This window comes from Shinella yambaruensis (assembly GCF_022899355.1).
GTDB classification, from domain to species: Bacteria; Pseudomonadota; Alphaproteobacteria; order Rhizobiales; family Rhizobiaceae; genus Shinella; species Shinella yambaruensis.
Map to the genome: position 1 here is coordinate 114327 of NZ_JALJCK010000008.1, position 57282 is coordinate 171608.

At 67.6% G+C, this 57282-nt stretch carries 47 protein-coding genes (2 of these 47 running past the window's edge); 20 read left to right on the forward strand and 27 right to left on the reverse strand.

Annotation, left to right across the window (positions count from 1 at the left end):
• The 5 genes in view from MUU56_RS19470 to MUU56_RS19490 are tightly spaced (at most 13 nt apart) and all read left to right on the forward strand, a layout consistent with a single transcriptional unit that may run on beyond the window.
• Window positions 1-248, forward strand: partial view of a carbohydrate ABC transporter permease gene (locus tag MUU56_RS19470; protein ID WP_244768947.1) — the final stretch only. It extends 694 nt beyond the left edge of the window; only the last 248 of its 942 coding nucleotides appear in the window; its start codon lies off the left edge, out of view; its stop codon occupies window positions 246-248.
• Window positions 245-433: a hypothetical protein gene (locus MUU56_RS19475; RefSeq protein ID WP_244768948.1), complete on the forward strand. Its 189-nt coding sequence runs from the start codon at window positions 245-247 to the stop codon at window positions 431-433. Before MUU56_RS19470 ends, MUU56_RS19475 begins: the two co-directional genes overlap by 4 nt.
• Window positions 434-437: 4 nt before the next feature.
• Complete coding sequence (locus tag MUU56_RS19480) at window positions 438-1535, forward strand: ABC transporter ATP-binding protein (protein WP_244768949.1); 1098 nt, start codon at window positions 438-440, stop codon at window positions 1533-1535.
• Window positions 1528-2523, forward strand: coding sequence for an ABC transporter ATP-binding protein (locus tag MUU56_RS19485; RefSeq protein ID WP_244768950.1), 996 nt, complete (start codon window positions 1528-1530; stop codon window positions 2521-2523). Before MUU56_RS19480 ends, MUU56_RS19485 begins: the two co-directional genes overlap by 8 nt.
• Before the next feature lie 13 nt (window positions 2524-2536).
• Complete coding sequence (locus MUU56_RS19490; protein ID WP_244768951.1) at window positions 2537-4156, forward strand: dihydroxyacetone kinase subunit DhaK; 1620 nt, start codon at window positions 2537-2539, stop codon at window positions 4154-4156.
• A gap of 322 nt (window positions 4157-4478) precedes the next feature.
• On the opposite strand, the gene MUU56_RS19495 is transcribed toward MUU56_RS19490, so the two are convergent.
• The 3 genes from MUU56_RS19495 to MUU56_RS19505 all read right to left on the reverse strand — a co-directional run bounded on the left by MUU56_RS19495 (window position 4479) and on the right by MUU56_RS19505 (window position 10039).
• Window positions 4479-7661 (reverse strand): efflux RND transporter permease subunit, encoded by a 3183-nt coding sequence (locus MUU56_RS19495; protein ID WP_244768952.1) that lies wholly within the window; start codon window positions 7659-7661, stop codon window positions 4479-4481.
• A gap of 319 nt (window positions 7662-7980) precedes the next feature.
• On the reverse strand, window positions 7981-9171 hold the full coding sequence (locus tag MUU56_RS19500; RefSeq protein ID WP_244768953.1) for an efflux RND transporter periplasmic adaptor subunit: 1191 nt from the start codon (window positions 9169-9171) through the stop codon (window positions 7981-7983).
• A gap of 46 nt (window positions 9172-9217) precedes the next feature.
• Window positions 9218-10039, reverse strand: a complete 822-nt coding sequence (locus tag MUU56_RS19505; protein WP_244768954.1) for an alpha/beta hydrolase fold domain-containing protein — start codon at window positions 10037-10039, stop codon at window positions 9218-9220.
• Between the two features lie 141 nt (window positions 10040-10180).
• On the opposite strand from MUU56_RS19505, the gene MUU56_RS19510 reads away from it, so the two are divergent.
• Entirely contained in the window at window positions 10181-11119 is a 939-nt protein-coding gene (locus tag MUU56_RS19510; protein WP_244768955.1) for a LysR family transcriptional regulator, read from the forward strand.
• A 376-nt stretch (window positions 11120-11495) separates the two neighbouring features.
• Here the strand turns inward: MUU56_RS19510 and MUU56_RS19515 are convergent, their stop codons facing one another.
• On the reverse strand, window positions 11496-12821 hold the full coding sequence (locus tag MUU56_RS19515) for an MFS transporter (protein ID WP_244768956.1): 1326 nt from the start codon (window positions 12819-12821) through the stop codon (window positions 11496-11498).
• A 296-nt stretch (window positions 12822-13117) separates the two neighbouring features.
• Here MUU56_RS19515 and cyoA point away from each other — a divergent pair, with 296 nt between their 5' ends.
• The 5 genes from cyoA to MUU56_RS19540 all read left to right on the forward strand — a co-directional run bounded on the left by cyoA (window position 13118) and on the right by MUU56_RS19540 (window position 18280).
• Entirely contained in the window at window positions 13118-14212 is a 1095-nt protein-coding gene (gene cyoA, locus MUU56_RS19520) for a ubiquinol oxidase subunit II (protein ID WP_244768957.1), read from the forward strand.
• Window positions 14213-14296: 84 nt separating this feature from the next.
• Window positions 14297-16300: a cytochrome o ubiquinol oxidase subunit I gene (gene cyoB, locus MUU56_RS19525; RefSeq protein WP_244768958.1), complete on the forward strand. Its 2004-nt coding sequence runs from the start codon at window positions 14297-14299 to the stop codon at window positions 16298-16300.
• 4 nt (window positions 16301-16304) lie between these two features.
• Window positions 16305-16928 (forward strand): cytochrome o ubiquinol oxidase subunit III, encoded by a 624-nt coding sequence (gene cyoC / locus MUU56_RS19530; protein WP_244768959.1) that lies wholly within the window; start codon window positions 16305-16307, stop codon window positions 16926-16928.
• Window positions 16925-17323: a cytochrome o ubiquinol oxidase subunit IV gene (gene cyoD / locus MUU56_RS19535; protein WP_244768960.1), complete on the forward strand. Its 399-nt coding sequence runs from the start codon at window positions 16925-16927 to the stop codon at window positions 17321-17323. The genes cyoC and cyoD overlap by 4 nt, the downstream gene beginning before the upstream one ends.
• 237 nt (window positions 17324-17560) lie before the next feature.
• Window positions 17561-18280 (forward strand): SURF1 family protein, encoded by a 720-nt coding sequence (locus tag MUU56_RS19540; RefSeq protein ID WP_244768961.1) that lies wholly within the window; start codon window positions 17561-17563, stop codon window positions 18278-18280.
• 3 nt (window positions 18281-18283) lie between these two features.
• Here the strand turns inward: MUU56_RS19540 and MUU56_RS19545 are convergent, their stop codons facing one another.
• Window positions 18284-18880 carry a TetR/AcrR family transcriptional regulator gene (locus MUU56_RS19545; RefSeq protein WP_244768962.1) on the reverse strand — a complete coding sequence of 199 codons (597 nt, stop codon included), beginning with the start codon at window positions 18878-18880 and terminating at the stop codon, window positions 18284-18286.
• Window positions 18881-18985: 105 nt separating this feature from the next.
• On the opposite strand from MUU56_RS19545, the gene MUU56_RS19550 reads away from it, so the two are divergent.
• From MUU56_RS19550 to MUU56_RS19560, 3 genes are all read left to right on the forward strand, one after another.
• Entirely contained in the window at window positions 18986-19663 is a 678-nt protein-coding gene (locus tag MUU56_RS19550; RefSeq protein WP_244768963.1) for a PspA/IM30 family protein, read from the forward strand.
• 21 nt (window positions 19664-19684) lie between these two features.
• Window positions 19685-19963 (forward strand): YiaA/YiaB family inner membrane protein, encoded by a 279-nt coding sequence (locus tag MUU56_RS19555; protein ID WP_244768964.1) that lies wholly within the window; start codon window positions 19685-19687, stop codon window positions 19961-19963.
• Window positions 19964-20138: 175 nt separating this feature from the next.
• The gene (locus tag MUU56_RS19560) at window positions 20139-23537 is read left to right on the forward strand and encodes an acyl-[ACP]--phospholipid O-acyltransferase (RefSeq protein ID WP_244768965.1); all 3399 of its coding nucleotides are present in this window, start codon (window positions 20139-20141) and stop codon (window positions 23535-23537) included.
• Window positions 23538-23726: 189 nt separating this feature from the next.
• Here MUU56_RS19560 and MUU56_RS19565 read toward each other — a convergent pair whose 3' ends face one another.
• The 8 genes from MUU56_RS19565 to MUU56_RS19600 form a co-directional block, all read right to left on the reverse strand.
• Window positions 23727-24734: a hypothetical protein gene (locus tag MUU56_RS19565; RefSeq protein WP_244768966.1), complete on the reverse strand. Its 1008-nt coding sequence runs from the start codon at window positions 24732-24734 to the stop codon at window positions 23727-23729.
• Window positions 24731-25834 carry a GNAT family N-acetyltransferase gene (locus MUU56_RS19570; protein ID WP_244768967.1) on the reverse strand — a complete coding sequence of 368 codons (1104 nt, stop codon included), beginning with the start codon at window positions 25832-25834 and terminating at the stop codon, window positions 24731-24733. Before MUU56_RS19570 ends, MUU56_RS19565 begins: the two co-directional genes overlap by 4 nt.
• Entirely contained in the window at window positions 25818-27020 is a 1203-nt protein-coding gene (locus MUU56_RS19575) for a hypothetical protein (protein ID WP_244768968.1), read from the reverse strand. Before MUU56_RS19575 ends, MUU56_RS19570 begins: the two co-directional genes overlap by 17 nt.
• Window positions 27017-27889 carry a ThiF family adenylyltransferase gene (locus tag MUU56_RS19580; RefSeq protein WP_244768969.1) on the reverse strand — a complete coding sequence of 291 codons (873 nt, stop codon included), beginning with the start codon at window positions 27887-27889 and terminating at the stop codon, window positions 27017-27019. The genes MUU56_RS19575 and MUU56_RS19580 overlap by 4 nt, the downstream gene beginning before the upstream one ends.
• A complete protein-coding gene (locus tag MUU56_RS19585) occupies window positions 27886-28830 on the reverse strand; it encodes a hypothetical protein (protein ID WP_244768970.1) in 945 nt (314 codons plus the stop codon). Before MUU56_RS19585 ends, MUU56_RS19580 begins: the two co-directional genes overlap by 4 nt.
• A 327-nt stretch (window positions 28831-29157) precedes the next feature.
• Window positions 29158-30783 (reverse strand): metallophosphoesterase family protein, encoded by a 1626-nt coding sequence (locus MUU56_RS19590; RefSeq protein WP_244768971.1) that lies wholly within the window; start codon window positions 30781-30783, stop codon window positions 29158-29160.
• Between the two features lie 5 nt (window positions 30784-30788).
• Window positions 30789-31274 carry a class I SAM-dependent methyltransferase gene (locus MUU56_RS19595; RefSeq protein ID WP_244768972.1) on the reverse strand — a complete coding sequence of 162 codons (486 nt, stop codon included), beginning with the start codon at window positions 31272-31274 and terminating at the stop codon, window positions 30789-30791.
• A gap of 8 nt (window positions 31275-31282) precedes the next feature.
• Window positions 31283-32626, reverse strand: coding sequence for a nucleotide sugar dehydrogenase (locus MUU56_RS19600; protein WP_244768973.1), 1344 nt, complete (start codon window positions 32624-32626; stop codon window positions 31283-31285).
• Between the two features lie 166 nt (window positions 32627-32792).
• On the opposite strand from MUU56_RS19600, the gene MUU56_RS19605 reads away from it, so the two are divergent.
• Together MUU56_RS19605 and MUU56_RS19610 are read left to right on the forward strand one after the other, a co-directional pair.
• On the forward strand, window positions 32793-33890 hold the full coding sequence (locus MUU56_RS19605) for a glycosyltransferase family 4 protein (protein WP_244768974.1): 1098 nt from the start codon (window positions 32793-32795) through the stop codon (window positions 33888-33890).
• Window positions 33887-34621 (forward strand): polysaccharide deacetylase family protein, encoded by a 735-nt coding sequence (locus MUU56_RS19610; RefSeq protein WP_244768975.1) that lies wholly within the window; start codon window positions 33887-33889, stop codon window positions 34619-34621. Before MUU56_RS19605 ends, MUU56_RS19610 begins: the two co-directional genes overlap by 4 nt.
• A gap of 638 nt (window positions 34622-35259) precedes the next feature.
• Here the strand turns inward: MUU56_RS19610 and MUU56_RS19620 are convergent.
• From MUU56_RS19620 to MUU56_RS19660, 9 genes are all read right to left on the reverse strand, one after another.
• A complete protein-coding gene (locus MUU56_RS19620) occupies window positions 35260-35679 on the reverse strand; it encodes a cyclic nucleotide-binding domain-containing protein (RefSeq protein ID WP_023512973.1) in 420 nt (139 codons plus the stop codon).
• 47 nt (window positions 35680-35726) lie between these two features.
• Window positions 35727-38438, reverse strand: a complete 2712-nt coding sequence (locus tag MUU56_RS19625) for an ABC transporter transmembrane domain-containing protein (RefSeq protein WP_244768976.1) — start codon at window positions 38436-38438, stop codon at window positions 35727-35729.
• 70 nt (window positions 38439-38508) lie between these two features.
• Window positions 38509-39660 carry a glycosyltransferase family protein gene (locus MUU56_RS19630; RefSeq protein WP_244768977.1) on the reverse strand — a complete coding sequence of 384 codons (1152 nt, stop codon included), beginning with the start codon at window positions 39658-39660 and terminating at the stop codon, window positions 38509-38511.
• Complete coding sequence (locus tag MUU56_RS19635; RefSeq protein WP_398432603.1) at window positions 39657-41117, reverse strand: glycosyltransferase; 1461 nt, start codon at window positions 41115-41117, stop codon at window positions 39657-39659. The genes MUU56_RS19630 and MUU56_RS19635 overlap by 4 nt, the downstream gene beginning before the upstream one ends.
• Window positions 41118-41133: 16 nt before the next feature.
• Window positions 41134-42336 carry a glycosyltransferase family protein gene (locus MUU56_RS19640; protein ID WP_244768978.1) on the reverse strand — a complete coding sequence of 401 codons (1203 nt, stop codon included), beginning with the start codon at window positions 42334-42336 and terminating at the stop codon, window positions 41134-41136.
• Between the two features lie 73 nt (window positions 42337-42409).
• Complete coding sequence (locus MUU56_RS19645) at window positions 42410-43585, reverse strand: ABC transporter permease (protein WP_244768979.1); 1176 nt, start codon at window positions 43583-43585, stop codon at window positions 42410-42412.
• The gene (locus MUU56_RS19650) at window positions 43582-44580 is read right to left on the reverse strand and encodes an ABC transporter permease (protein ID WP_244768980.1); all 999 of its coding nucleotides are present in this window, start codon (window positions 44578-44580) and stop codon (window positions 43582-43584) included. Before MUU56_RS19650 ends, MUU56_RS19645 begins: the two co-directional genes overlap by 4 nt.
• A gap of 226 nt (window positions 44581-44806) precedes the next feature.
• On the reverse strand, window positions 44807-46711 hold the full coding sequence (locus MUU56_RS19655; RefSeq protein ID WP_244768981.1) for an ABC transporter substrate-binding protein: 1905 nt from the start codon (window positions 46709-46711) through the stop codon (window positions 44807-44809).
• The gene (locus MUU56_RS19660) at window positions 46708-48618 is read right to left on the reverse strand and encodes an ABC transporter ATP-binding protein (RefSeq protein WP_244768982.1); all 1911 of its coding nucleotides are present in this window, start codon (window positions 48616-48618) and stop codon (window positions 46708-46710) included. The genes MUU56_RS19655 and MUU56_RS19660 overlap by 4 nt, the downstream gene beginning before the upstream one ends.
• A gap of 247 nt (window positions 48619-48865) precedes the next feature.
• Between MUU56_RS19660 and MUU56_RS19665 the strand changes: the two genes are divergently transcribed.
• The 4 genes from MUU56_RS19665 to MUU56_RS19680 all read left to right on the forward strand — a co-directional run bounded on the left by MUU56_RS19665 (window position 48866) and on the right by MUU56_RS19680 (window position 53513).
• The gene (locus tag MUU56_RS19665; RefSeq protein WP_244768983.1) at window positions 48866-49828 is read left to right on the forward strand and encodes a glycosyltransferase family 32 protein; all 963 of its coding nucleotides are present in this window, start codon (window positions 48866-48868) and stop codon (window positions 49826-49828) included.
• Window positions 49829-50253: 425 nt separating this feature from the next.
• The gene (locus tag MUU56_RS19670; protein WP_244768984.1) at window positions 50254-51597 is read left to right on the forward strand and encodes a UDP-glucose dehydrogenase family protein; all 1344 of its coding nucleotides are present in this window, start codon (window positions 50254-50256) and stop codon (window positions 51595-51597) included.
• Complete coding sequence (locus MUU56_RS19675) at window positions 51594-52607, forward strand: NAD-dependent epimerase (protein ID WP_244768985.1); 1014 nt, start codon at window positions 51594-51596, stop codon at window positions 52605-52607. The genes MUU56_RS19670 and MUU56_RS19675 overlap by 4 nt, the downstream gene beginning before the upstream one ends.
• A 270-nt stretch (window positions 52608-52877) precedes the next feature.
• A complete protein-coding gene (locus MUU56_RS19680; RefSeq protein WP_244768986.1) occupies window positions 52878-53513 on the forward strand; it encodes an RBBP9/YdeN family alpha/beta hydrolase in 636 nt (211 codons plus the stop codon).
• A 52-nt stretch (window positions 53514-53565) separates the two neighbouring features.
• Here the strand turns inward: MUU56_RS19680 and MUU56_RS19685 are convergent, their stop codons facing one another.
• From MUU56_RS19685 to MUU56_RS19705, 5 genes are all read right to left on the reverse strand, one after another.
• Complete coding sequence (locus MUU56_RS19685) at window positions 53566-54846, reverse strand: type II toxin-antitoxin system HipA family toxin (protein ID WP_244768987.1); 1281 nt, start codon at window positions 54844-54846, stop codon at window positions 53566-53568.
• Window positions 54846-55187: a helix-turn-helix domain-containing protein gene (locus MUU56_RS19690; protein ID WP_244768988.1), complete on the reverse strand. Its 342-nt coding sequence runs from the start codon at window positions 55185-55187 to the stop codon at window positions 54846-54848. The genes MUU56_RS19685 and MUU56_RS19690 overlap by 1 nt, the downstream gene beginning before the upstream one ends.
• Before the next feature lie 125 nt (window positions 55188-55312).
• On the reverse strand, window positions 55313-56275 hold the full coding sequence (locus MUU56_RS19695; protein WP_398432609.1) for a choline ABC transporter substrate-binding protein: 963 nt from the start codon (window positions 56273-56275) through the stop codon (window positions 55313-55315).
• 45 nt (window positions 56276-56320) lie between these two features.
• Complete coding sequence (locus tag MUU56_RS19700; protein ID WP_244768989.1) at window positions 56321-57151, reverse strand: SDR family NAD(P)-dependent oxidoreductase; 831 nt, start codon at window positions 57149-57151, stop codon at window positions 56321-56323.
• Window positions 57148-57282, reverse strand: the 3' portion of a protein-coding gene (locus tag MUU56_RS19705) for an acetone carboxylase subunit gamma (protein WP_244768990.1). Its footprint extends 375 nt past the window's final position; the window shows 135 of its 510 coding nt (coding positions 376-510); the start codon falls outside the window, past its right edge — the gene reads right to left on this strand; the stop codon is at window positions 57148-57150. The genes MUU56_RS19700 and MUU56_RS19705 overlap by 4 nt, the downstream gene beginning before the upstream one ends.

A 57282-nucleotide genomic window follows, 5' to 3' on the forward strand; every position in this document is an offset into this window, starting at 1 on the left:
GCATCGCCTCCACCGCGATCTTCTGCCTGATCTTCGCCTGGAACGAATATGCCTTCGCCGTCCTGTTGACATCCGGCAACGCCCAGACGGCCCCGCCCTTCATTCCCACCATCATCGGCGTCAGCGGCCAGGACTGGCCCGCCGTCGCCGCCGGCGCGACGCTCTTCCTCGTGCCGGTCATGGTGTTCACCATCCTTCTGCGCAAGCATCTCCTGCGCGGCATCACCTTCGGAGCAGTCCGCAAATGACACGATTTTTCAACGGCCTCCTGCATTTCCGGCGCAGCGCGTGGGAAATGCTGGCCTCGGTGCTGATCGCGGCGGGCGTCGTCATGCTCATGCAGCCCTTCGCGCTCACGCTCTATTCCTGGTCCTTCGTCGTCACTCTCCTCGGCACGGTGATGTTCATCATCGTCAGCCACTTCCCGGAATAGGCCGATGGCGCAAATCAGAATCCAGAACGTCCGCAAGGAGTTCGGCGCCTTCACCGCGGTGCGCTCCTCCTCCTTCACCATCGAGGACGGCGAGTTCTTCATGCTGCTCGGCCCCTCCGGCTGCGGCAAGACGACGACGCTGCGCATGATGGCCGGCCTCGAACTGCCGACCTCGGGCGAGATCTTCATCGACGGCGAGGAGGTCGGCATGAAGCCGGCCAGCCAGCGCGACATCGCCTTCGTCTTCCAGATGTTCGCGCTCTACCCGCACATGAACGTGCGCAAGAACATCTCCTATCCGCTGGTCAGCCAGGGCATGAAGCGCGAGGAGGTGAAGACGCGCGTCGCGGAGGTCGCCCGCATCCTCAGGATCGAGCATATCCTCGACAAGCCGGTCGGCGGGCTTTCCGGCGGCGACCGCCAGCGCGTGGCGCTCGGCAGGGCCATCGTGCGCCGGCCGAAGGCCTTCTTCATGGACGAGCCGCTCGGTGCGCTCGACGCGGAATTCCGCGAGCACATGGCGGAAGAACTGCGCGCGCTGCACGACCGCATGGGCGCGACCACCGTCTATGTCACGCACGACCAGCTCGAAGCCATGCAGATGGGCGACAAGATCGTCGTCATGAACCACGGCGTCGTCGAGCAGTTCGGCCGGCCGCAGCAGATCTACGACTGGCCGGCGACGAAATTCGTCGCCCAGTTCATCGGCTCGCCCTCGATGAATTTCCTGGAGTTCGAAGGCATGATCGGCATCGGCGGCAGCAGCGTCGATCTCGGCGGCGTCACGGTCAACGTGCCCGCCGCGCGCGAAGGCCGCGACGGCCGCCTGACGCTCGGCGTCCGGCCGGAACATGTGAAGTTCCGCGACGATGCCGCCTATCGCGGCCGTGTCAGCGCCGTCGAATATCTCGGCACGACGCAGATCGTCACCCTTTCGACGGAACACGGCGAGGTGAAAGCCCGCATCTCCTCGGCGCAGCTGGTGCGGGAGGAGGAGCTTGTCGGCCTCGATTTCGACGCGCGGACCCTCTCGCTCTTCGATGCGGAAAGCGGCAAGGCCCTCCTCTCGGAGGGCAATGAAGGAGTGCTCGGACATGGCTGAGGTCGTGCTTGAAAACGTCACGAAACGCTTCGGCGGCACCGTCGCGCTCGACAACGTCTCGCTGACGGTGCCGGACGGCTCCTTCGTCGTGCTGCTCGGCCCGACAGGCGCGGGCAAGACGACGGTGCTGCGCATGGTCTCCGGCCTCGACGCGCCCGACGGCGGCGAGGTCTTCATCGGCGGCCGGCCGATGAAGGGCCTGTCGCCGGCCGAGCGCAATGTCGCCATGGTCTTCCAGCAATATTCGCTCTATCCGCACCTCACCGTCCGCCAGAATCTGGAGTTCCCCCTGAAATCCCCGCTCCTGAAGACGCCGAAGGCGGCGATCGACCGGAAGGTCCAGGAGGTCGCGGAGGTGCTGCAGATCGCCCACAAGCTGGAGAACAAGGCGACGGCGCTTTCGGGCGGCGAGATGCAACGCGTCTCCATCGGCCGCGCGCTGGTGCGCAATCCCGAGATCTTCCTGATGGACGAGCCGCTGAGCTCGCTCGACGCGAAGCTCCGGGCGGACCTGCGCATCGAATTGAAGCGCATCCAGGCGAAATCCGGCGCGACGCTGCTCTACGTCACCCACGACCAGATCGAGGCGATGACCATGGCGACCCATGTCGGCGTGCTCAATGAGGGCAAACTGGTGCAGTTCGGCTCGCCGCGCGAAGTCTACGAAGAGCCCGTCAGCGTCTATGCCGCGACCCGCCTCGGCCAGCCGCGCATCAACGTGCTGCCGGCCGACCTCTTCGCCGGCGCGCCGGCGGGGGCGAAAAGCATCGGCCTTCGCCCGGAGCACATCGCGCAAGGGGAGGGGGAGGAGGCGCTGGTCAAGCGCGTCGAGCATCTCGGCGACCAGACGCGCCTGCACCTTTCCTTCAAGCGGCACGACCTCATCACCGTCACCGACGCCCACACGCCGCTGAAAGGCGGCGAGACCATCCGCATCCAACCGTCGCGGCCGCTCTATTTCGACGCGGCCGGCATGCGTTTAGCCTGAGGAGAGAACAACCATGGCGCAATTCATCAACAAGCGCGAAGACGTCGTCACCGAGGCGATCGACGGAGTGCTCGCCCTTTCGGGCGGCGCGCTGACCCGGCTCGACGGCTATCCGCATATCCGCGTCGTCAAGCGCAGCGACTGGGACAAGTCGAAGGTGGCGCTCGTCTCCGGCGGCGGCTCCGGCCATGAGCCCGCCCATGTCGGCTTCGTCGGCAAGGGCATGCTGACCGCCGCCGTCTGCGGCGACGTTTTCGCCTCGCCGAGCGTCGATGCCGTGCTCGCCGGCATCCTCGCGGTGACCGGTCCTGCCGGATGTCTCCTCATCGTCAAGAACTATACCGGCGACCGCCTCAATTTCGGCCTCGCCGCCGAGCGGGCGCGTGCCTTCGGCCTCAATGTCTCGATGGTCATCGTCGGTGACGACATCGCCCTGCCCGACCTGCCGCAGGCCCGCGGCGTCGCCGGCACGCTCTTCGTACACAAGATCGCCGGCGCGCTCGCCGAACGGGGAGCCGACCTCGACACGGTCACGGCGGCCGCCAGGAACGTCATCGCCGGCACGCGCTCCATCGGCATGTCGCTCGACACCTGCCGCGTGCCCGGCTCGCCGAAGGAGGACCGCATTCCCGAGGGCAAGGCCGAGCTCGGCCTCGGCATCCATGGCGAGGCGGGTGTCGAGCAGATCGACTTCGCCGGCGCGCGCGCCTCGGTCGCCACCATGGTCGAGCGGCTCGCCGCCGTCATGGGCGAGGGACCGCATGTCGCGCTGATCAACAATCTCGGCGGCGCGTCCGTCTTGGAAATGTCGGTGCTCGCCCATGACCTGCTCGGTTCCTCGGTTGGCGCGCGGATCACCCATGCCATCGGCCCCGCGCCGCTGATGACCTCGCTCGACATGCAGGGCCTTTCCATCTCCGTCTTCCCCGCCGACGCGGCCGAGCTGGAGCTCCTGAAAACCCCCGTGCCGATCGCCGCCTGGCCCGGCGTCTCGGAAGTCCGGCCGATCGCGGTCGCGGCCCTGCCGGACGGCCTGACGCCGATCACGCCGATGCCCTCGAACCACGAGGCGACCCGTGCCTTCGTCATCAACTGCTGCAACGTGCTGATCGCCGCCGAACAGGACCTCAACGCGCTCGATGCCAAATCCGGCGACGGCGACACCGGCTCGACGCTGGCGGGCGCCGCCCGCGCGCTGATCAACGCCATCGACCGCCTGCCGCTCTCCGACCACACGCAGCTCCTGCGCGCCATCGGCCAGGAGCTGAGCCAGACGATGGGCGGCTCCTCCGGCGTGCTGCTCGCCATCTTCTTCGCCGCCGCCGGCGACGGCGCCTCCAGCGGCCTGCCGATGCGCGAGGCCCTGCGTGCCGGTCTCGCCCGCATGCAGGAGATCGGCGGCGCCAGCATCGGCGACCGCACCATGGTGGACGCCCTCTCCCCCGCCCTCGAAGCGCTCGGTGAGAGCGTGGCGGCAGCCGCCGGCGCGGCCCGCGAGGGCGCGAACTTCACCGCGACGCTGACGCGCGCGAAGGCGGGGCGGGCGGCCTATATCAACGCGAAGCAGCTTGAGGGACATGTCGATCCCGGCGCGGAGGCGGTCGCCCGGCTGTTCGAGCATCTGGCGGCTTGAGGGGCGTCGAAAAAATCAAGGCTGGGGCGGCGATGGTGCCGCTCCGGCCTTTTCGTTTGCGGTGAAGACCCCCTCTGCCTGCCGGCATCTCCGCTTGAGGGCAGGCGAGTTGCATATGGAATGAGGCGACGCGTCTTGCCCCTTCTCCCCCGCGGGGAGAAGGTCGCGGCAGCGGGATGAGGGGGTGGCGCAGATGTCGGACGGTGTGCAAGCCCCCTCATCCGGCCCTTCGGGCCACCTTCTCCCCGCGGGGGAGAAGGGGAAAGCAGCAGCGTGCTGCCATATGCAATTCGCCTGCCCTTGTGGGCAGGGGCCTTCCGCTTTACACCGCCTGCGTCTCTCCCTCCATCGTCGACTTGCCATGCTGCACCAGCGGGCGGTTGCCCGCCAAACGCCGCAGCAGCACATAGAAGACCGGCGTCATGAAGATGCCGAAGAAGGTGACGCCGATCATGCCGGAGAAGACGGCAAGGCCCATGGCGGCGCGCATTTCCGCGCCCGCGCCCGTGGACAGGACCAGCGGCACGACGCCCATGATGAAGGCCATCGAGGTCATCAGGATCGGGCGCAGGCGCAGGCGGCTCGCCTCTATCGCGGCCTTGATCGGCGTCCTGCCCTCGAACTCCAGCTCGCGCGCGAATTCGACGATCAGGATGGCGTTCTTCGCCGACAGGCCCACCAGCACCACGAGGCCGATCTGGGTGAAGACGTTGTTGTCGCCGCCCGTGTACCAGACCCCGGCGAGCGCGGCGAGCACGCCCATCGGCACGATCAGGATGATGGCGATCGGCAGCGTCAGGCTTTCATATTGCGCGGCGAGCACCAGGTAGACCAGCAGCAGCGCCAGCGGGAAGACGACGATGCTCGAATTGCCGGCGAGGATCTGCTGGTAGGTGAGGTCCGTCCACTCGAAGTCGATGCCGGGAGGCAGCGTCTCGGCCGCGATCTTCTCGACGGCTTCCTGCGCCTGGCCGGAGGAGAAGCCGGGGGCCGGGCCGCCGTTGATGTCGGCGGCGAGGAAGCCGTTGTAGCGCGTGGTGCGCTCCGGCCCGGTCGTCGCGTCCACCTTGAGGAGGGCGGCGAGCGGGATCATCTCGCCCGTCTGCGAGCGCACTTTCAACTGGCCGATATCCTCCGGCTTGGCGCGGAAGGCGGAGTCCGCCTGGACGCGCACGGAGTAGGTGCGGCCGAACGCGTTGAAGTCGTTGACGTAGAGCGAGCCGAGATAGATCTGCAGCGTCTCGAACACGTCGGTCACGCGCACGCCGAGCTGCTGGGCCTTGGAGCGGTCGAGGTCGGCGTAGAGCTGCGGCACGTTGATCTGGAAGCTGGAGAACAGGCCCGCCAGCTCCGGCGTCTGGTAGGCTTTCGCCAGGAACGCCTGCGTCGCCTCGTTGAGCGGCCCGTAGCCGAGGCCGGCGCGGTCCTCGATCTGCAGCTTGAAGCCGCCCGTCGTGCCGAGGCCGTTGACCGGCGGCGGCGGGAACATGGCGATGAAGGCATCCTGGATGGCGCCGAACTTCTGGTTCAGCTGCATGGCGATCGCCCCGCCGGAAAGCTCCGGCGTCGTGCGCTCCTCGAAGGGGGCGAGCGAGGCGAAGACGATGCCGGAATTCGAGCCGATGGTGAAGCCGTTGATCGACAGGCCCGGGAAGGCGATGGCATGCTCGACGCCCGGCTGCTCCAGCGCGATCTCGCTCATCTTCTTGATGACCTCTTCCGTGCGGTCGAGCGTCGCGCCGTCCGGAAGCTGGGCGAAGCCGATGAGGTACTGCTTGTCCTGCGCCGGCACGAAGCCGCCCGGCACGGCGTTGAACACCGCATAGGTCGCGCCGACGAGGGCGAGATAGACCGCCATCACCAGGGACTTGCGCGTGACGAGCCCGCCGACGCTGCGGCCGTAGCCGTTGCCGGCGGCGCTGAAGGCGCGGTTGAAGCCGCGGAAGAACCAGCCGAACAGGCCGTCCATCACGCGCGTCAGCCAATCCTTCGGCGCATGGTGGTCCTTCAGGAGAAGGGCGGCGAGCGCCGGGGAGAGCGTCAGCGAGTTGATGGCGGAGATGACCGTCGAGATCGCTATGGTGAGCGCGAACTGGCGGTAGAACTGGCCGGAGAGGCCGCTGATGAAGGCGAGCGGCACGAAGACGGCGACGAGCACCAGCGCGATGGCGATAATCGGGCCTGACACTTCGCGCATCGCCCGGTAGGTCGCTTCGCGCGGGGACAGGCCGTTCTCGATGTTGCGCTCGACGTTCTCGACGACGACGATGGCATCGTCCACCACGATGCCGATGGCGAGCACGAGGCCGAAGAGCGTCAGCGCGTTCACCGAGAAGCCGAAGGCATACATCACGGCGAAGGTGCCGATGATGGAGACCGGGACGGCGAGCAGCGGGATGATCGAGGCGCGCCAGGTCTGGAGGAAGATGATGACGACGAGCACGACGAGCGCCACGGCCTCGAGCAGCGTATCGACGACCTTGTCGATCGAGGCGCGCACGAATTCCGTCGTGTCGTAGACGATCTCGTATTTCACGCCCTCGGGCATGGCGATCTGGAGCTGGTCCATCGTGGCGCGGACATTGTCGGCGATCTCGATGGCGTTGGAGCCCGGCGCCTGGAGCACGGCGACGGCGACGGCCGGCTCGCCGTCGAGCAGCGAGCGCAGCGAATAGTCGGCCGCGCCCATCTCGATGCGGGCGACGTCGCGCAGGCGGGTGATCTGGCCCTCGGCGCCGGTCTTGACGATGATGTTGCCGAATTCCTCCGGCGTGCGCAGGCGCCCCTGCGCATTGACGTTGAGCTGGAGGTTGACGTCGTTGGCGGTGGGCGAGGCGCCGATGATGCCGGCGGCGGCCTGCACGTTCTGCTCGCGGATGGCGTTGGAAATGTCGCTGGCGGCGAGCGCATGCTCCGCCGCCTTCTGCGGATCGATCCAGACACGCATCGCATAGTCGCCCGCGCCAAAAACCTGGACCTGGCCGACGCCCTCGATGCGGGCGAGGCGGTCCTTGATGTTCAGCGTGGCGTAGTTGCGCAGATAGGTGATGTCGTAGCGGTCGGTCTTCGAGACGAGGTTCACCACCATGATGAAGTCCGGCGAGCTCTTGACCGTGGTGACGCCGAGCGCGCGCACTTCGGCCGGCAGGCGGGGTTCGGCCTGCGACACGCGGTTCTGCACGAGCTGCTGGGCCTTGTCCGGATCGGTGCCGAGCTTGAAGGTGACCGTCAGCGTCAGGACGCCGTCGGAGGTCGCCTGGCTGTTCATGTAGAGCATGTCCTCGACGCCGTTGATCTGCTCTTCGAGCGGCGTCGCGACGGTTTCGGAAATGACGACCGGGTTTGCGCCGGGATAGGTGGCGCGCACGACGATCGAGGGCGGCACGACCTCCGGATATTCGGAGATCGGCAGGGCGCGCATGCCGATCAGGCCGGCGACGACGATGAGGATCGACAGCACCCCGGCGAAGACCGGGCGGTCGATGAAGAAACGGGAGATGTTCATGGCAATACCCCTCTCCAGGGACGAACGGACCCATCCGGCGGGCGATGCGCCGCCGGCGGGCATGGGATTGTTGGTATTGGCGGCCTCTAATCTTGGCCGTTTGCCGTAGCACCCCCCTCTGGCCTGCCGGCCATCTCCCCCTCAAGGGGGGAGATCGGATGGAGCAGCCTCTCGCCCATCTCCGACGTCGCGGATTGAGCGGGGTTCTTGCCTCCTGCCAATCTCCCCCCTTGAGGGGGAGATGGCCGGCAGGCCAGAGGGGGGTGTCATGGCACCGTTGGAATAATGCTTGTGAGACGCCGCGGCTGCGGCGGCCCGCCTACTTCGCCGAAGCGACGTTCTCCTGCACCTGCGGGTCGACGACGACGCCGGGGCGGATGCGCTGCAGGCCGTTGACGACGATGCGGTCGCCGCCGGAAAGGCCGCTTTCGACGACACGCTCGTTGCCGGACAGGCTGCCGAGCACGACCGGCCGGTAGGCGACCTTGTTGTCCTTGTCGACGACGAAGACGAACTTCTTGTCCTGGTCGGTACCGATCGCCTTCTCGCTGACGAGGATCTTGCTCTCGGCCTTCGGCTCGCCCATGCGGATGCGCACGAACTGGCCGGGGATCAGCCTGCCGCCGGGATTGTCGAAGACGGCGCGCACGGTGATCGTGCCGCTCGCCGCGTCCACCTCGTTGCCGATGAGCTGGAGCTTGCCGCGGATCGGCGTGCCCTCGTCGGCGAGCGTGCCCACCTCGACGGGGATCTGGTCGATCGGCGGCAGCGCGTCCGTGGAGGCCGGCAGGGCGGCAAGGGCTCTCGCGACCGTCTCCTCGCTGACATTGAAGCCGGCATAGATCGGGTCGACCGAGACGAGCGTCGTCAGCGCCGGCGAGGTCGAGCCGGCGGCGACGAGGTTGCCGGTGGTGATCTCCACCTTGCCGACGCGGCCGGAAACCGGCGCGCGCACTTCCGTATAGCCGAGCTCCAGCTTGGCGGCGTGCAGCGTGGCCTCGGCCGTCTTCAGCGCGGCGCGGGCCTCGGCCAGCGCGTTCTGGCGCGTGTCCACCTCGCTTTGCGAGATGCTGTTGCTCCTGGCGAGGCGCTGGCCGCGCTCAAGCTCGGTCGTGGCGAGCTTGACCCGGGCCTCGGCCGAGGCGTACTGGCCTTCCGCCTGCGTCACCGCGGTCCTGAAGGGCTCCTGGTCGATGGTGAAGAGCAGATCGCCCGCCTTCACCAGCGCGCCCTCGCGGAAGTTCACCGCCTCGATGGCGCCGGCGACGCGCGAGCGGATCTGCACGCGGTCGATCGCCTCCAGGCGGCCGGAAAATTCCTGCCAGGTCACCACGTCGCGGTTTTCCACGACCGCGACCGTCACCGGAACGGCGGGCACTTCCGCCGTCACGGTGGCTTCGGCCTGGGCGACATTGCCCGGCAGTTGGAAATAGAGGGCTGCGGCGGAAAAGGACACAGCCAGTCCCAGGCCGGCGCCCGTCAGGGCCCAGCGTTTGCGCTTCGACGTCATTTTCTCGTTCTCCTTGCGGCCCCCTGGGCCGCGGGTTCAAATTAAATTAGTGAATGCTTATATCCTGAACAAAACCCGAAAACTGGCGGCCGACCTCCTCTTGCCAGGGGGAGGGCCGGTTGGGAGACCAGCCGGGGGTTTCGCCTTCGCTCCCGCCGTAAATCTCCGGCCAGCCTGCTCCGGCGGGAAGCACATGCTGGCGAACTTTCACGCCGGCCGCCCTGAGGCAGTCGGCGTAACCGAGGGCTTCGTCGCGCAGCGGATCGTCCTCTGCCGACATGACGAGGGCGGGTGCGACGCCTGCAAGCCGCGAACAGAGGCAGGGCGCCGCATAGGGATGGCAGACGCCGCCGCTGAGATAGTGGCTCCAGCCGTCCGCCCAGCGCTGGCGCATGCCGAGCGCCTCGGACTCGCGAAAGGAGGCGGTGCCCATGAAGGGATCGAGCAGCGGCGAGAACAGCACCTGGCCGTCCAGCTCGTTGGCGAAATGGTCGCGGGCCTTCAGCGCGACGCCGGCGGCGATGTTGCCGCCGGCCTCCTCGCCGCCGATGATGAGCGGCGACTTGCGGTCGCCGAGGCCGGCGCGCTTCTTGGCGAGATAGGAAAACATGGAAAAGCCGACTTCGAGCGGCTTGGGAAAGACGCCGCCGCCCGGCGCGCCATAATCCAGCACCGCGACGATGGCGCCCGTGGAGGCGATGGCCTCGGCGACGGGGGAGGGGCGAAGGCCCTCTTCCAGGAACGCGCCGCCATGGAAGTAGAGGAGGATCGGCGCGCCCTTGGCGAACTCCGCTCCCTGATAGACGCGCGCGGACACGGGGCCGATGGCCACCTTGTCGAACGTCATATCCTTGATCTCTACCGACATTGCCGTGTCCTCGGGCCCCCTGGAATTAGGATGGGGCCTCACCATTTATATCGTGCCTGATCTCTGCGATATAAGTGCGCTAAAATTGACTTCACTATCCAGATTTTCGAACAATAGCAGCTTCCAACGTGGGAATGTTCCATGGATCAGCTTTCCGCAATGCGTGCCTTCCTCCGCGTGGTGGAGACCGGCAACTTCACCCGGGCCTCCGCTGCGCTCGGCATGCCCAAGGCGACGGTGAGCAATCTCATCCAGAACCTCGAGACCCACCTCCAGACCAAGCTGCTCAACCGCACGACGCGCCGGGTGGTGGTGACGACGGACGGGGCGCTCTATTACGAACGGGCGATCCAGATCGTCGCGGAGATCGACGAACTGGACGGCAGCCTTTCCCATTCCCATGCAAGCCCGCGCGGGCGCCTGCGCGTCGAGATGGCGGGGGCCTTCGCCGACCTGCTGGTCATCCCGCGGCTCGGCGATTTCCACAGGAAGTACCCCGACATCCATATCGACCTCGGCGTCGGCGACCGGATGGTGGATTACCTGGCGGAGAATGTCGACTGCGCGCTGCGCGGCGGGGCGCCGGGCGACCAGTCGCTGATCGCCCGGCGCGTCGCCGAGATCGACGTCGTGACCTGCGCCGCCCCCGCCTATATCGAGGCGTTCGGGGCGCCGGACCATCCGCTGGATCTCGGCGGGGAGCACCATTGCGTCAACTATTTCCTGGCGCAGGCCAATCGCATCATGCCCTTCGCTTTCGAGAAGGATGGCGAGAAGGTCGAGGTCAACGGCCGCTACATCGTCTCGGTCAACGACGCGCGCAGCTATCTTGCCGCGGCGCTCTCCGGCCTGGGCGTCGCGCCGCTGCCGCGGTTCATGGCGACGGAGGCACTGGCGAGCGGTGCGCTCGTGCCGGTGCTGCCGGGCTGGCGCTGCGAGCCGATCCCGCTCTATATCGTCTATCCGCCGAACCGGCACCTCTCCAACAAGGTCCGCGTCTTCGTCGACTGGCTGGTGCGGCTTCTCGCCGAGGCCGAGCTCGGCGCGCCGGCAAGGGCTGCGGGGCGGATGAAGGGGTGATCCTGCGGGCTTGAAGCAGGCTTGTGGTGCGCGGGGACTACCCCTCTGTCCTCCGGGCATCTCCCCCACAAGGCAGGCGAATTGCATATGGAATGAGGCGACGCGTCTTGCCCCTTCTCCCCCGCGGGGAGAAGGTCGCGGTAGCGGGATGAGGGGGCGGCGCAGACGTCAGACGGTGTGCAAGCCCCCTCATCCGACCCTTCGGGCCACCTTCTCCCCGCGGGGGAGAAGGGGAAAGCAGCAGCGTGCTGCCCCTCACCAGCGTTGCGGTTTGAGCAAGTTTTCGCATCTTGCCGATCTTCCCCCTTGAGGGGGAGATGCCCGGCAGGGCAGAGGGGGGTGTAGCCGTAGCCCGCCGCCGCTCTCCCGCAACGCCTCAGTGCTGGTCGAGCACCCGTGTCAGGGTGAGGGCGGCGATGGTGCAGATGGCGCCGGAGATCAGGTAGCCGCCGATGAAGACGATGCCGAAGCTGGTGGCAAGGCCGAGCGCGACGAGCGGGGCGAAGCCCGCGCCGACGAGCCAGGCGAGGTCCGAGGTCAGCGCCGCGCCGGTGTAGCGGTAATGTTGCGTGAAGCGCGAGGAGACGGCGCCGGACGACTGGCCGAAGGTGAGGCCGAGGATGAAGAAGCCGATCAGGATATAGGCATCCTGCCCCTTGCCGCCGGCATCCAGCAGGAAGGGCGCGGAGAAGGAGAAGATCGCGATGAGGATGGCGCCGGCCATAAGCTGGTTGCGCCGGCCGATCCGGTCGGCGATGACGCCCGACAGCACGATGCCGACCGCGCCGACGGCCGCGCCCGCCACCTGCACCCAGAGGAATTCCTGTACCGACTGGCCGCCGGTGAGCGTGATCCAGGACAGCGGGAAGATGGTGACGAGATGGAACATGGCGAAGCTTGCGAGCGGCACGAAGGCGCCGAGCACCACGTCCATGGCATGCTTGCTCAGCATTTCGAAGACCGGCCGGGCCTGCAGCTCCTGCGCCTCCATGGCCGCGCCGAACTCCTTGCTGGCGACGATGCGCAGGCGCGCGAAGAGCGCCACCACGTTAATGGCGAAGGCGACGAAGAACGGATAGCGCCAGCCCCAGGCGAGGAAATCCGCCTCGGACAGGCTGGTGACGAAATAGGCGAAGAGAACGCTGGCGAGCGCGAAGCCGATCGGCGCGCCGAGCTGCGGGATCATGGCGTACCAGCCGCGGCGGTTCTCCGGCGCGCTGAGGTTGAGCAGCGAGGCAAGCCCATCCCAGGCGCCGCCGAGCGCAAAACCCTGGCCCAGCCGGAAGAGCGCGAGCAGCGCGACGGCCCAGTAGCCGATCGTCTCGTAGCCCGGCAGGAAGGCGATGGAGGCGGTCGAGCCACCGAGGATGACCAGCGCCACCGTCAGCTTGGTGCCGCGGCCGTAGTTGCGGTCGATCCACATGAAGACGAAGGAGCCGACGGGGCGGGCGAGGAAGGCGAGCGGGAAGAGCGCGAAGGACATCAGCGTCGCGGCGACCGCGCTGCCGGCGAAGGGGAAGATCAGCTTCGGGAAGACCAGGATGGAGCCGAGGCCGTAGACGAAGAAATCGAAGAATTCGGAGGTGCGCCCGATCACCACGCCGATGGCGACGCTGCCGGGCGAAAGCGGCTTGTCGTCCGCATGCATGCGGCGGGCGTCCCGCTCGAGGCCCGAGGACGAAGGGTTAGCGACCGAACTCATGAATTTCTCCGAGCGATGTGCGCCATGTCGTTAGAGTGTTGACTATTCGGCGTCCAATATCAAGAATTAGGCGAAACGTGCGCGCTGCGGCAGGGTTGCGTCCGAACCTTCGACCCGACGCAGCGGGTGTGCGAGACCCGCGACGATTATTGCGCTAGATCAATTTTGCGGCGGCGGACAGCCCAAAAGTTTCTACCGCACTGCGACAGAATGCTGCGCTGCGACGAAGCACCTCACTTCCAAGCGCGACGATGCCCGCTTATTGCCGACTAGACAGAACGCAAGTTGAGGCCGCAATGCCGAAGCCATTCAGTTTAGCCCGAGTCTCGATCCTCCCCCTGATGCTGGTCCTGCTTTCCGGATGCAACATGGTCGTCATGTCGCCTTCCGGGGACATCGCCACGCAGCAACGGGACCTGATCGTCATCTCCACCATCCTCATGCTGGTCATCATCATCCCGGTGATCGCCATGACGCTCTATTTCGCCTGGCATTACCGCCAGTCGAACACGGCGGCGAAGTATGATCCGGAGTGGCACCACTCGACGGGCCTGGAAGTCGCCATCTGGTCGGCCCCGCTCGCCATCATCATCGCGCTCGGCGCCATCACCTGGGTCAGCACCCACAAGCTCGATCCGTACCGGCCGCTGGAACGGCTCGACGCGGCGCGGCCGGTGACGGAGGAGATGAAGCCGATCACCGTCGAGGTGGTGGCGCTCGATTGGAAATGGCTGTTCTTCTACCCGGACTACGGCATCGCCACGGTCAACGAGATGGCCGCCCCCGTCGACGTGCCGATCAACTTCAAGCTCACGGCCTCCTCCGTGATGAACTCCTTCTACGTGCCCGCGCTCGCCGGCATGATCTACACCATGCCCGGCATGGAAACGAAGCTGCACGCCGTCATCAACAGGCAGGGCGAATACGAGGGCCTGTCGTCCAACTACAGCGGCGACGGCTTCTCGCACATGCGCTTCAAGTTCCACGGGCTCGACCAGGCCGGTTTCGACGCCTGGATCGCGCGGGTGAAGCAGAACGGCACGGCGCTCAACCGCGACGCCTACCTGAAGCTCGAAAAGCCGAGCGCGAAGGAGCCCGTGCGCTACTATGCCACCGTCGACGACGGGCTCTACGAGGCCGTGCTCAACATGTGCGTGCGCGAAGGCCAGATGTGCATGAAAGACATGATGCATATCGACATGACGGGCGGGGCGGGCAAGGAGAGCCACGAGAACAAGGCCAAGCTCGAACACGACAACCGCCATGCGAAGGACGAGGCGCCCGCCGCCACCTTCCCCGAGACCGGCAATCCCGCGCGCAGCGAGGAACCGGCCGAGGGCGTGGAGGAGAACCCGGCCACGATGAACCACGACGCGCACCAGTCGCACTAGCTTTCATTGCGCCCGCCGGCCGCGGCGGGCGCGCAAGGCCCTCGAATGCACCGGGCCGCCTACGAAACGATATTGGACGATCCCATGTTCGGCGACATCAGCCTCACGCAATTCCTCTTCGGACGGCTCACCTGGGAGGCAATCCCCTACCACGAGCCCATCCTCGTCGTGACCTTCGCGGTCGTGGCGCTGGGCGGCATCGCGCTTCTCGGCCTGATCACCAAATTCAAGCTCTGGGGCTATCTCTGGCACGAATGGTTCACATCCGTCGATCACAAGAAGATCGGCATCATGTACATCATCCTCGCCATCATCATGCTGCTGCGCGGCTTTGCCGACGCCATCATGATGCGCATCCAGCAGGCGATCGCCTTCGGCGGCAACGAGGGCTACCTCAACCCGCACCACTACGACCAGATCTTCACCGCGCACGGCGTGATCATGATCTTCTTCGTGGCGATGCCCTTCGTCACCGGCTTCATGAACTATGTCGTGCCGCTGCAGATCGGCGCGCGCGACGTCTCCTTCCCCTTCCTCAACAACTTCTCCTTCTGGATGACGACGGGCGGGGCGGTCATCATCATGATGTCGCTGTTCGTCGGCGAATTCGCCCGCACCGGCTGGCTGGCCTATCCGCCGCTCTCCGGCGCGGACTACAGTCCCGGCGTCGGCGTCGATTATTACATCTGGGGGCTGCAGGTCGCCGGCGTCGGGACGACGCTGTCGGGCATCAACCTCATCGCGACCATCGTGAAGATGCGCGCGCCGGGCATGACCTTCATGAAGATGCCGGTCTTCACCTGGACGTCGCTGTGCACCAACATCCTGATCGTCGCGACCTTCCCGATCCTGACGGCCACGCTCGCCCTCCTGTCGCTCGACCGCTATGTCGGCACGAACTTCTTCACGAACGACCTCGGCGGCAACCCGATGATGTACATCAACCTCATCTGGATCTGGGGCCATCCGGAGGTCTACATCCTCGTGCTGCCGGCCTTCGGCATCTTCTCCGAGGTGGTGGCGACCTTCTGCGGCAAGCGGCTCTTCGGCTATACGTCGATGGTCTACGCCACCTGCGTGATCATGATCCTCTCCTACATCGTCTGGCTGCACCACTTCTTCACCATGGGCTCGGGCGCCTCGGTGAACGCCTTCTTCGGCATCACGACGATGATCATCTCGATCCCGACGGGCGCGAAGATGTTCAACTGGCTGTTCACCATGTATCGCGGCCGCATCCGCTACGAGGTGCCCATGCTGTGGACGGTCGGCTTCATGGTGACCTTCGTCATCGGCGGCATGACGGGCGTGATGCTGGCCATCCCGCCGGCCGATTTCGTGCTGCACAATTCGCTCTTCCTCATCGCCCATTTCCACAACGTCATCATCGGCGGCGTGCTCTTCGGGCTGATGGCGGGCGTCGTCTACTGGTTCCCCAAGGCCTTCGGCTACAAGCTCGATCCGTTCTGGGGCAAGATGAGCTTCTGGTTCTGGCAGATCGGCTTCTTCTTCGCCTTCATGCCGCTCTACGTGCTGGGCCTCATGGGCGTCACCCGCCGCGTCAGCCAGTTCGAGGACCCGACCCTGCAGATCTGGTTCGTCATCGCCGCCTTCGGCGCGGCGCTGATCGCGCTCGGCATCGCCTCCTTCGTCATCCAGCTCGTCGTCAGCTTCTTCAAGCGCGACGAGCTGCGCGTCACCTCCGGCGATCCCTGGGACGGGCGCACGCTGGAATGGTCGACCTCCTCGCCGCCGCCGGACTACAACTTCGCCTTCACCCCCGTCGTGCACGACCATGACAGCTGGTACGACATGAAGAGCCGCGGCTACGAGCGCCCGCTGGAAGGCTTCAAGCCGATCCACATGCCGAAGAATACCGGCACGGGCGTCGTCCTGTCGGCCATCAGCGTCGTGCTCGCCTTCGCGCTGATCTGGTACATCTGGTGGCTGGCGGCGCTCTCCTTCATCGCGCTCATCGCGGTGTCGATCGCCCACACCTTCAACTACGACCGCGACTTCTTCATCTCCGCCGAGACCGTGACGGCGACCGAGGACGCGCGCACGAAACTGCTTGCGGAACGGACCTGAGCCCATGAGCGCGACCCAAGTCCACGATACCGGCGAAAAGCCGACCTTCTACCTGACGGAAGACCATCATCCGGAAAACAGCACCATGCTGGGTTTCTGGCTCTACCTGATGAGCGACTGCCTGATCTTCGCCGTGCTCTTCGCAACGCATGGCGTGCTCGGCCGCAACTATGCGGCAGGGCCGTCGCCGGCCGATCTCTTCGACCTGTCGCTCGTCGCCATCAACACGGCGATGCTGCTCCTCTCCTCCATCACCTACGGCTTCGCGATGCTCCAGATGGAGCGCAACGCCAAGATGGAGACGCTCGTCTGGCTCGGCATCACCGGCGTCTTCGGCGCGGCCTTCCTGGCGCTGGAGCTCTACGAGTTCTACCATCTGATCCATGAGGGCGCCGGGCCGACGCGCTCGGCCTTCCTGTCGTCCTTCTTCACGCTGGTCGGCACGCACGGCCTGCACGTCACCTTCGGCATCATCTGGCTGGTCACGCTGATGGTGCAGGTCAGGAAGCACGGCCTCACCCATGAAAACCGCCGCCGGCTGATGTGCCTTTCCATGTTCTGGCACTTCCTCGACGTCATCTGGATCGGCGTCTTCTCCTTCGTCTATCTCCTGGGAGTCCTCGGATGAGCGCCCACCCCGCCCACGAAAACGCCGCCGAGGCCCACCACGCCCATAGCCATGGCCACGATGCCGGCCACGGCTCGTTCAGGGGCTACATGATCGGCTTCGTGCTTTCGATCGTCCTGACGGCCATTCCCTTCTGGCTGGTCATGGGCGACGTCATCGACAGCAAGCTCTTCACCGCCGTGCTGGTCATGGGCATCGGCGTGGTGCAGATCGTCGTGCACATGGTCTACTTCCTGCACATGAACCCGCGCTCGGAAGGCGGCTGGACGCTGATGGCGCTGATCTTCACCCTCATCATCGTCGGCATCGCCATTGCCGGCTCGCTCTGGGTCATGCATCACCTCAACACGAACATGATGCCGATGACCCACGAGATGATGAAGACCATGCCCTGACCGGGGGATGTTATGGACAGGCAGGCACGGGACGGAGACGTCTCCCTCGGCCCCTCATCCGGCCTGCCGGCCACCTTCTCCCCGCTTGCGGGGCGAAGGGGATATGCCGCGCCGGTTTCCCCGAGAATTGCCCTTTCGTGGGCCGCGTCCCCTCTCCCCGCTTGCGGGGAGAGGGTCAGGGTGAGGGGCACTTTCCTGATGAGATGCCCGGCAGGGCAGAAGGGGGCGGCCTAGCCCATGTCCGAGCCCTCCGCCCGCGCCCGGCGCCTCCTCACCGGCTTCCTCCTCGTCCTCGTCGCCGTCTTCCTCGCGCTCGGCACCTGGCAGGTGCAGCGCCTGTTCTGGAAGCTCGACCTCATCGCCCGTGTCGAAAGCCGCGTCCACGCCGACCCCGTGCCGGTCCCCGCCCGTGCCGAATGGCCGGCCGTCAGCCGGGAGGAGGACGAGTACCGCCGTGTCACCGCCACCGGCCTCTTCCAGCACGACAAGACGGTTTTGGTGCAGGCCGTGACGGAGCGCGGCGCCGGTTTCTGGGTGCTGACGCCGCTCCTGCTGCCGGATGAGACGGCCGTGCTGGTCAACCGCGGCTTCGTGCCGGCGGACCGGCGCGATCCGGCCGCGCGCGTGGCAAGCGAACTGGCCGCCGGTCCCGTCACGGTGACGGGGCTGCTGCGCCTCAGCGAACCCGGCGGCGCGTTCCTGCGCGCCAACGATCCGGCCGCCGACCGCTGGTTCTCCCGCGATGTCGCTGCGATTACCGCCGCGAAGGGCCTTTCCGGCGCGGCGCCCTATTTCATCGATGCGGATGCGACGCCCAATCCCGGCGGCCTGCCGGTCGGCGGGCTGACGGTCGTCGCCTTCCGCAACAGCCACCTCGTCTACGCGCTCACCTGGTATGCGCTGGCGGCGATGAGCGCGGCCGGCGCCTGGGCCGTCCATCGACGAAGGCTCGGCTGACGCTCAGTCCAGACTTTTCGCCAGGATGCGGGCGAGGGCGGCGACCTCCCTTTCCAGGCGCTCCGGCGTGATCCCCACGAAACGGCCTTCCAGGCTGACGGCGATGACGCCGTGCACGGCGGAGAAGAAGGTGCGGGCGCGGATGGCGATGTCCTCGGCGGTCGCACCCGGCATGCGGCCGGCGAGCGGCCCGGCGATGAGGCCGATCAGGAAGGCATGTTCGGCAAGGTGCCAGTCCGGCACGGGCACGCCCTCCGGCATGCGGTGCTCGAAGAGGGCGGCCCAGAGGTTCTTCTCGGCCTGCGCGAAGCCGAGATAGGCAAGCGAGAGACTGAGGAAGGTCTGCTCGATGGTGGCGTCCGGCGGGATCGCGCGTTCCAGCGCCGCCTCCAGCCGCTTCAGCGTGCCGGAGTTCACGGCGAGGATCAGCCCGTCGAGATCGTCGAACACCGTATAGAGCCCGCCGAGCGCCGCGCCCGCGCGTTCGGCGATGTCGCGGGCGCGCAGGCCCTTCAGGCCCTGGTCGCGGATCAATTGTGTCCCGGCCGTGACCAGCCGCGTGCGCAAGTCCTCCTTCTTCGCCTGCCGCTTCGCTGTCATCGATCCCGTTCTCCTGTTTTGAACGTTGTTCATTTTCTGTATTGAACATCGTTCATTTTTATGCGACAAGATTATTGAACATTGTTCATACAGGGAGAGAGAAAAATGTTCAAACAGATCCTGACATTGGTGCGCGGCCGCGCGCACGAGGCGGAGGAAGCCTTTGGCGACCGCCATGCCCTTCCCGTCCTTGCCCAGCAGATCCGCGACGCGGCCCGCGGCGTCGAGGCGGCGCGCCGGGCGGTGGCCGTCGCCATCGCGCAGAACCGGCTGGAGGCGGAAAACGCCGAACGCCTCGCCGCCCGCATAAAGGATCTCGAAGCCCGCGCCATCGCCGCGCTCGAGAAGGGCCGCGAGGACCTTGCCATCGAAGCCGCCGGCTCGATCGCCCGCCTGGAGACCGAATTGCAGAATGCCCGCCAGGTCGAGGCCGAATTTTCCGGCGGCATCGACCGTCTGAGACAGGCGGTGCGGCAGAGCGAGATGCGGCTTTCGGCGCTGCGCCGCGGCGAGCGGCTCGCCTTGGCGCGCGACCGCACCCGCCGCCTCGCCCACGACGCGCCGGGTGAAAACACGCTTGCCGATGCCGAGGCGACGCTTGCCCGGCTGGAGCGGCGCCAGCGCGAGGCGGAACTGACCGCCGAGGCCCTCGCCACGCTGGAGACCGGCCCGGACCCGGCCGCGCTCGCCGAAAAGCTCGCCGCCGCCGGCTGCGGCCGCCCGCTGGTGACAAGCGCCGACGAGGTGCTCCAGCGCCTGCGCAGCCGCATGAACGCCCACTGACAAACGGAAGGGACCACTGCCATGAACGACAGCCTGATGAAACATTCGCCCGCCTGGACGACCTTTTCCTATGCCAGCTTCGGCCTTGCCGCCTTCATGCTGGCGCTCGGCCTCTATCTCATGCCGCTCGATCTCTGGGGCAAGGGCTATCTCGCCATGGGCATCCTGATGCTGGTGCAGACGACGGTGAACGTCACGAAAACCCTGCGCGACAACCAGGAAGCCGAGAAGCTGCTGCGCCGCATCGACGACGCCAAGACGGAAAAGCTGCTGCTCGGCATCAAGAGCGACGAGGCTTGACCGGAAAATCGGCCCTGCCGCCCGATCGGTGAACGAAGCGGCAAGGCTTTTTCCCTAGAGCAGTTCCAGCAAAAGCGCGCAGCGGTTTGCGTCCGGAATTGCGTAAGACAAACAGACAGGGCGTTTTCGCGAAAGCGGAAATGCGCGAGAAATCCCGCAGGATGGGAGACACGCCGTGCAACAGAACCTCATGACCTCCCGGCGCTTCGCGCCGCTCTTCTGGACCCAGTTCCTGTCGGCCTTCAACGACAACTTCCTGAAGAACACGCTGGTCTTCCTCATTCTCGCGACGATGGCGGCGGAGGAGGCGGGATCGCTGGTGACGCTCGCCGGCGCCGTCTTCATGGCGCCGTTCCTGCTGTTCTCCGCCCTCGGCGGCGAGCTTGCCGACAAGTTCGACAAGGCCGTCATGGCCGAGCGGCTGAAGCGGGTGGAGCTCGCCGCCGCCGCCGTCGCGGTCGTCGGCCTCGCCTTCCACTCCGTCGCGGTGCTGATGGTGGCGCTCTTCCTCTTCGGCGTCATCTCCGCCTTGTTCGGCCCGGTCAAATACGGCATCCTGCCCGATCATCTGGAGCGCAGGGAGCTGCCGCGCGCCAATGCCTGGATCGAGGGCGCGACCTTCATCGCCATCCTCGGCGGCACGCTGGTCGCCGGCCTTGCCGCCGCCGATGGCGTCAACCCCTGGCTCTTCGGGCCGATGATGCTGGGCCTGGCGCTCGCCTGCTGGCTGTCGAGCCGCTTCATCCCCCGCGTCGGCGCGAAGGCCCCGGACCTTGCCGTCGAGCGCAACGTCTTCCGCTCCACCGGCCGCCTCGTCAATGCCCTGCGCGGCGACAAGCGGCTGTGGCGCGCGGCGCTGATGGCCGCCTGGTTCTGGCTGGTCGGCGCCATCGTGCTCTCGCTGCTGCCGCCCATGGTGAAGGGCAATCTCGGTGGCAGCGAGACGGCCATCACCGCCTATCTCGCCGTCTTCGCCGTCGCCGTCGGCGTCGGCTCGGCCATCGCCGCCTGGATGTCGGCCGGCCGCATCGTGCTGTTGCCGGCCCCGCTCGGCACGCTGATCATGGCGCTGTTCGGCCTCGATCTCGCCTGGAGCGTCGGCCATGCCGGCGCCGCCGCCCCGGCCGAAACGCTCGCCGCCTTCTTTTCCGGCCCCTATGCGATCCGCATCGCCATCGACCTTGCCGGCATGGCGATCGCCGGCGCCTTCCTCGTCGTGCCCACCTTCGCCGCGCTGCAGGCCTGGGCGGAGGAGGACCAGCGCTCCCGCGTCATCGGCGCGGCCAACGTGCTCTCCGCCGGCTTCATGACGGTCGGCGGCGGCCTCGTCGCGGCCCTGCAGGCGGCGGGCGCCTCGACGCCGATGCTGCTCGCCGGCCTCGCGCTCGCCAATATCGCCGCCGCCTGGATCATGCTGAAGACGCTGCCGACCAATGCCTTCCGCGATTTCATCTCCATCCTCTTCCGCGCCTTCCTGCGGCTGGAGGTGGACGGCCTCGACAACCTGAAGAAGGCCGGCAAGGCGCCGATCATCGCGCTCAACCACGTCTCCTTCCTCGACGGCGCGCTGGCTTTGGCCCTCACCGACGAGGAGCCGACCTTCGCCGTCGACTACACTATCGCCAAGGCCTGGTGGGTGAAGCCCTTCCTCAAGATGTGCAACTTCCTGCCGCTCGACCCTTCCAAGCCGATGGCGACGCGCACGCTGATCAAGACCGTCAACAACGGCGAGCCGCTGGTCATCTTCCCGGAAGGCCGCATCACCGTCACGGGCGCGCTGATGAAGGTCTATGACGGCGCCGCCATGGTGGCCGACAAGACCGGCGCGATGGTCGTGCCCGTGCGCATCGACGGGCTGGAGAAGAGCTATTTTTCCCGCCTCTCCTCGCTGCATGTGCGCCGCCGGCTGTTCCCCAAGGTGAAGGTGACGATCCTGCCGCCGGTGCGCCTTTCCGTGCCGGCCGAGCTGAAGGGCCGCAAGCGCCGCATGGCGGCGGGCGCCGAGCTCTACCAGGTCATGTCCATGCTGATGTTCAGCACCACGGACACCGGCACCACCGTGCTCGAAAAGGTCATCGAGACGGCGAAGGAACGCGGCATGCGGCGCCTTGCCGTGCAGGACCCCGTCACCGGCTCGCTCACCTATGGCAAGCTCCTGATCGGCGCCGCCGTGCTGGGCGCGAAATTCAGGGCGCTCTACCCGCAGGACAAGACCCTCGGCGTGCTGCTGCCTAACGCCAACGGCTCGGTCGCCACCCTCCTCGGCGTCATGTCCGCGGGCAAGGTGCCGGCCATGCTGAACTTCACGGCCGGCGCGGCGAACATCCTCTCGGCCTGCAGGGCCGCCGAGGTGCGCCGCGTGCTCACCTCCCGCGCCTTCGTCACCCAGGCCAAGCTCGGCCCCGTCGTCGAGGAGCTGGCCAAGGCGGTAGAGATCGTCTGGCTGGACGACCTGCGCCAGACCATCGGCGTCAGGGACAAGGCGCTCGGCTTCCTGCGCAGGGGCCGGCCGCTCGCCGGGCGCAAGGCGGACGACCCGGCCGTCGTGCTCTTCACCTCCGGCTCGGAGGGCACGCCGAAGGGCGTGGTGCTGACCCACCGCAACATCCTCTCCAACGCCGCGCAGGCCGCCTCCCGCATCGATTTCCATTCGGGCGACAAGGTGTTCAACATCCTGCCGGTCTTCCATTCCTTCGGGTTGACGGCGGGCACCATCCTGCCGCTCGTCTCCGGCGTGCCGGTCTATTTCTACCCCTCGCCGCTGCACTACCGGATCATCCCGGAGCTGATCTATTCCTCCAACGCCACCATCATCTTCGGCACGGACACCTTCCTCAACGGTTATGCCCGCACCGCGCATCCCTACGATTTCCGCTCGATCCGCTACTGCTTCGCCGGCGCCGAGCCGGTGCGCGCCACCACGCGCGCGCTCTACATGGAGAAGTTCGGCGTGCGCATCCTGGAAGGCTACGGCGTCACCGAGGCGGCCCCGGTCATCGCGCTCAACACGCCGATGTTCAACAAGGCCGGCAGCGTCGGCAAGATCATGCCCGGCATGGAATACCGGCTCGATCCCGTTCCCGGCGTCGAGGAAGGCGGCCGCCTCTTCGTGCGCGGCGCCAATGTCATGGCCGGCTATCTGCGCGCCGAAAACCCCGGCGTTCTGGAGCCGACGCCGGACGGCTGGCACGACACCGGCGACATCGTGACGGTCGACGAGGAGGGCTTCATCACCATCCGCGGCCGCGCCAAGCGCTTTGCCAAGATCGGCGGGGAAATGGTCTCGCTCGCCGCCGTCGAGGCGCTGGCCGGCGAACTCTGGCCGGGAAGGCTCTCCGTCGTCGTCTCCCTGCCGGATGCCAAGAAGGGCGAGCGCCTGGTCCTCCTCACCGACGCCCCCGACGCCACCCGCGCCGCCTTCCTGCGCTTCGCCAAGGAGAAGGGCGCGATGGACATGATGGTGCCTTCGGAGGTGACGGTCGGCCCGGTGCCGGTGCTCGGCTCCGGCAAGGTGGATTTCGTGACGGCGCAGAAGCTGCTGGCGGAACGGGCGAAGGCGGAAGCGGCGGCCTGAGGCTTCGGCGGTCGGTCGCAGCCCAGGCGGGTTCCGGCAGAGAGATCCGCAACCCGCTCCGCCGTCATGGTCGGGCTTGCTGTAAAGCCCGACCATCCACAGGCCGCGGGTGCCGCGTGGATCCTCGGGGCAAGCCCGAGGATGACGCTGGTGGGTGAGGGGAGGGGCTTCGAAAACGGAACCGCCTCTTTACGGCGGTTGGTCCAGCACAAGCTCCCCCGCCGGCAAGCGATATTTCGGCAGCATGACAGGCGCCGGGCCGACGCGCAGCACGTTGACCAGCCGGTGGTTCGCCGGCAGTGCGAAACGCCGGCGCAGGGTCTCGGCGGCTTCGGGCACGTCGGCGAGAACCGCCATCGGCCAGCCGGCAAGGCCGAAGCGGGTGAAATCCAGCCAGAACCGATAGAAGGCCCGGCCCGTCGCGACCGGGCTTTCGTCTTGCGGGCGGTGGAACAGCAGGCAGGCCGCCGCGGTCATCGTCCTGCCGGCCTCGGAGACCAGCGTCCTGGCAAGGCCGAGGCGGTCGGCGAGGGCGAAGAGCGGCGAGGCGAGCACCGTGCCCGCCACGGCGCCCTCCAGCCGGCCCATGCGCAGGGCCTCGAGATTGAGGCCGTCGAGGGCATAGGCGGGGTGGCGCGGCGAAAGGCGCATCCAGAGGACGAGTTCGTCGCGGAAAGGCCGCCCGCGCATGACGGTCAGGCTCGCCTCGTCGTTGAGCGCGGCGATGAAGGCGAGGGTGTCCTTTCCGCCGGCGAAGGCCACGTCGTCCCTCCGCCCTGCCCAGCCCTCGAGGCTTGCCGGCGTCTCCGGCGGTGCGGGCGAGAAGGCGCCGCGCCAGGTGAAGCGTTTCTCCGTCCATGCGGCGAGCGGCGAGGGCGCCGCGTCCCCGCCCGGGGTGACGCGGGCGGCCAGCCGGTAGCCGGGGCGCCATTGGGCGTCTTCCGCCCAAAAATCCTCCACCGCGGCCCCGAGACCGCGCCCGGCGAGCGCCATCACCAGCCCCTCCAGCGCCGCGCCGCAGGAAAGGCCCATGTCGCGGTTCGTCGGATCGCCGATGGCGAGGCGCCGGGAAAGATCGGCGAGGACCAGGATGCGGCCCTCCGCGTCCAGCGCAAAGCGCGCCGGCTGGGTGTTGTGCGTGGAGGGCGCGCGGTTCGCCTCGGCGGCGAGGGGTGTCAGCGTGGCGCGGTCGATCACAGCGTCCTCCCGAAAAGATGCAGCCGGTGCAGCGGGCGGGCGCCGGCCTTTTCGGCCTGGCGCAGGCTCGCGGCATTGGCATCGGCGATCCAGGTGCCGCCGGCGGTCTCATAACCGGCGGCTTTCATTTCGCCGAGGATGTGGGCGAGCATCAGCGGGTTGAGGCCGCGGCCCTGATAGGCCGGCTTGACGCCCTGGAAGATGACGACGGCGCGGCGGCGCCGGAGGCGATGCTTGAGGAGATGCCAGGGCGCGGAAAGGCCGAGGCGCGACCCCATCGCCTTCAGCATCGGGTTGACATCGGGAATGGCGATGACCGCGCCCGCCGGCGCGCCGTCCTTTTCCGCGACGGCGGAGATACGCGGGTCCATGATCCACTTCATCTCCTTCGCCTGGAATTCGTATTCCGCGCGGCTGACGGGCACGAACATCGGGTTGCCGGCAAAGCTCTCGTTGAGGATGAGCCGCGAATCCTCCAGCCGGCGGTCCAGCGTTTTCCGCCGGATCGGCGAGAAGGAGAAGCCGTCGGCGCGCAGCGCCCGCATCTCCGCGCCGTCGAGAATGCCGCCGAGCGGCGCGGCGCGGATGTCGATCTCGAAGGTGGTCATGGGAAAGGACGGCGAGTAGCCGCGCTTTTCCAGAAGGCGCGGCAGGTGCGGCGGTCCCCAGACCTGGTCCGTATAGGGCGCGTGCTCGAAGCCGCCGGTCATGATGCCGACCTGCTGCATGGCCGTGAGGTTGAAATTGCCGAGGATCTCGGAAAAGCCCCTCTGCCGCGCCCAATCCTCCGCCCGTTCGAGAAGGGCGGCGGCGACGCGCTCGTCGTCGGCGCAGTCGAAATAGCCGAAGTAGCCGCGTTTCAGGCCGAAGCGGGCATTGGCGGCGCGGTGCACATGGGCGGTGATGCGGCCGCGCACCGCGCCGTTCTCATGGGCGGTGAAGACGGCGAAATCATCCGGCGCTTCGAAGAGCGGGTTCGTCTTCGCCGACAGGAAGCGCTTGAGGTCGCTCCGCATCGGAGAGACATAGGGCGTGTCCGCATAGACCGCGAAGGGCGCGGCGAAGAAGGCGTCGATATCGCCCTCACGGATCTCGATCATGTGTTCTCTCCGAAATCAGGAGCGCCATGCGCTGGACGACCTTCAGCTCCGCCTCGGCGCCCGGCGTGGCGGAGACGGAGGGCATGTTGAGCGCGATCAGCCGGAAGGGCTTCCGCGAGACCAGCATCACATGGGTCGCCTCGTATTTCTCGGTCAGCCAGGCGAGCTGCTCGGCGTCCGCTTCCGAAAGGCCGGATGTCTCCGTGGCGCGCAGCAGCGGGCGGGCGGCGGTGAGTTCCTTCAGGCCGGCAAGGTCGAGATCGGCGAGCTCCGCCTCCTCGAGCAGGAGCGCGCCCTCGACCAGCGGATGGTTCTGCAGTTCCTTCAGGAAGCCCAGCGTGTCGTCGATGCGGTCCTCGGCAAGGTGCCGGATGAGGCTCTGGCGGCGCTGCTCGGTTCTGAGGCCGATGCCGTCCTTCCAGATGACGCCGAGCAGCGCCGCCGCCGTGACGACGCTGGCGGTGCGGGCGAGCGCGGCGGCGTCAAGGTCGTTCTCGATGCCGATGGCAAGCGCGGCGATGAGGGCGACGGCGGTGAGGATGACGAAGGAGACGACGGTGTCGCGGTGGCCGACGGCGCGTTGGCCGAGGCTGATCAGCAGCCAGCAGAGGAAGAGGATGGCAAGACCGCCGAGCCGCACCGGCAGGTCCACATAAGCCGAGCGGAAATCCGTGACGAGCAGCGGCAGGATGAGCAGCAGCGACAGGGCGATGCGGTCCACCGCCTGGTTTTCCGCCCGGGAGAGGCTCTTTCGGTCGCGCGTGACGGCCATGTGGCCGGCGAGCGCGAAGGTGACGAGCTGGTAGAGGAAGAGGCCCACCAGCCGCCAGGGATCGGCAAGGGAGGCGGGCAGGAAGGCGAGGACGGCGAAGGCGGCCGCGCCGCCCGCGGCGATCCATTTGGTGAGGCGCGGGGCGTGGCGGCGCATCAGGCCCTCGGCGACGAGCACCGTGGCGAGCGGCACGAGGCCGGCGGCGACGATCGTCGCGGCCTCGAAGAGGAAGAGGCCGGTCCACCAGGCAAGGACGCGGCCGATCATCAGCGCGGCGAGCACCTTGAGGCCGAAGAGGAAGCGGCGCGTCAGCGGGCTTCCGGCATCGAAGGTGCGGATGGCGCGGATCAGCACGACGAGCCCCAGAAAGGCGGCGAGCGAGATGAACGTGTCGGCGACGGTCGGCGCGATCATGGCGCGGCGAGCCGGTTGAGGAAGCGCCGCACCAGGGGGCGCAGGAGCGCGGCGACGAGGGCGCTCCGCGGACGCTCGACGCGGCCGGCATAAGGATTGAAGAACCAGCCGCGGCAATCGGCGCCGTGCTTCCTGCCGAGCACGGCGTTGATCGCCTCATAGGCCATCAGCATGCCCGTCGAGATGACCATGGGCGCGAAGGACATGCGGCTGCGCGTGCCGGCCACCACCTCGCCGGCAAGCTTGAGGTCGACATGGTGGCGGGAGGAGGAATGCACCATCACATGCTCCGCCTCGCGCAGGAAGGCCTGCGCGCGCTGGTCGGGCGTGAGCGCGTTCCAGGCGGTGCCCGTCGTCGGGTAGCCGAGGCGCTCCTCCGGCATCGGGTCCGCGGGGCGCGTCACATAGACGGAGGGCAGCGGCGCGGCATAGGCGTCGATCACCGTCTTTTCGTGGCGGCGGGCGGTGCGGTAGAGGAGCAGGCTCGCGCCGAGATCGTCCGTGCCGTTGATCACCACGTCGGCGCCGGACACGATTTCTTCCGCATGCTCCGTCCAGTCGGGGCCGAAGACGGTGATGGCGAGCGCGGGATTGATCTTCAGGCACAGGTCGCGTGTCGCCTCGGCCTTCGGCTGGCCGACCGTGTCGGTGAAGCAGAAGACCTGCCGGTTGAGGTTGGACACTTCGAAACGGTCGATATCGGCAAGCACCAGGCGGCCGATGCCGGCGCGCGCCAGGGCCTGGATGGCCGCGCCGCCCATGCCGCCGGTGCCGCAGATAAAGACGGTGGCGCCCTGCAGCCGGCGCTGCTCCGCCGCGCTGACGAAGCCGATGTTGCGGGTGGTGAAGGTCTCGTAGGAAAAGCTCATCGGGAAGGCCTCAGGATGCCCCATTGGCGGCGGCCGTCCGCCCAGTGCATGAGGGGCAGCACCAGCCGCTGCACGAGGATGACGAAGCTTGCCACCGCGAGCCGGCCGAGCGCATTGCGCGGCACGCTTTCGAGGAGGTAGCGCTGGGCGGCGTTGAGATCGAGCTGGCCGATCTGCAGGAGGTCGTCGCCGCGGTCGTAGTCGAGTTCGGCGGCGCAGAAATCGTTGTACTCGGCCTTGCGGTGTTTCGGTGCCGCCTCGAATGTCTTCTTCAGGTTGTCCGAGCCGCCGGTATAGGCATCGGTGATGACGAAGCGGTCGGCATCGAAGCCGGCCTCCTTGCCGACGCCGAAGACATGGCGATGGCCGGCCATGATCTCCGTCGCGATCAATTGCTGGCGCAGCGAGCGCCGCGCGCCGCGGGTGGGCGAGGGAAAGACGTCGGAGAAGGTCTCGGCCACCATGCCGGCGACGGCGGGCACCTGGGTGACGTTGGAAATCCAGAGCGGGCGCAGCTGGTTGCGCAGGAAGAGCAGGAAGCAGGTGAGGCCGTAGAGCACCCACGAAAGGCCCTGGCTGCGCACGGCGGGGTCGATCATGACGAGGCCGAGATGCAGCACCTCGACCGGCTTTCCCGACAGCGAGAGCGAGATGACCGGCAGCGCATTGAAGGCGACGGGCGTGCCGTCGGAAACGCGGTAGACGAGCGTGACGATGGTGCGCTGGAGCACGTCCTCGCGCTCGGAGAAGACGCCGTAGTCGAGATCGCCGCCCGGCACCGCCCGCCCCGCCACCTTGCGCAGCTCCGCCCGCAGCCCGGCGATCTCCCGCTCGGCCATCCACAGGCCGGGAAACTCGACGATCCGGGCGCGAAAATCGGACGAGGTCTTGAAATCGAGGTCGAGGCGCTTCTTCAGGACGACCGAGATGAGATTGTACAAGGGACCGATCCGATGAACGAGGACACGCGCTGGCCGCAGTGTGGCGGCCGAGAGGTAAGATTTGGTTTAACGCGGCGGGTAGGTGGTTTGTAAGGGGGTATTGTGTGAAACGCATGGAGCGGGTGCACGGCTGCACCCCCCTCTGCCCTGCCGGGCATCTCCCCCACAAGGGGGGAGATCGGCAGGAGGCAAGAGCCTTGCCCGATCGGCAACACTGGAGATGGGCGAAACGGCCCTCCATCCAATCTCCCCCCTTGTGGGGGAGATGCCCGGCAGGGCAGAGGGGGGTATCAGCGTGCACCACGCCCTATCGGGCAGAACGCCCGCCTACCTCGACGCCCGCGCGAGGCTGCGGCCGAGGACGCCGAGGAAGATGGCGAAGAACCGCCTCGGCCCGTCCTCGGCCGCCGGCGTGAGGTCGCCGAAGTGCGCGGCAAGGGACCGGTAGCAGGCGAGCCTGCCGGGGGCGACATAGGCGGGAGCCGCCGCGGGGGACTGGCGCAGGCAATACCAGTCGACGACGAGATCGAGGAGGGGGATGGCCTCCAGCAGGCCCGTATCGAGGCTGCCCGGCGGCGTGCCGTCCGCCATCAGCCGGGAGAGATCGGCGAGCGTCATGCGCCGCGCCATGTCCGCCATGTCCGCCGGCCACTCCTTCGGCAGGAAGCGGTGGACGACGAGGGCGCGCATGTGGCGGTGCAGGAAGTCGCCGTAGTCGCGGGCGGCGAGCGCCGGGTCCGGGGCATGGCCGGCACGGGCCTGCTCGGCCCGGTAGAGCGCGAGGAGATCGTCATCGAGCGGCGTTTCGGCAAGCGAGACGGTCTCGACGGACGGCGCCCCATCCCCCGTCCCGATCACGACGAAGCCGGCGGGAAAGGCGACGAGCGAGGGCACGGCGATGTTGACGAGGCGGCGGCCACCGGCATCGTGGCACGAGCGGGCCTCGACATGCAGGTGCCCGCTGAAATGCAGCGACAGGCCGGCGGCGGCAAGCGTTTCGGCGACGAGCGGGCGGGGCGTGCGCTTCGCGACGGTCGTTTCACCGAAGAGCGCGCGCTCGCTGTCCGTCTCGTCCTCGAAGGGATCGAGCACGGGATAGTGGGAGAAGGCGAGGAGCGTCTTGCCCTTGCGCGCCGCCCGCGCCGCGACATCGGCGATCCAGGCGAGGAGATAGGGTTTGACACGCAGGAGCGCGTTCCAGCCGGCATCGGAACTGTCGAGGAAGGCCTTCTTGCGGGCGATGTCGCGCCGGCCGTTGCGCGGCTCGAAGACATTGGCGTCGATCATCAGGAGCCACAGGCCGTCCTCCGGCTCGACCAGGTAGGAGGCGTCCACCAGCCGCCGCACGGTGCCGCCGTCGGCGGAGCGGAGGTCGTGCTCGCGCGCGGCGGGCGCGTCATCGGCGCCGAAGGGCGTTTCGAAATGAAGGTCGCCGGGGCGGCGGAAATAGCCGAAATCGCCGAGCGCGCGGATGCCTGCCGGCACGCCGTCGCAATACATCTTCTCCGTCACGACCGGATGGCCCGGATCCTCCGCGGCCTTCTCCGCATCGCTCGTCACCAGCACCGTGCCGCCCCCGGCATGCACATAGCGGGTGTCGCGGTGCTTGCCGAGCGGGCCGAACACGTCGTGGTTGCCCGGTGTGGCGTAGAAGTTGAGGCCGTGGCGGTCGCGATAGGCGGCAAGCAGCCGCACGAGGCTCGCCACCGTGCCGCGCTGGCCGTCGTCGGTATAGTCGCCGAGCAGGACGACGTGGCGGATGCCCATGGCGACGATCCGGTCGAGCGCCGCGGGGAGGGCGGTAAAACTCTCGTTGAAGACGCGGGTGGAGCGGACGGTGTCGGCGAAGGTGCGCACCGTCAGCCTGCGCCCGTTCACGACGATGCCGGGAAAATCGTAGTCGCCTTCGATATCGTGGAAATGGGCGTCCGCGATGACGGCGACGCGGGCCATGGGGCCTACGCCCGCCTGCGGTAGAGGAAGTAGCGCTTGCTGTCGACGGTGGCGGGCAGCGCCAGGGGCTCCAGCGCCGCGTGGTCGAGCGGCAGGCCGCTGATGGCGATGCCGCCGGCGCCGAGCGCGCGGGCGACGATGTCGGGCAGCCAGGTCAGCGTGACCGCGTCCTTGTCGTCATAGCCGGTGCCGATATCGGCGTGGACGAGCGCGGCATCCGTGCCGGCAAAGGCCCTTGCCGTCTCGACGATCTCGCCGAGCACCAGGTCGCCCGGCGGCGGCGTGGAGGAGGCATGCGCGCCGAGCGCCCGGTCGAAGGCGACGATGCGCCGGCCGGGGAATTTCTCGCGCAGGTGATCGAAGGTCCGGCCGTTGCCGAGGCCGATCTCGAGGATCGCGCCGTCCTCCGGCAATGGCAGGGCCTGCGCGACATGGTCGATGACGTCGCGCTGGGCGGACATGCGGCGGATGAAGCTTTCGAGGCGGCTCATGCGGGATCTCAGGCCTTGAGGATCGTGTCGGCGGCGATGCCGCGCCGGGCGAAGACGTTGCGCGTGTCGACGATCAGCGCGCCCCATTCGGCCAGCGCCGCATAGTCGACATCGTCATGGTCGGTAGCGATCAGGATCGCGTCGAAGGCGCGGATATCCGCCTCGTCCCAGGCGACCGACGGGCGGCCGCGGAAGGCGCCGTATTCGCGGGTCGGCGGGATTTCCGGCACATGCGGATCATAGTAGCTCGCCGCGCCGCCGCGCTCCTCGATCAGCTCGATCAGCTTCAGCGACGGGCTTTCGCGGATGTCGGGCACGTTCTTCTTGTAGGCGAGGCCGATCACCAGCACCTTCGAGCGGCTCAGCGCCTTGCCGGCGCGCCGGTCGAGCGCCTCGGCCAGCCTGCCCACCACATGGCGGGGCATGGAAGAGTTGATCTCGCCGGCCAGCTCGATGAAGCGGGTCGGCAGCTCGTGGGCGCGCGAGGCCCAGGTGAGGTAGAAGGGATCGATCGGGATGCAATGGCCGCCAAGGCCCGGGCCGGGATAGAAGGGCATGTAGCCGAAGGGTTTTGAGCTTGCGGCGTCGATCACCTCCCAAATGTCGATGCCCATGGCCTCGTAGACGACCTTCAGCTCGTTCACCAGGGCGATGTTCACCGCGCGGAAAATGTTCTCCGTCAGCTTCACCGCTTCGGCCGTGGCGGTGGAGGAGACGGGCACGACCGTCTTGACCACCGCGCCGTAGAAGGCGGTGACGAGCGCCTGCGCCGCCGCGCCGTCGCCGGCGACGACCTTCGGGATGGTCGAGGTCTGGAACTGGCGGTTGCCGGGATCCTCGCGCTCCGGCGAGAAGCCGAGGAAGAAATCCGTGCCGGACGTCAGGCCGCCGGCCTCCAGTGTGCGGCGCACCAGGCCGTCGGTCGTGCCGGGATAGGTGGTCGATTCCAGGACGACGAGCTGGCCGGGGCGCAGCGTCGCGGCGATGTCGCGGCAAGTCTGCTCCACATAGCGCATGTCGGGGTCGCGGTGGCGCGTCAGCGGCGTCGGCACGCAGATGGCGATGACGTCGCATGCGCCGAGCCTTGAGAAATCGCTCGTCGCGGCAAAGCGGCCGGCGCGGTGCTCGGCGGCAAGGATATCGCTCGGCACCGCCTCGATATAGCTGCGCCCGGCCTCGATCGCGGTGATCTTGCCGGGATCGATGTCGAAACCCGTCACGGCAAAGCCGGCGCGGGCGGCGGTGATGGCGAGCGGCAGGCCGACATAGCCGAGGCCGATGACGCCGACGCGCGCTTCACGAGACGTTATTCGGGCCAGCAGCGTCTCGTGGGAAAGCAAGGCAGTTGGCATCGGCACTCCGCGCACATATACAGGACCGCGCGTTGAGATGGGAGAGTTTGGCCGGCCTGTCAACCCTTGCCGTCCGGCCCCGCCGGGCGCGCAGCATGGTGGGCCGCAAAGCCGTGCCGCGGTTCGCGGCGCCAGGGCGACGATGAGAAAGGGCCTGCGGGCGAGCATGAAGATCGCGTTCTACGCCCCGCTGAAATCGCCGGACCATGCCGTGCCCTCGGGCGACCGGCTGATGGCCCGCCAGCTTATGGACTGCCTGAGGCATGCCGGCCATGCGGTCACGCTCGCCTCGCAGCTGCGCGCCTTTTGCGGCGACAGCGACGATGCGGCGGCCTATGCGGCGCTCGGCACGCGGGCGGCGGCGGAGGTCGAGCGGCTTTCGGCGCGCTGGCGGGCGGAGCGCTTGCCGGACCTCTGGTTCTGCTACCATCCCTATTACAAGGCGCCGGACCTGATCGGCCCTCCGCTCTGCAAGCGCTTCGGCGTCGCCTATGCCACGGCGGAGGCCTCCTATTCCGGGCGCCGCAATGTCGGCATCTGGCGCGACATGCAGGCGCGGGTGCTGGAGGCGGTGCGCGGCGCGGCCGTCAATATCGGGTTCACCGCCCGCGACCGGGCGGGCCTTGCCGCCGCCGCGCCGGATGCGGTCATTGCGCCGCTGAAGCCCTTCATCGACGCGGCGCCGTTCGCCGGGCAGGCCGCACGGCCGGAGCCGGGCCACCTCGTCACGGTGGCGATGATGCGGGCCGGCGACAAGCTGGAGAGCTTTCGCGCGCTCTCTGCGGCGCTGCGGCTGATCGAGGATCGGCCCTGGCGCCTTTCGGTGGTCGGCGACGGGCCGCTCAGGGCCGAGGTGGAAGCGCTGTTTTCCGGCTTTGGCGACGGGCGCATCGCCTGGCTCGGGCAGAAGCCGCAGACCGCGGTGGCGGAGGTCCTGGCCGGGGGCGCGCTCTATGTCTGGCCGGGCTGCGGCGAAGCCTATGGGCTCGCCTATCTGGAGGCGCAGGCCGCCGGCCTTCCGGTCGTCGCCTGGCGGACGGCGGGCGTTCCGGAAGTGGTCGAGGACGGCGAGACGGGGCGCCTCACCGCGCCGGGCGATCCCGCCGCCTATGCGGCGGCCATCGCGGCCCTCCTGGACGACGCGGCGGAGCGCCGGCGCCTTGCGGAAAAGGCCCGCGCCCGCGTGCTTGCCGACCATTCGCTACCGGCCGCCGCCGCGGCGCTGGATGCCATCGTGCGGAACACTGTGGGAGAGACGGGATGACGCTGCCTGCCTGCGCAAGACCCCTTACGGACGAGATCGCCCGCCGGGCTGCGGCGGGCAGACCGCTCCGGCTGTGGCTGCGCGACGACGATGCGGTGGCGCCGACCGCGGCGCTCGACACGCTCCTGGCGCTGACGGCGCGCCACGCAGTGCCCGTGCTCATCGCCGTCATCCCGGCCTTCACCGGCGCGGCGCTGGCGGCGCGGCTGGCCGAGGCCGCGCTGGCGCGCGTGGCGGTGCACGGCTGGGCGCATGAGAACCATGCGGGACCCGGCGAGAAGAGCCAGGAGCTCGGCGCCCACCGGCCGGCGGAGGCGGTGCTTGCCGAGCTTGGCCGGGGCTTCGAACGGCTTTCCGCGCTCCATGCCGAGCGCTTCGTGCCCATGCTGGTGCCGCCGTGGAACCGCATCGCGCCGGCTGTCGTCGACGGCCTGCCGTCCCTTGGCTTCAAGGCACTCTCCGTCTTCGGCCCGGAAAAGCCCGCGCCGCTCGCCGTGTGCAATACCCATGTCGACATCATCGACTGGCGCGGCACGCGGGGTGCCCGGCCGGCCGAGGCGGTGATCGCCGATCTCGTGCGCGTCTCGCAGACCCATGACGGCCCGATCGGCCTCCTGACCCACCACCTCGTGCACGACGCGGCGGCCTGGGCGCTGATGGCGCTGATTTTCGAGGCGACGGCCGGGCAGGCGGGGTGCGTCTGGGAGCGTGCGGAGGATCTGGTCAGATAGGGCGGCGGGTTGCCGGGGGCCTCCTCCAGCGCCGCTTTGCCCTTCTGGCGCCGCTTGCAAGGGCGGTGGGTTGGCGTGCCGGAAAGAGGCGAGGGCGCCATGACCACCCCCCTCTGCCCTGCCGGGCATCTCCCCCTCAAGGGGGGAGATCGGCAAGAGGTGAAAGCCTCGCTTCATCAGCAGCGCTGGAAAGGGCGAAACGGCTCTCCATCCAATCTCCCCCCTTGAGGGGGAGATGCCCGGCAGGGCAGAGGGGGGTGCCCGCCGCCTGTCGCGCCGCAGGAAACGACTCCCGCAAGTAGCCCACCGTTCCTGCATTGCGCTACATGCCCAGATCGCAGCCTTCGCAGGCAGCGAGCGGATGATCACAGAAATATGAAGGCGCAAGAGCGCGGCGAAGGCGGCTAGTCCCTTGTTTCTGCCGCAATTCCTTGGCAAATCCAGCCGGCGCCGCAAGGTGCTTCGCGGAACGGGGTCCTCCCGCCGCAACGGCGGAAAATCCGGCAATGGAACGCCTTTGCAGCGCGCGAAAGGGCTTTCGGAAAAGGATGAGGAAAGAGGCCGCACGCAGCAGCCATCCGGTCGGCCCGAAAGGGACGTTCAGGAGATGCCGGCAGTAAAGGCCGACGGAGCGGTCCTCAGTGCGCGGTGGCGAGCCGTTCGCCCATCACGCGCATGGTTTCGGCCATGCTGCGGGGGCAGGACGAGAGGACCTTGAGGAAGCAGTCCTTGCGGATGCGCAGTGCTTCCACGACCGTGGAGGCCTTGACGGTGGCATTGCGGGTCGTGCCGCAAAGGATGGCGATCTCGCCGACGACCGAGCAGCTGCCGGTCGATGCGATCTTCTCGTCTCCCGAGGGCCCTTCCTTGTAGACGTCGACGACGCCCGAAAGGACGACATAGGCGGCATCGCCCTCATCGCCCTGGTGGAAGAGTTCCTGGCCTTCACGGTAGCTCACCCGGTCCGAAGCGAAGGCGAGCAGTTTCAGCTTGCCTGCATCGATGCCCGAGAACAGCGGGACCCGTCGTAACATCTGCACTTCGTCGTTCAAGATCATAACAGTCAACCGCCTCGAATTCCGGTTATCTGATCACTTCATACCAGTCATGCTATCAGTTGCTTGTATACCGTACCGCTTTCGACGATCGTGTCGTAGGTTCCGTCTTCCACCAAACTTCCGCCATCAAAAGCAAGCACCCTTTTAAAGTGTTTTGCAAGCGGGGTATTTGACAAAACCCAGACAACAGCCGGATTATCACCGCTCTTGGCCAGGAACGCAAGGGCGGCCTCCACGATGTGCTCCTGCAGGTGGTGGTCGACGCCCGAGAACGCACGGTTGAAGATGTAGTAGTCCGAGCGGCGGATGAGGGCGCGGGCCAGGCCCAGCTTCAGGCGCTGCAGGTTGTTCAATCGCCGGCCGCCGGCCCCGATATTCGATTCCAGCCCCAGCGCCATCAACGCGCGGTAGAGTTCCGGCCGCTTGGCCAGAAGCTCCCCGCCGATCTCCCTCAGCTTGGAAATCGCGTCGCTGAAGCGATGGTTGAGCTTGCCGAACACGATATTGTCCACCAGCGTTCCCGATGTCAGATAGGCATCCGGATTGTAACGTTCAATGTGGGCCTGGAGTTCGACCGGCAGGTTCGCGTGGAACTGGTGGCGCACCTCGACGATCTTGCGCATCAGTTTCTCGTCGAGCACGCCGAAACGGTGCCGCGGCTCGACATAGAAGAAGCTGAGCTTGATCAGCGCGATCCGGTCCTCCTCGCTCGGTGCGGCATTGTGCCGCAGCTTCTGCAGCAGGTGCTGATAGGTCGGGATCTCCTCCGCCCGCATGAAGGTCAGCTGCTCGAAGAACGGGTGGTCGGGCGGCAGGTCCTTGAAGAGTTCCACCGTGCTCTCGGCGATGGCCTTGCCCATTTCGAACAGCGCCGTGCCGAGGCCGCTCTCGCGCATGATGTTGCGGAAATAGGGCGTTTTGACGATCGCCTTGGTGGAGGCCTTCGGGTCGGGCATCATGCCGAAGAACAGGTTCTCGGCGACCGGCGCCTCGGTGTTGTACTCGTTGTCGCGGAACGGCACGATGAGGTTGTTGAGGTCGCGGCGGTCCAGCTCCTCGCGCAGGTCATGGCGCATCTCGACGATCTGGGCGGCGACGTCCGGGTCGTTGTTGACCGCGATCGAGGAATGCAGCGCCAGCTGCAGCACGTCGTCGGACAGTTCCACCACGTCCAGCACGGCCATCATCGCGCCGAACAGCCCGTCCTTGCCGTTGGCATTGAGCGTGGCGAGGTCGATCCAGTTGCCGTTGAGGTCGAAGTCCGGATTGCCGGAGCGGCGCGCCTCCAGCACGTCCCATTTGCGCTGGTCGGCGGCCTGGCCCTTGTAGGCGGCCGGCTCGATCGGCGCGTGCTTGAGGCCGTAGAGCAGGTTGTCCTTCAGGCTGCCGTGGAAGAAATAGGCCTCGGGCGAGGCATAGGAGATGCGCCGGCCGGTCACGGCCTCCGGCAGGGCGAAGAGGTCGTCGTCGCCCGCCGTCACCTTGCCGCCGGCCGGCCAGACGACGCGCGCCAGCGCCTCGGCGAGGCGATCGCCGCCGCTGGCCGCCGTGCCGATGATGGCGACGGTCTCGCCGGGGGCGATCTTGACCGTCACATGCTCCAAGGCCCGCCCGCCGATATCGTCGTCGACCAGCAGGTTCGTGGTGCTGAGCGGATGGTGCAGCACCGGCTCGTTCCCCGCGTCGATGGCCTGGATCTCGGGGGCGATCATCTCGTCGGCCTCGAACTGCTCGACGACCTGCTCGTATTTGACCTGCACGTCCTGGCGCACCAGCTCCCAGTCGATCAGCTCCTTCAGCGGGCCGGGCAGTTCCTTGTAGGCGTTGATGACGGCGACGAGCTGGCCGACGTCCAGCTTGCCGACGATCGTGAGGTAGCCGCCGATGCAGTAGAACAGGAACGGCGTCAGCTGGGCGAGGAAGTTGTTGAGGAACTTGACCAGGAATTTCCACTGGTAGATGTCGTAGCGGATCTTGAAGATGCGGCCGAGCCGGGCGGCGATGTCGGCGCGCTCGTAGTTGGAGGTGTCGTAGGCGTGGATCGTGCCGATGCCGTCGACGATCTCCGCCACGCGGCCGGCGAGCTGGCGGGCGGTGAGCTGGCGCTCGCGGCCGAGCTCGATGAGCCGGCGGCGCATGCGCGGGATGATGCCGACCTGGATGGCGGCCATGGCGAAGGCGATGAAGCCGAGCCAGAAATGCTGGATGAAGATGAAGACCAGCGCCGTCAGCGCCTGGCCGCCGAGCAGTGCCGGCTGCACGAAGGCATCCGCGGTGAAGCCGCCGAGCGGCTCCACCTCGTCCTTGACCATCGAGGAGACCTCGCCGGCCTTGATGTGCTTGAAGTAGCGCGGCGGGAAGCGAAGGATGCGGTCGACCAGCTCGTAGCGGATGCGCCGCAGCAGCCGCTCGCCGAGACGCCCCTTGTAGGTGTTGATGAAATACTTGAACAGGCCGTTGATGATGACGAGCACGAGGAACGTCAGGCTGAGGGCGAGCAGCGAGGGCATGCGCTCCAGCGGCAGGCCGGCGAAAAGCTCGACATGGCCGAAGAACGGCAGGTCGAAGGCGATCGGCATGAAGAGCTGGGTGTTGCCGGGCTGCTCGAACCCCGTTCCCTGGATCGGGCCGTTGACGATCTGCTTGGGCAGGTCGAAGGCCATGTAGTAGGGGATCATGGACAGGGCGACGATCAGCAGGATGAAGAGCTGCTGCGGCCGGGTGTGATCCCAAATGTACCGGGCGAGACTTTTTTCCATGAAGAGCTTCTGTGCGTGAACGGCCGCTGTCGCGTGTGAAGATTATAAGACAGCCGCAATACCGCAAGAGCTAGGAAGTCACCCGCCGTTTTAGTAGGTCCCTCAGGATTTTCGCGGTACGATTGGCGCCATCCAGTTGCAAAACAGGCACATTTTTCTCCGTCTCGGCCTCTTCGGCCCGCAAGATTGCGTCCGCCAGCGTTTCCCCGGAAAGAATGTCCTCGCGCAGCACGACCGCCCGGCCGAGCCGTTCCAGCCGCTCGGCGCGCGCCGTCTGCTCGCTCTCGCCGCCCGAGGCGAAGGGCACCAGCACCGCGCCGCAGCCAGCCTGCAGCACGTCGCAGACCGTGTTGTAGCCGGCCTGCGAGACCGAGAGCCTTGCCGCCGCCAGCAGGTTGCGGAAGTCGGTGCGGAAGCGCACGAGATCGACATGCGCGGGGCGCGCGGCGGACAGCTGCGCGAAATCGGCCTGCGGCAGGTTGGGACCGGTGATGACCAGCCAGCGGCCGCTGCCGGTGCGGCGGCCGGATGCCGCGAGCGCGGCCTCCACGAGGCCGGCGCCCACCGCCCCGCCGCCGGCCGAGACGACGACGTCGTAGCGTTCCGCGGCGGGTTCTGCCGCCGGGCTGCCGACGAGGCCGGTATAGACCACGCGTCCGGCAATGGCATCGGCCAGCGGAAAGGTGTCCTCCAGGCGCACGAAGGCGGGGTCGCCATGCACGAGCACCCCGTCGAAATGGCGCAGCACGAGGTCGATCGTCTCCTCGTCGCGGCCGGGCTTGGCGCGCTCCTGCAGGATGTCGCGCAGCGAGGTGAGGAGGAGGGGACGCGGCGTGCTCGCCTCGATCGCCGCGATCAGCGGCAGGAGCTCGAAGCGCACCTGGCGGCGGCCGAAGGGGAAGGCCTCGACGATGACGATGTCGGGCCGCATGGCGTGATAGGCGGCGAGCAGCCGGTCGCGCCGCGCGGCCTTGAAGGCCTCGTCGATGACCGTGCCGTTCGCGTCGACGAGCGCGGAAAAACCGCCGTCGCCCACCGCGATGGCCGGCAGGGCGACATGGTCGATGCCGGGGCCGGGAAAGCCGTCGACCGGCATGCCGCCGGTGACGAGGGTGACGGCAAAGCCGTCGTCGACGAGCGCGCGCACGATGCGGCTGGCGCGGGCGAGATGGCCGATGCCGAGCAGGTGCTGGACGTAGAAGAGGACGCGCGGGCCGCTCATCGGCGGGCTCCGGTCGTAAACAGCGCCTTCAGCTGCGCGATGCTGGTATGGTGGTCGAAGCTCCCGCGCACCTTCGCCTCGGCGGCCGCGCCGAGCCTGTGGCGAAGGGCGGGATCGCGGATCGCCCGCTCCAGCGCGCGGGAAAACGCCGCCGCATCCTCGGAGGGCACGAGCAGGCCGTTCTCCTCGGTCTCGAAAAGCTCGGGAATGCCGGAAATGTCGGTCGCCACGCAGGCGAGCTGCTGGCTTGCCGCCTCCACCAGCACGTTCGGCAGGCCGTCGCGGTCGCCGTCCGGCGTGATGCGGCAGGCGAGCGCGAAGATATCGGCGCGGCGATAGGCGGCGAGCACGTCCTTCTGGTCGACCGCGCCGAGCCAGGTGATCTTTTGCGCGATGCCGAGTTCGTCGGCGAGCTTTTGCAGCTTCGCCCGCTCCCCGCCGTCGCCGGCATGGACGAAACGCCAGTGCAAATCCCCGGGAAGCCGGGCGAGGGCCTCCAGCAGGATGTCATAGCCCTTCTTCGGCACCGCGCGCCCGACGCTGATGATGGTGACGGGATTTTCCGGGTCGGAGCCGTCGCGGGGCGGGCGGGGGTTTGCGGCCCCGGCGCAGTCGCAGGCTTCCGGATGCGGGGCGTGGCGTGCGTCACCCCCCTCTGGCCTGCCGGCCATCTCCCCCTCAGGGGGGGAGATTGGCTGGGAGTGAAACCCTTGCTCAATCGGCAACGTCGGAGATGGGCGGGACGTTTCCCCATCCGATCTCCCCCCCTGAGGGGGAGATGGCCGGCAGGCCAGAGGGGGGTAGGCCCCGTCCTCCAGCGGCGGAAAGCGGTCGAGATCGAGGCCGTGGTAGCTGAGATGCACCCGGTCGCGGTTCGGGCCGGCGAGCGCCTGGAGGTGGGCGTGGCCGGATTTGGTGCAGGTCACCGCCCAGTCGGCGGTCGAGAGCTTGTCGGCGAGTTCCCAGTCCTTCGACGTCCAGATGTCCTTGGCATGGGCCGAGACCGAGAAGGGCAGGGCGAGCATGCGGGCCGCGTAATTGGCGACGGAGGCGGGCGTGTGGATGAAATGGGCGTGCAGCCAGCCGCCGGCCTCGGGAAATTCACCGACGAGCACCGCCGCCTGGCCGAAGCGGCGGAACCGGTTGCGGCTGAAGTCCCGCGGCAGGTCCTTCAGGAACTGGCGGATGGCCGCGCCGAAGCCGGGCGCGCGAAGACTCTTGAACAGGCCGCGCAGCACGCGCAAAGGCTCTTCATGCAGGTATTCCGGCAGGTAGGACACCGGGGCCTTGATCTCGTCGTGCACGGGATGGCGTTTCTTGTCCGTCGGGCGGCGGAGCGAGACGAGCACGAGGTCGAGCCCGGCGCGCTCCAGCCCGAGCAGTTCCTGGGCGATGAAGGTCTCCGAAAGGCGCGGATAGCCCTTCAGCAGCACGACGATCTTATGCGGCAGCGACACGGCGGGCGTGGCCTCTTCAAGCGACGGAGGGCGGGGTGAGCTCCCGCGCGGAAAGCTCCTCGCCGACGATGCGGGCGATGTTGCGCAGGCCTTCGAGCCGGAGCTCCGGGTTGCCGCTGGAGGGCGGGCGGCGTTCCGGCAGGGTCCTCAGCGCGGCGGCAAGGCGCGCGGGATCGGCCGATTCCTCCGGCAGCAGCATGTCGACGAGGCCGAGCTCGGCGGCGCGGGTGGCGCGGATGAGCTGTTCCTCGCGCGGCTGCACGCGCGGCACGATGAGCGCCGGCTTGTCGAAGGAGAGGATCTCGCAATAGGTGTTGTAGCCGCCCATCGCCACCACCGCCTTCGCGCCGGCGACGAGATCCTCCATGCGCGAATCGAACTCGATCACCTCGACATAGGGGATCTTCGCGGCTTCCTGCGTCAGCTTGGTGCGCTCGCCCTGCGGCATGTAGGGGCCGAGCACGATGAGGGCGCGGTGGGTGAGGCCGGCATCGTGCCGGTAGGCGCGCAGCACGTCCTCCACCAGCTCCGCCCCGTCGCCGCCGCCGCCGGTGGTCACCAGGATGTAGTCGCCCGACGGCTGGTACTGGGCGCGGTCCATCTTCAGCGCGTTGCGCTGCAGGAAGCCGACGAAGTTCAGCCTGTCGCGCACGCTCTGCGGCACGTCGAGGCCGACCAGCGGATCGTAGAAATCCGGCGGGCCGTAGACCCAGATGTCGTCGTAGAACCGCGCGATCTTGTGCATGACGTCCTTGCGCTTCCACTCGGCGTCGAGCAGGTGCGGGGAATCCATCACCTCGCGCAGGCCGAGGATCAGCCGCGTGCCGCGGCCCTTCAGGTAGGCGAGCGTCTCCTCCACCTCGCCGGAAAGGCCCATCGGCTCCTTGTCGATGATGAAGATGTCCGGATTGAACGTCTCGGCCGTGTGGCGGATGATCGACCGGCGCATGGTCAGCGTGTCCTCCAGGTCGATATGGCGCTCCAGCGAGGTGTATTCGCCGTTGCGCAGCTTGATGACGCTGGGGATCTTCACGAAGTCGACGCGGGCGCGATAATCGAAGGCGCCGGCGATCGTCGCGCCGGAGATGATGAGGACGTTGAGGCCGCGATATTCCTCCACCAGCGCATGGGCGATCGTGCGGCAGCGGCGCAGGTGCCCGAGGCCGAACGTGTCGTGGCTGTACATGAGGATGCGGGCGTGCTCGAAACTGCGGCTCAAGGGCACGACCTCCCGGTATCCGCCGGGCCCGCCGTCGAGGAGGGGCGATTCTTCTGCATTCGTAATCCCGATTTCACTTATAGGGGTCAGCCGCATCACGCAGTCCATCGCCAAGGAAGTTGAAAGCCAGAATGACCAAAACGACGGGTACCACCGGAAAGAGCAGCCAAGGATAGAGAGCGATAATGTTGATGCTGCGGGCTTCCGTCAGCAGGATGCCCCAACTGGTGATGGGCGGCCTGAGGCCGAGCCCGAGGAAACTCAGTGCCGTCTCCCCGAGGATCATGCCCGGAATGGTCAGCGTCGCGCTGGCGATCAGGTGGGACATGAAGCCGGGTATGAGATGGCGGCGGATGATGCGGGCGCTGCCCGCGCCCATGACCTGGGCCGCCAATACATAATCTTCCTCGCGCAAGGCAAGAAGTTTCGAGCGCACGGCGCGCGCAAGTCCGGTCCAGTCGAGCATGCCGAGGATGATCGTAATGCCGATATAGACGAGAATGGGGCTCCAGGTGACGGGGATGATCGCGGCGAGCGCCATCCACAGGGGAATACTGGGGATCGATTGCAACACCTCGATGACGCGCTGCACGACGAGGTCGAAGACGCCGCCGTGATAGCCGGCAAGCCCGCCGATGACGATGCCCAGCACGAAGCTCATGGCAACGCCGAGCGCGCCGATGGTGAGCGAGATGCGCGCGCCGTAGAGGATGCGCGAGAGCATGTCGCGCCCCAGCCGGTCGGTGCCGAGGAAGAAGAACTGGCCGTCTTTCGCCGGGCAGACGAGGTGGACGTCGGAGGTGAAGAGGCCCCAGAACCTGTACCTGTCGCCGCGGCAGAAGAAGCGCAGCTTCTGCACGTCCGTCCTGTCGTCGGTGTAGACGCGCCGGAGGTTGTCCATGTCGAGCGTCATCTTCTGGCCGTAGACGAAGGGACCGACGAACCGGCCCTCATGCATGAAGCGCAGGGTCTGCGGCGGGGAATAGATGAAGTCGATGTTGCGGGTGTGCAGGTTGTAGGGCGCCAGGAACTCGCTGACGGCGATCATCAGGTAGATGACGATGAGGAAGATGCCGGAGACCAGCGCCATCCGGTGGCGGCGGAACTGCCACCACATCAGCTGGAACTGCGAGGCCTGGGCGACCTTCTTCAGCTCCTCGGTCTTGCGCTCGGCGGCATAGGGATCGAACGGCTTGTCCGAGACGAAATGGCCGAGCGGGGCGCCGGGTTCGGGAAGGGGCGTCTTCACTTGCGGGCGCCTCCGCCGAGCCGGATGCGCGGGTCGAGGATGGCAAGCGCGATATCGGAGACCAGCACGCCGATGACGGTCAGGAAGGCGAGGAACATCAGGAAGGAGCCGGCGAGATACATGTCCTGCGTCTGCAGGGCCTTGATCAGCATGGGACCGGTCGTCTCGAGCGACAGCACGATGGCGGTCACCTCCGCGCCGGAGATGATCGAGGGCAGGATGGAGCCGATGTCGGAGATGAAGAAGTTGAGCGACATGCGCAGCGGATATTTGGTGAGGACCCGCATCGGATGCAGGCCCTTGGACCGCGCGGTCACCACATATTGCTTGTTGAGCTCGTCGAGCAGGTTGGCGCGCAGGCGCCGCACCATCGCCGCCGTGCCCGCCGTGCCGATGATGATGACCGGGATCCAGATATGCGAGAGGATGGAGCGGAACTTTTCCCAGCTCATCGGCGCGCCGAGGAACTGGCGGTCCATCAGCCCGCCGATCGAGACGCCGAACCAGATATTGGCGAAATACATGACGACCAGCGCCAGCATGAAGTTCGGCACGGCGATGCCGATGAGGCCGGCGAGCGTCAGGCCGTAGTCGCCCCAGCTGTACTGGTGGGTGGCGGAGTAGATGCCGATCGGGAAGGCGATGAGCCAGGTGAAGATGATCGTGACGAACGAGACCAGCACCGTCAGCCAGAGCCGGTCGCCCACCACCTCGGAGACGGGCAGGCGGTATTCGAAGGAATAGCCGAAATCGCCGGTGAGCATGCCGCCGACCCAGTAGACATAGCGCAGCGCCGGCGGCTTGTCGAAGCCGTAGCGCTCGCGCAGCTCCTCGATCTCGGCCATGTCGGTGGCCTCGCCCATGGCGCGCAGCTCGGCGATGTAGCTCTCGAAATAGTCGCCCGGCGGCAGTTCGATGATGGTGAAGACCAGCACCGAGATGAGCGCCAGCGTCGGAACCATGACGGCGATGCGCCAGAGGATGTAGCGGATCATCGGGCGGGCTCCTGGGCAGCGCGTGTGATGGTCAGCACCCCCCTCTGCCCTGCCGGGCATCTCCCCCACAGGGGGGGAGATTGGATGGAGTGGGGGGCCTGCCTCACTGCAACATGGCGATGTGAGCCATGGCCCGGCCTCTTGCCGATCTCCCCCCCTGTGGGGGAGATGCCCGGCAGGGCAGAGGGGGGTAATGCGGCGTTGCACCCCATGTTCGCAACCGCCATCACGCCTCCTCCTCGTACCAGAACGTGTCCGGCATGTAGACGCCGAGGAAGCTGGTCGGCTGGAAGCCGCAGAGGGCCTTTTCCGGCATGTTGCGCAGCCGGCGCGACCGCACGACGGGCTGCGAGATGCCGTTGACGGTGCCGATGGTGAAGACCTGGTCGGCGTGGTGGGCGAGCATGTCGTGCCAGATCGCCGCGCGCTCCTCCTCCGTCGTCGTCATTTCCCAGGCGGCGAGCTTGTCGACGAGATATTGCACCTCGGGCATGTCCGGCGGCTCGCCCTTGGTCTTCACGGTCGCGTAATACATGCCCCAGACCGGCCACTGGTACTGGTCGTCGGCGCTCGGGGCGAGCTCGGCGGGCGACATTTCCGGCGTCGGCACGCCGTTGTCGAGCCCGTACCAGACGGACATCACCACCTCGCCGCCGATGGCGCGGCTGCGGAAGATGTCGCGCTGGGAGACGCGCACGAAGAGGCCGAGGCCGATCTCGCGGAAATAGTCGGTGACGAGCTCCAGCACGTCGGTTTCCAGCGTGCTCTCCCCGGCGCTCTCGATGACGACATGGGCGGGGCGGCCGTCCGGCAGGAGGCGCGTGCCTTCCTCGTCGCGCTTGTCGAGGCCGGCCGCGTCGAGCAGGCGGTTGGCTTCCTCCGGGTCATAGCCGGCATAGGCCCTGGCATAGTCCGGCTTGAAGAGGGGGCTTTCGGGCAGCACCGTGTTGGCGCTTTCCTGGCCGAGGCCGTAGAACACGGCCTTGTTGATCTCCGTGCGGTTGATGGCGAGCGACATCGCCCGGCGCACGCGCACGTCGCGCAGCATGTCGCGCCAGCCCTTGTCGCCGCAGTTGAGATTGGGGATCAGGGCGACGCGCGAGCCGAGCGTGCGCTTCCACAGCATCACCTTGATCGGATACATCGTCTCTGCGTTCTTCAGCAGCGTGTAGTCGGTGAAGTCGAGATTGGCGAGCTGGAGGTCGCTCTCGCCCGTCGCCGTCTTGGCCGAGATGAGGTCCGGCGAGGAGACGTTCAGCACCAGCCGGTCGACATAGGGCAGCTGCGTCCCGTTCTCGTCGACGCGGTGGAAGAACGGATTGCGCTCGAAGATGAACTGCTCGGCCGGCGGTGCGGTGCGCGGCCGCCAGGCCTCCAGCGTCGGCAGGTCCGGGTTTTCCGGGCGCGTCTGGCGCGACATCTTGATGTGCAGGCCGCGCCAGTCGTCGACGCGCTGCGTCTTGATGTGCTTTTCCAGCTCCTCCGCGGTCTGGAACTTCTTGTGGAACTGCCGCATGTAGGCGGACGGCAGCGCCAGCACCAGCGGAATGGGCGAGGCGAGCTTCGGCAGGAAGTCCGGGATCGGCTTCTCCCAGGTGTAGCGCACCGTGACGGGGTCGATCACCTCGAAGGCCGGCGGCTTGCCCTCGACGAGCAGGTCGGTCGGTGGGCCGCCCTTCAGGAGCTCGCGGTTGAGGATGACCTCCTCCCAGCAATAGCGGAAATCCTCCGCCGTGAAGGGATCGCCGCTCGACCATCTGTGCCCTTCGCGCAGGCGGAAGGTGAAGATGCGCTCCTCCTCCACCGTGAAGCTCTCGAGGATGTCCGCCTGGAGCTTCAGGTCCCGGTCGTAGCCGACGAGGCGCGAATAGCTGTTGATCGGCACGAGGCGCACGTCGCGCTGGCCGCCGATCAGGATGCGCAGCCTGCCGCCCTGGATGCCGGGGGCACCGCCGAGCGCGGCGGTGTCGATGACGCGCGGCACCTTCGGCAGCCGCTCGGCGACCGGCGGCAGCTCGCCCGCCGCGATCTTCTCCTTGAAATAGGCGGTGTCGCCGGCGGCGGCGCCGCGGGCAAGGCCCGGAACGAAGGCGGTGGCCAGGAGGCCGAGGGTGGCGCGGCGCGTGATCACGAGGAGAGTTCCCGCATGTCGGCATTCTTGCGGGCGAGCACGAAATGGCCGCCGCCGAGATCGGCCGGCGCCAGGCCCTCGCTGCCCTCCTCGTCGCGGAAGACGCGCGCCCAGCTCTCGCGCGAGACGGCGCTGGTCCGGCCGGCCGTCTCGAAGTTCAAGGGGCGCTCGAGGTCGGGGAAGGGCACGGCATCGAGCAGCGCCCGCGTATAGGGATGCACCGGCGCGGTCATGATGATCTCGCGCGGCGCGATCTCGACGATGCGCCCGGCCCACATCACGGCGACCCGGTCGGCCATGTAGTCGACAACGGCGAGGTTGTGCGAGATGAAGAGATAGGTGAGCCCGAGATCCTTCTGGAGGTCCTTGAGGAGGTTGAGGATCTGCGCCTGCACGGAGACGTCGAGTGCGGAGACCGGCTCGTCGCAGATGATCATGCTGGGCCCCAGCGCCAGCGCCCGGGCGATGCCGATGCGCTGGCGCTGGCCGCCGGAAAAGCTGTGCGGATAGCGCTTCAGCGAGGCCTCGTCGAGGCCGATGGCGCGGATCAGCGCCTTGGAGGCCATCCTGCGCTTGGCCGCATCGCCATAGTCGTGGATGTCGAGGGGCTCGCGCAGGATGTCGCCGACCGTCATGCGCGGCGAGAGCGAGGATTGCGGGTCCTGGAACACCATCTGCATGCGCGTGCGCAGCGATTGCAGCTCCGCGCCGCTGGCATTCAAGACGTCGACCGGCCCCTTGCCGTCGTCGAACAGCACGGAGCCGGCATCCGGCTTTATGGCGCGCATCAGGATCTTGCTGACGGTGGTCTTGCCGCAGCCGCTTTCGCCGACGAGGCCGAGACATTCGCCGCGCCGGATGTCGAAGCTGACGCCGTCGACGGCCGGCCGGGGCTTTTCCTTGTGCCGGCCCGGCAGGCCCCAGTTGTCCTTGCGGGTCGCGAAGGTCTTGCTGAGGTCGCGGACCGACAGGATGATATCCGGCCCGGTGCGGGCCTGGTATTTCTTGGAAAGCAGGCTGTCCTGGTCGACCTCGATCTCGCGCAGCGGCTTCAGCCGGTCGCCGCGCTGCATGCCGAAATGCGGGATCGCCGCCATCAGGCCCTTGAGATAGGGATGGGCGGGCCGGTGGAAGATCGTCTCGACCGGCCCCGCCTCCATGATCTCGCCCTGGTAGATCACCACCACCTCGTCGGCGATGTTGGCGACGACGCCGAGATCGTGCGTGACGAGCAGCACGGCCATGTCCATCTGCTGCTGCAGGTCGCGCAGGAGTTTGAGGATCTGTGCCTGGATGGTCACGTCGAGCGCCGTGGTCGGCTCGTCGGCGATGAGGAGCGCCGGGCCGCAGACGAGCGCCATGGCGATCATCGCGCGCTGGCGCATGCCGCCCGACAGCTCGAAGGAGTACATGTCGTAGACCTTGCGCGGGTCGGCAAAGCCGACGCGCGACAGCATGTCCTCGCAGCGTTCGCGCATCTCCGCGCCGGCAAGGCCGCTGTGGATGGCAAGGGACTCGCTGATCTGGTCGCCGATCGTGTGCAGCGGCGAAAACGAGGTCATCGGCTCCTGGAAGATCATGCCCATGCGCCCGCCGCGGATGGAGCGGATCTTCCGGCCGTCGCGCGGCAGGGGCAGGATGTCGATGGGGCCCTCGTCGGAGAGCGGGTCGTCGAAGAGGATCCTGCCGGAAACGCGCGCGGTCGGCGGCTGCAGGCCCATGGCGGTCTGGCTGATGACGGACTTGCCGGAGCCGGATTCGCCCACCAGGGCGGTCACCTTTCCGGGCAACACCCTGAGACTTGCGCCCCTGACGGCGGTGATCCTCGCGCCCATCAGGGAGAAGGAGACGTGCAGGTCTTCGATCCGCAGCAGGTCCCTCGGCCGGCGCCTCGCATTCGAGTTCATATGTGCTTTCTCGCCTGACGGATTTTTATCCACGCGGCCTTTTCTTGATGTTCCCCACAGTGACACTAGCGCGCGCACTTTTTTCTGTCCACGCCTTACTCCGGGCAAGGTTGGGGGGTTGTCGTTGCTTCGGCCGGGGCCGAATATGAAGGAACGTCTCCGGCGGGCGACCTCGCTCTTGCCTTGCCCCCGGCGCCGGATGCAAAACCGCGTCGCACTTTTGCCGGACTTCCTCTAGGACAGCTTGATGTCAGCCAAGCAACGATTGAACGAACAACTGGAAAAAGCCGCCGAATATCGCGAGGCCGGCGATTTCGGCGCCGCCTGGCAGGTGCTGGAAGAGGTCTCCGCCGATCCCGAGCGGGCCGCCCTCGGGCCGGAAACGGCGCTCGGCCTGCCGCGCCGCCTGCATTCGGCCTTCCTCAAGCTCGCAAAGGCCGAGGGCGATCCCCTCGAGCGCATCGGCTATCAGTATCACCTCGTGCCCGATCCGGACCTGCTGTCCGCGCACGGACGCTTCTCCTCGGCCGAGCGGCGGGCGATCGCCGAGGCGAACCGCGCCGCGATCCCGCCCGTCATCCACCAGGTCTGGATCGGGGAAGGGGCCGTGCCGCCCGCGGCCAAGGCCTGGGAGCAGCACGCCAAGGCCCATGGCTACGGCCATTTCCTCTGGCGGGAAAAGGACCTGGAAGAGGCCGGCATCCATGAGAACACGGCGTTCCGCGCCATGCTGGAGCGGGGGGACTATCCCGGCGCCGTCGATATCGCGCGCTACCTGCTCGTCGAGCAGGAGGGCGGCGTCTACCTCGACTGCGACTGGTATCCCGCCCGCGCCGACATCAGCTTCCACGATCTCCTGCCGATGACCGGGCTGACCGCCATGGCGGAGGACATTCCGCGCAAGACCGGCCGCGGCAGCCTGCTGCTCGCCAATTCCTTCCTGGCAGCGCCGGCCCATCATCCGGTCCTGGTGCGCCTCAACGCCGTGCTGCCCGAGGTCGTCGCGGCGATGCCCGGGGCGCCCGCCTGGTGGTCCACCGGCCCGCTGATCTTCACCGTCGTCGCCCGCGGCGGCGCCGTCACGCTCGCCGATGCCGGGCTGGTCGCCGGCACCCTGCCGCGCGGCGCGCCGCCTGCCGATGTCGAGGCAGCCTGCCGGGCGGCCGAGCGTGATGATGGCGGGTTGTTGCTGGCGTGGAAGTCGTGGTGAGGCATTTTCTGGCCTGCCGGATATCTTCCCTGAGGGGCAGGCTACTTGCCTGTGGACGGAAACCGTTGCCCCATCCCCTTCTCCCCCGGGGGGAGAAGGTGCCGGCAGGCGGATGAGGGGGAGACCGAAGGCGTAAATGATTGCAATATCGCACCTGCCTCACCCCCTCATCCGACCCTTCGGGCCACCTTCTCCCCCCGGGGGGAGAAGGGGATGGGGCATCGTCCTGCCCCTATACCTGTCTTCAAGGGGAGATGCCCGGCAGGCCAGAAGGGGTGGCAAAGGCCGGGACCTCTTCCTGGATAACCGCCCGCATTGCCCTTGAAGCCGGCCCTGTTCCGTGCTTTGCCCGGCACCATATTCCATCTGTGACGAATGACGGCCAGGACAGCCGCGACAAAGGTCCCATCCGGAGAAGAAGCACCATGAAGATCGCGATGATCGGTTCGGGTTATGTCGGCCTGGTATCGGGCGCCTGTTTTGCCGATTTCGGCCACACCGTCGTGTGCATCGACAAGGCCGAGGCGAAGATCGAGGCGTTGAAGCGCGGCGAGATGCCGATCTTCGAGCCGGGCCTGGAGGCGCTGGTGGCGGAGAACGTCAAGGCGGGGCGGCTCTCCTTCACCACCGAGTTCGCGGGGCCTGTCGGCGAGGCCGACGTCGTCTTCATCGCGGTCGGCACGCCCTCGCGGCGGGGCGACGGCCATGCGGACCTTTCCTATGTCTACGCCGCCGCCCGCGAGATCGCCCGGTCGGTCAAGGGCTTCACCGTCGTCGTGACGAAATCGACCGTGCCCGTCGGCACCGGCGACGAGGTGGAGCGCATCCTGCGCGAGACCCGCCCCGAGGCGGACATCGCCGTCGTGTCGAACCCGGAATTCCTGCGCGAGGGCGCGGCGATCGGCGATTTCAAGCGGCCGGACCGCATCGTCGTCGGCATCGAGGACGAGCGGGCGCGCGAGGTGATGACCGAGGTCTACCGGCCGCTCTATCTCAACCAGTCGCCGCTGCTCTTCACCACCCGCCGCACCTCCGAGCTGATCAAATACGCCGCCAACGCCTTCCTCGCCATGAAGATCACCTTCATCAACGAGATCGCGGACCTGTGCGAGAAGGTCGGCGCGGACGTGCAGCAGATCTCGCGCGGCATCGGCCTTGACGGGCGCATCGGCGCGAAGTTCCTGCATGCCGGCCCCGGCTATGGCGGCTCGTGCTTCCCGAAGGACACGCTGGCGCTGGTCAAGACCGCGCAGGACAATGACAGCCCCGTGCGGCTGATCGAGACCACCATCGCCATCAACGACACGCGCAAGCGCGCCATGGCCCGCAAGGTCGTCGCGGCGCTCGGCGGCGAGGTGCGCGGCAAGAAGATCGCCGTGCTCGGCCTCACCTTCAAGCCGGAGACCGACGACATGCGCGACGCCCCGTCGATCTCCATCATCCAGGCCCTGCAGGACGGCGGCGCGAAGATCTTCGCCTACGATCCCGAGGGCATGGAGGCCTCGAGGGCCGTGCTCGACGACGTGACCTACGGCGCCTCGCCCTACGACATCGCCGAGGGCGCGGAGGCGCTGGTCATCGTCACGGAATGGAACCAGTTCCGCGCGCTCGATTTCCAGCGGCTGAAGGCGAGCATGGCAAGGCCCGTCCTGGTGGACCTGCGCAATGTCTACAAGCCGGAGGAGGTGGCCCGCCACGGCTTTGCCTATTCGAGCATCGGCCGCGGCACATGCGCCATGGTCGCGCCGGTCTGCGAGGCGGCGGAATGACGCATTTCCTCGTCACCGGCACCGCGGGCTTCATCGGCTTCCACCTCGCGCGGCGCCTGCTTGCGGACGGCCACACGGTCACCGGCTTCGACGGCATGACGCCCTATTACGACGTCACGCTGAAGGAACAGCGCCTCGCGCTGCTCACGCCCCACGAGGGCTTCCATCAGGTCACGGGCCGGCTGGAGGACCGCGCCGCGCTCGATGCCGCGGCCGCGCTGAAGGCGCCCGACGTCATCCTCCACCTCGCCGCGCAGGCCGGCGTGCGCTACAGCCTGGAAAATCCCGGCGCCTATGTGGACTCCAACCTCGTCGGCTCGTGGAACGTGCTGGAACTGGCAAGGGCTCTGCAGCCGAAACACCTGCTGCTCGCCTCGACCTCGTCGATCTACGGCGCCAACGAGAAGATCCCCTTCGCCGAGGCCGACCGCGCCGACGAGCCGATGACGCTCTATGCCGCCTCGAAGAAATCCATGGAGCTGATGGCGCATTCCTACGCCCATCTCTACGCGGTGCCGACGACGGCCTTCCGCTTCTTCACGGTCTATGGTCCCTGGGGCAGGCCCGACATGGCGCCGATCAAGTTCTCCGACGCCATCCTCTCCGGCCGCCCGATCGACGTCTATGGCGAGGGGAAGATGAGCCGCGACTTCACCTATGTCGACGATATCGTCGAGGCGATCGTGCGGCTCGTCGACGTCGTGCCGCGGGAGGAAAGCCGCGTCACGGCACCCGGCATCCTCGACACGCTCTCGGCCGGCGCGCCCTTCCGCACCGTCAATATCGGCGGCGGCCAGCCTGTCGGGCTGATGACCTTCATCGAGACGATCGAGAGGGCGCTCGGCCGGCCCGCCCTGCGCAACTACCTGCCGATGCAGCCCGGCGACGTGCCCCGCACCTTCGCCTCCACCGAGCTCCTCGCCCATCTCACCGGCTTTTCCCCGCGCGTGACGCTGGAGGAGGGCATCGCGGCCTTCGCGGCCTGGTATCTGGAGTGGCGGGCCCGGTAGCGCCCGCACCGCCCGTTGCCGCAGGCCGCCCGTCGAACGGGACGCCGCCCGGCCCGGTCACGGGTTGCATAAGGCGATTTATGGAACTGCCCGCCGCCAGGCCCTTATCGTCCCGGCAAGCCCGGCCGGCGGCGGGAAAAGGCTTTTTCGAAATTAGTCTATATAGATGATAGAATTCCTATGCCCGGTGGCCGGACGCTGTATCCTCCCGATATGCCGTCGCCCGCGGCGATCCCCGCCGTGGCGCCTGGAAAGGCAAAGGAGGCCGCCATGCCGTCGCTCGATATTCCCGTCGATACGCTCATCCTGCCGGGCCTCAACGGCTCGCCGGAGGCGCACTGGCAGCGTCACTGGGCGCGCGACAACCTGGAGAGCCGTGTCGTCGAGCAGCATGACTGGTCCTGCCCGGAGCAGCGGGACTGGCTCGTGCGGCTGGAGCGGGTGGTGGAGATGGTCGGCAACGACGTCTGGCTGGTCGCCCACAGCCTCGGCTGCCTCCTGGCGGCGCATTTCGCCGAAAGCCGGCTGGCCGGGCGCATCCGCGGCGCGCTGCTGGTGGCGCCCTGCGACCTTGAGACGACGGAGGCGCTGCATCCCTGTATCGTCAGGTTCGGCGCCATGCCGGCGCGGCGGCTGCCCTTTCCCTCGCTCGTCGTCGGCAGCCTCGACGATCCCTACATGCCGGTCGAGCGGCTGCGCCAGACGGCGCGCGCCTGGGGCAGCGACCTCGTCGATATCGGCCATGCCGGCCATATCAACATCGCCAGCGGTTTCGGCCGCTGGACGGCCGGCTATGATTTCCTCGACCTCCTGAAGACGCGGGCGAGCGACGCGGACTTCGGCCGCATTCCCCTTCCCCTCCCCTCCCCCGCGGCCCTTGCCGGCAGCGGGCCGGTTCCCCACTGAACGGCGCGTGCGGCCTTGACGCATGCCGCGCAAAAGTATGCGGCGGTTCTGCTCAGCCCCGCGCCTCGCGCACCAGCGCCAGCGTTTCGAGCCGCGTGATCAGGCGCTCCGCCCGCGCGGCGCCGAGATGGTCTCGCGCGGCCGCCGGCCAGAGGTCGAGCGCCAGGAGCACGGTCTCGCGCACCTCCCGCTCGATCCAGTCCGGATCGAGCCCGAGAAACGCGGCGACGCGGCGAAAGCGATGCAGCGTGACGGCGGCGAAGGCATGGGTGCCGACGAAGCGCAGCGCCAGCTGGTCGGCCGGCGCGAAGAGCACGGTCGGCACGATGTCGTAGGCCGGCGACAGGCGCACCGCCCCGCCCCCGGGAAACAGGAAGGACCAGTTCTTCAGGTGGTTGTCGCCATTGCCGACGAGCACGTCGGCGACGATGCGGCGGATGCCCTCCAGCACGTCGGCGCGCCAGTCGGTGCTGAAGCGGCGGATCATGTTGAGGATCGTCTCGTAGGTCGCCATCGTGTATTTGCGCTCGCCGACGGCGCCCACCACCTGGCCGGCATCCTCCATGTGCAGGCGCCTGCCCTCCCCCGGTCGGTCGAAGCGGTCGATGGAAAGCGCCATCGCGCCGCCCGGGAGGAAGCCCGCCGGCAGGCCGTCGATCGCGTCCACCGGCACCAGCCGGCAATCGGCCGTCGTCACGCCGATCATCCGGCAGAGCGTCATGGCGGCGAACTCGGCCTCCGGCAGGCCGGGATAGCGCGCCGCCGGCACCTTGAGGATCGCCCTCCCCTCCCCTCCCCGTGCCGGCACGGTCAGCCGCGCGCCGGCGGGGGCGGCGGAGAATTTCAGCTGCACGCCGGCCAGCGAGAATTTTATCAGCCCCTCCGGCTGCGGCAGGTCGAGCCCGGCGAGCCGTTCGAGATGGAGCGGGCCGGCGGTCTCGGGCGGGGCCGTCTCGGGCGTCACCAGCACGGCGCCGGGCAGGTCCGCGCCGAGCCGCGTCAGGAGGTCGAACTGGTCGTGCCGGCCCGGCCCCATCTCGGCGAGCACGAGGTCGCGCAGCGCCCCTTCCGGCAAGAGCCCGGCAAACCAGGGCGGCAGGTGGCCGTTGAGGCCGATCTTGTCGCCGCGCGCGGCAAGCCGGCCGCGCGTCGCCGCCGCGTCGCCCGGCACCTGCCAGCCGAGGCTCAGCACCGGCCGCGCCGGATCGCGCAGATAGGCCTCGTCGATAAGGAAGGCCGTCGCCCCCTCCCCGTCGCGCGTCAGCGTGCCGACCCGCCGGGGCAGGCCTGCAGGATCGAGGAGATGCACCCCGAGCACCGCCGCGCGCGCCATCACGCCTCTCCGTCGGAAAGATCGACGAAGACGTCGTCGAAGGCGGTGCCGCCGGGGGCCGCCGCGCCCTCCCCCGCCTCGGCGGGCGCAAGCAGCGCCTGCACGGCCGCCAGCCTTTCGGCCGGCACCAGTACGGGCGCAAGATCCAGCGCGTCGCAGATCTCCAGGAGCAGCGCCAGCCGGTCGCGCCCGCGGCGGGCCTGCAGGAGGTCGCGCTCCAGCTCCGAAATGCGCGCCCTGTCCCGTCCCAGCCGCGCCGCCAGCGCCGGCTGGGTGAGGTCGCGGCCCTTGCGGGCCCGGCGCAGCTGCGCGCCCAGTTGTTCTGCTATCGGTGACTTCATGCGGAAAAGCGCTCTTTTTCTGAGAACAAGCGGAATTCCGCATATCATGAAAAAGGTCGCCGCAGAAGCGGAATTCCGCTTTCTAGAACAATAAGAGCGGAATTCCGCATGTTATTGGGAATTTTCTATCCGTTCAGCAACCCGTTCACCGCCTCCGCCGCAGGCCGGCCGTCCAGCGTGGTCACGCCGTCGAGCCAGGGCTTCACAGCGTCGGGATGGGCCTTCAGCCATTCGGTGGCGGCGTCCTTGGCGTCCTTGCCGTCGTTCAGGATGGCGCCCATGATCTCGTTTTCCATGTCGAGCGTGAAGCGCAGGTTGGTCACGAACCGCGCGGCGTTCGGGCATTCCTGCGCGTAGCCGGCACGGATATTGGTGTAGATGTCGGCGCCGCCGTAATTGGGGCCGAAATAGTCGTCGCCGCCGGAAAGATAGTCGATGGCGTAGACCGAGTTCATCGGATGCGGCGCCCAGCCGAGGAAGACGATCCACTGCTTCTCGCCGATCGCCCGGCCGACCTCGGCCAGCATGCCCTGCTCCGAGCTCTCGACGAGCTCCCAGCCGCCGAGGCCGAAGGCCTTCTTCTCGATCATCTCGGTGATCATGCGGTTGCCGTTGTTGCCGGGCTCGATGCCGAAGATCTTGCTGCCGAACTTCTCGGCGAATTTCTGCAGGTCGGAAAAATCCCTGACGCCGGCATCGGCGACGTATTTCGGCACGGCGAAGGTGTATTTGGCGCCCGTCAGGTTCGGGCCGAAGACCTCGATCGACTTGTCCTCGAGGAAGGGCTTGCGGTCGGCCTCCATGCTCGGCTGCCAGTCGCCGAGATAGACGTCGATGTCCTTGTTCTTCATGCTGGTATAGGTGACGGGGATGGAGAGCAGCTTGCTCTCCGGCGCATAGCCGAGCGCTTCCAGGATCGCCGAGGCGACGGCGGTCGTCGAGGTGATGTCGGTCCAGCCGACATCGGAGAAGCGCACCGCCTTGCAGCTTTCCGGATCGGCCGCCTCGGCCGCGCCGAGGGGCGCAAGCAGGCCGGCGGCCATGGCGAGGGTCAGTCGGGCAAGCGTCATTGTCCTCAGTCTGTACATCTGCTGTTCCCTTTCTTGTTTCTCCGTTTCATGCGAAAGGGCGGCTCACCAGAGTGCGCCGCCCGAGATCTGTATGTTCTCCATGGTGATGCCCCTGGCCCCCTCCCCCGAGAGGAAGACGGCAAGGGCGGCGATTTCGCTCGGCTGGATGATGCGGTTCTGCGGGTTCTGCCGGGCGATGTCGGCCATGGCGTCCTCCAGCGTGCGCCCGCCGCCCTCCCGGTCGATGACCTGCTGCACGTTGCGGCGCATCAGCTCCGTCTCCACCCAGGTCGGGCTGATCATCACCGCCGTCACGCCGTGCGGCGCGCCCTCCAGCGCCACGCAGCGGGTGAGCCCGAGCAGGCCGGCCTTCGAGGCGCAATAGGCCGGGTTGTCCTTCCAGCCGACCGTCGCCGCCGTCGAGCCGATATTGATCACCCTGCCCCAACCGCGCGCCATCATGCCCGGCAGGTAGGTCCGGATCATGCGGAAGGCGCCGTTGAGGTTGGTGTCGATGATCTTCAGCCAGAGCTCGTCCGAATGGCCGCTGACCGGCTGCTCGGCCGTCGTGCCGGCGGCGTTGACGAGGATGTCCGCCGGCCCGCAGGCGGCCTCCGCCGCCGCCGCGAAACCGGCGATACCCGCCGCGTCGCGCACGTCGAGATGGCCGGCATGGACCTTCGTGCCGAAGCGCTCCAGCCTCTCCCGCACGGCGAGGATCTCCCCCGGGTCCGGATAGGCGGCGGCATCGCCCTGCCGCCCCGCCGCCTCGCGCACGAAGGAGCCGACCGCGACATTGGCGCCCGCCCCGGCAAGGGCCTCGGCGATCGCCAGCCCCTGCCCCGTCAGCCCGCCGGTGATGACCGCGCTGCGGCCCGCAAGATGGTCCGTCATGCCGTCTCCTTCCCCGGTTTGCCCAGGGGTTTTCCAAGCCAGTCGCGGTAGAAGCCCTCGAGGTCCGGCTGGAAGTCGTGCACGATGGGATAGCCGGGCGCGGCCGCCTCCACCTCGTGCAGATGGGCGCA

What these genes read in the sequence shown, in the direction of transcription:
- MUU56_RS19475 (WP_244768948.1), top strand. Translation starts at nt 245, where the DNA reads ATGACACGATTTTTCAACGGCCTCCTGCATTTCCGGCGCAGCGCGTGG.
- MUU56_RS19480 (WP_244768949.1), top strand. Translation starts at nt 438, where the DNA reads ATGGCGCAAATCAGAATCCAGAACGTCCGCAAGGAGTTCGGCGCCTTC.
- MUU56_RS19485 (WP_244768950.1), top strand. Translation starts at nt 1,528, where the DNA reads ATGGCTGAGGTCGTGCTTGAAAACGTCACGAAACGCTTCGGCGGCACC.
- MUU56_RS19490 (WP_244768951.1), top strand. Translation starts at nt 2,537, where the DNA reads ATGGCGCAATTCATCAACAAGCGCGAAGACGTCGTCACCGAGGCGATC.
- MUU56_RS19495 (WP_244768952.1), bottom strand. Translation starts at nt 7,661, where the DNA reads ATGAACATCTCCCGTTTCTTCATCGACCGCCCGGTCTTCGCCGGGGTG.
- MUU56_RS19500 (WP_244768953.1), bottom strand. Translation starts at nt 9,171, where the DNA reads ATGACGTCGAAGCGCAAACGCTGGGCCCTGACGGGCGCCGGCCTGGGA.
- MUU56_RS19505 (WP_244768954.1), bottom strand. Translation starts at nt 10,039, where the DNA reads ATGTCGGTAGAGATCAAGGATATGACGTTCGACAAGGTGGCCATCGGC.
- MUU56_RS19510 (WP_244768955.1), top strand. Translation starts at nt 10,181, where the DNA reads ATGGATCAGCTTTCCGCAATGCGTGCCTTCCTCCGCGTGGTGGAGACC.
- MUU56_RS19515 (WP_244768956.1), bottom strand. Translation starts at nt 12,821, where the DNA reads ATGAGTTCGGTCGCTAACCCTTCGTCCTCGGGCCTCGAGCGGGACGCC.
- cyoA (WP_244768957.1), top strand. Translation starts at nt 13,118, where the DNA reads ATGCCGAAGCCATTCAGTTTAGCCCGAGTCTCGATCCTCCCCCTGATG.
- cyoB (WP_244768958.1), top strand. Translation starts at nt 14,297, where the DNA reads ATGTTCGGCGACATCAGCCTCACGCAATTCCTCTTCGGACGGCTCACC.
- cyoC (WP_244768959.1), top strand. Translation starts at nt 16,305, where the DNA reads ATGAGCGCGACCCAAGTCCACGATACCGGCGAAAAGCCGACCTTCTAC.
- cyoD (WP_244768960.1), top strand. Translation starts at nt 16,925, where the DNA reads ATGAGCGCCCACCCCGCCCACGAAAACGCCGCCGAGGCCCACCACGCC.
- MUU56_RS19540 (WP_244768961.1), top strand. Translation starts at nt 17,561, where the DNA reads ATGTCCGAGCCCTCCGCCCGCGCCCGGCGCCTCCTCACCGGCTTCCTC.
- MUU56_RS19545 (WP_244768962.1), bottom strand. Translation starts at nt 18,880, where the DNA reads ATGACAGCGAAGCGGCAGGCGAAGAAGGAGGACTTGCGCACGCGGCTG.
- MUU56_RS19550 (WP_244768963.1), top strand. Translation starts at nt 18,986, where the DNA reads ATGTTCAAACAGATCCTGACATTGGTGCGCGGCCGCGCGCACGAGGCG.
- MUU56_RS19555 (WP_244768964.1), top strand. Translation starts at nt 19,685, where the DNA reads ATGAACGACAGCCTGATGAAACATTCGCCCGCCTGGACGACCTTTTCC.
- MUU56_RS19570 (WP_244768967.1), bottom strand. Translation starts at nt 25,834, where the DNA reads ATGATCGAGATCCGTGAGGGCGATATCGACGCCTTCTTCGCCGCGCCC.
- MUU56_RS19575 (WP_244768968.1), bottom strand. Translation starts at nt 27,020, where the DNA reads ATGATCGCGCCGACCGTCGCCGACACGTTCATCTCGCTCGCCGCCTTT.
- MUU56_RS19580 (WP_244768969.1), bottom strand. Translation starts at nt 27,889, where the DNA reads ATGAGCTTTTCCTACGAGACCTTCACCACCCGCAACATCGGCTTCGTC.
- MUU56_RS19590 (WP_244768971.1), bottom strand. Translation starts at nt 30,783, where the DNA reads ATGGCCCGCGTCGCCGTCATCGCGGACGCCCATTTCCACGATATCGAA.
- MUU56_RS19595 (WP_244768972.1), bottom strand. Translation starts at nt 31,274, where the DNA reads ATGAGCCGCCTCGAAAGCTTCATCCGCCGCATGTCCGCCCAGCGCGAC.
- MUU56_RS19600 (WP_244768973.1), bottom strand. Translation starts at nt 32,626, where the DNA reads ATGCCAACTGCCTTGCTTTCCCACGAGACGCTGCTGGCCCGAATAACG.
- MUU56_RS19605 (WP_244768974.1), top strand. Translation starts at nt 32,793, where the DNA reads ATGAAGATCGCGTTCTACGCCCCGCTGAAATCGCCGGACCATGCCGTG.
- MUU56_RS19610 (WP_244768975.1), top strand. Translation starts at nt 33,887, where the DNA reads ATGACGCTGCCTGCCTGCGCAAGACCCCTTACGGACGAGATCGCCCGC.
- MUU56_RS19620 (WP_023512973.1), bottom strand. Translation starts at nt 35,679, where the DNA reads ATGATCTTGAACGACGAAGTGCAGATGTTACGACGGGTCCCGCTGTTC.
- MUU56_RS19625 (WP_244768976.1), bottom strand. Translation starts at nt 38,438, where the DNA reads ATGGAAAAAAGTCTCGCCCGGTACATTTGGGATCACACCCGGCCGCAG.
- MUU56_RS19630 (WP_244768977.1), bottom strand. Translation starts at nt 39,660, where the DNA reads ATGAGCGGCCCGCGCGTCCTCTTCTACGTCCAGCACCTGCTCGGCATC.
- MUU56_RS19650 (WP_244768980.1), bottom strand. Translation starts at nt 44,580, where the DNA reads ATGATCCGCTACATCCTCTGGCGCATCGCCGTCATGGTTCCGACGCTG.
- MUU56_RS19660 (WP_244768982.1), bottom strand. Translation starts at nt 48,618, where the DNA reads ATGAACTCGAATGCGAGGCGCCGGCCGAGGGACCTGCTGCGGATCGAA.
- MUU56_RS19665 (WP_244768983.1), top strand. Translation starts at nt 48,866, where the DNA reads ATGTCAGCCAAGCAACGATTGAACGAACAACTGGAAAAAGCCGCCGAA.
- MUU56_RS19670 (WP_244768984.1), top strand. Translation starts at nt 50,254, where the DNA reads ATGAAGATCGCGATGATCGGTTCGGGTTATGTCGGCCTGGTATCGGGC.
- MUU56_RS19675 (WP_244768985.1), top strand. Translation starts at nt 51,594, where the DNA reads ATGACGCATTTCCTCGTCACCGGCACCGCGGGCTTCATCGGCTTCCAC.
- MUU56_RS19680 (WP_244768986.1), top strand. Translation starts at nt 52,878, where the DNA reads ATGCCGTCGCTCGATATTCCCGTCGATACGCTCATCCTGCCGGGCCTC.
- MUU56_RS19685 (WP_244768987.1), bottom strand. Translation starts at nt 54,846, where the DNA reads ATGGCGCGCGCGGCGGTGCTCGGGGTGCATCTCCTCGATCCTGCAGGC.
- MUU56_RS19690 (WP_244768988.1), bottom strand. Translation starts at nt 55,187, where the DNA reads ATGAAGTCACCGATAGCAGAACAACTGGGCGCGCAGCTGCGCCGGGCC.
- MUU56_RS19695 (WP_398432609.1), bottom strand. Translation starts at nt 56,275, where the DNA reads ATGTACAGACTGAGGACAATGACGCTTGCCCGACTGACCCTCGCCATG.
- MUU56_RS19700 (WP_244768989.1), bottom strand. Translation starts at nt 57,151, where the DNA reads ATGACGGACCATCTTGCGGGCCGCAGCGCGGTCATCACCGGCGGGCTG.